This window comes from Fusobacterium perfoetens, assembly GCF_021531475.1.
In the GTDB taxonomy this organism is placed as follows: domain Bacteria; phylum Fusobacteriota; class Fusobacteriia; order Fusobacteriales; family Fusobacteriaceae; genus Fusobacterium_B.
This window is the reverse complement of sequence record NZ_JADYTX010000010.1, coordinates 1-53,463: the sequence shown is the minus strand read 5'-3', so window position 1 is coordinate 53,463 and position 53,463 is coordinate 1. Positions and strand designations below refer to the sequence as shown.

The following is a 53,463-nucleotide window of genomic DNA, read 5'->3' as shown; positions in this document are numbered from 1 at the left end:
ATTAGACATACATTACCAACTTTCTTATATTTTTTAATTTGTTGATAATATATATGTGTCCTTTATGGGTATCATATCAATCAGTATTCCCATATCTATGTATCTCAATAGCTTGTGGAGCAATATCTGGATTCCACGCTACTCAATCACCTATGATGGCTAGATGTCTTGGAAATGAAACTCAAGGTAGAAAAGTATTCTACGGTGCAATGATATGTGAAGGTGTAGTTGCTCTTATTTGGGCAGCAGCAGCAATGTCTTTCTTCGGTGGAACTCCTGGTTTAGGTGTAGCATTATCAAAAGGTGGAGCAGCTGTAGTTGTTAATAAAATTTCTGGAACAGTTTTAGGAAAAGTTGGAGGAGCTTTAGCAATACTTGGAGTTGTAGCTTGTCCAATAACATCTGGAGACACAGCATTTAGAAGTGCTAGACTTACAATAGCTGATGCAATAGGATATAAACAAGGTCCAGTAGCAAATAGATTTATTGTAGCTATCCCATTATTTGCAATTGGTGTGGCATTATGTTTTATCGACTTTAATATCTTATGGAGATATTTCAGCTGGTCTAACCAAACTCTAGCAACAATAGCTCTATGGGCAGCAGCAGCTTATTTAGCAAAATTAGGAAAAGCATATTTAATGGCAGCAATCCCAGCTACATTTATGACAGTGGTTGTTACATCTTACATTTTAATAGCTCCAGAAGGATTTAAAATGTCTGAATCAATAGGAAATCCAGTTGGTTTAGTAGTAGCAGCTATATCAGCAATAGCTTTCTATGTTAAATTTAATCCTATTTATAAAAAAGCAGTAGAAAATAAATAGAACCATAAAAGAAACCCAGTGATAGATAAGAAATAACCTCTTGAGTTTAGCTTGAGAGGTTTTTCTTTTAAATATGTAGATATATAATTAAAAGAGTATTTTTAGAACATTATATTAAAATTGTTTACAAAAGAATTTAAAAAATAAATATTTATGTTGAAAAAAATATAAAAAAAAGTTATAATACCCAAAGATAACGTAAAAAAAATATATGAGTGGAGGAAAAAAATGGCAAGATATATTCTTAATGAAACAAGTTATTTTGGAATTGGTTGTAGAGCTGAGTTAGCTACTGAAGTAAAAGCAAGAGGATATAAAAAAGCTTTACTAGTAAGTGATAAAATTCTTGAAACTTGTGGTGTACTTGATAAGGTAAAAGAAGTATTAGAAGGGGCAAATATACCTTACGAAGTATTTACAGACTTAAAACAAAACCCAACAATTAAAAACTGTAAAGATGGATTAGAAGCTTTCAATAAAGCTGGAGCAGACTTTATCGTAGCAGTAGGTGGAGGATCAGTAATCGATACTGCAAAAGCTGTTGCAATTGTAAAAAATAATCTAGAATTTGCTGATATAAAATCATTAGAAGGAGTTGCGCCAACTCACACTAAATGTGTACCTATCATAGCTCTTCCAACAACTTGTGGAACTGCTGCTGAAGTTACAATTAACTATGTAATTACAATAGAAGAAGAAAATAGAAAAATAGTTTGTGTTGACCCAAAAGATATTCCATTAGTAGCAATCGTTGACGCAGAACTTATGTTGACAATGCCAAATAGAACAATAGCTGCAACAGGAATGGATGCATTAACACACGCAATCGAAGGATACATAACTAAAGGAGCTCATGTTATCTCTGATATGTTTGAAATAAAAGCTATCGAAATGATAGGAAAACATTTAAGAGGTGCTGTTGCTGATAAAAACTTAACTGATATGGAAGGAATGAGTATAGCTCAATATGTAGCTGGAATGGGATTCTCTAACGTAGGACTTGGAATAGTTCACTCAATGGCTCACCCATTAGGAGCAGTTTATGATATACCTCACGGAGTAGCAAATGCTTTACTTTTACCAACAGTAATGGAATTTAACAAATCAGCTTGTGTTGAAAAATATGGAGATATAGCAAGAGCTTTAGGTGTAGATACAACAGGAATGACAAAAGATGAAGCAGCTCAAGCAGCAGTTGATGCTGTAAGAAAACTTTCAATAGATGTAGGAATTCCTCAAACTTTAAGAGAAATAAATATCCCTGAAGAAGGAATTGCAAAACTTTCTAAAGATGCTTTAGCAGATGTTTGTACAGGAGGAAATCCAAAAGACGTAACTTTAGAAGATATTGAAAAATTATATAGAATAGTTTACTAGAATTATTACCCAACTTACTAGAGAGTAGGTTGGGTTTTTTTATTGGAAAAATTATAGAAAAAAACTAAAAAAATTTATAAAAACTGTTGACAAACTAATTGAAAAGTGGTACTATGAATTTGTTAGTTAGCACTCCTTGAGAATGAGTGCTAATATTTAGGAAGGTGGTTTGATGTTAAGTGAAAGAGAAAAATTGGTTCTTAACGCTATTATAGATTTCTATCTTACATATGGTGAAACAATAGGTTCAAGAACTTTAGTAAAAAAATATAATATTGAATTATCTTCAGCAACAATCAGAAATGTTATGTCTGATTTGGAAGATGCGGGATTTATAGAGAAAACTCATTCATCATCAGGAAGAATCCCAACAGACTTAGGATATAAGTATTATCTTAATGAACTTTTAAAGGTTGAAAAGTTATCTATTGAAGAAAAGAAGAGAATAAATAATGAATATGAACAAAAGATAAGTGCTTTGGATAATATATTAAAAGAGACATCTTCAATTCTATCAAGATTAACTTCATACGCTTCAGTTGTTATAGAGCCAAACCATAGAAAAGAAAATATAAAAAAAGTAGAGTTGGTTCATATTGATGATTATTTGATTTTGGCTATAATCGTTACTGAAGATATGAATGTAACAACTAAAAAGATAAAGTTACAATCTGGAATTACAAAAGAAAAACTTTTTGATCTATCAGAAAGACTTAATAAAAAAATAAAAACTCAAAAGATAAAAAGCTACGAAATTGTAGATTTAATAAAAGAAAACTTTGAAACTTACAATGATATAGAAAAAGAGATTTATAAAGATATAGAAGGAAAATTATATCTAAGCAATTCTCCAAGCATTTTCAAAAATAAAAATGTCAATGAAGTTTTAGACGTAATGGAAATGTTTAATGAAAAACAAGAAGTAAGAAATATTTTTGAAGAGATTGTAAGAAGTAATGAGTATGCAGAGGGAAAAGTAAATGTTATACTTGGAGATGATCTTCCTGTAAAAGGTCTTGAGGATTATAGCTTTGTTTACTCAGTATATAAAAAAGGAGATTCAAAAGGTGTAATAGGAGTTATTGGACCAAAGAGAATGCCTTATTCAAAAACTATGGGACTTATAGATTATATAAGTAAAGAAGTTGAAAAAGTAATAAATAAAGAAAAATTAATCGGAAATAAAAAAAAGTAAAAGGAGATTGGTGATGTCAGAAGAAAAATTACAAGATATAGAAGAGTTAGAAAAAGAACAAGTTTGCGAAGAAACTAATGAAGCTTGTGAAAATGAAAAATCACAAGAAGTAAATGAAGTAGAAGCTCTTCAAGAAGAAAATGGAAAATTAAAAGCAGAAGTAGAAGATTGGAAACAATCTTACTTAAGAAAACAAGCTGATTTCCAAAACTTTACAAAAAGAAAAGAAAAAGAGATGGACGAACTTAGAAAATTCGCTTCTGAAAAGATAATAACAAAACTTTTAGATGGTATAGATAATCTTACTAGAGCTGCTGAAACTTCAAAACAATCAAATGATTTTGATGGATTAGTAAAAGGTGTAGAACTTACACTTAATCAATTCAGAGAAATATTTAAAGCTGAGGGATTAGAAGCAATAGATACTGAAGGAAAAGAATTTAATCCTGAGGAACATATGGCTGTAATGGTTGAAGCAAGTGAAGATTTTGAAGATAATTATATAATGATGGAACTTCAAAGAGGATATAAATTAAAAGGTAAAGTAATAAGACCATCAATGGTTAAAGTATGTAAGAAATAATTAAAATGGTAATTAAAATTTTTAGAATATATAAATATTTTTAGGAATATTGAAGGAGGATCAAAATGTCTAAAGTAATAGGAATTGACTTAGGAACAACAAACTCATGTGTGGCAATAATGGAAGGTGGATCTGCAAATATAATCACTAATGCTGAAGGAGCAAGAACAACTCCATCAGTTGTAAACATTAAAGATAATGGAGAAATAGTAGTAGGAGAAATAGCAAAAAGACAAGCTATCACAAATCCAAACTCTACAATAGCTTCAATCAAAACTCATATGGGTTCTGACTACAAAGTAAACGTAAACGGAAAAGATTATACTCCACAAGAAATATCAGCAATGACTTTAAGAAAATTAAAAAAAGATGCTGAAGCTTATTTAGGAGAAGAAATTAAAGAAGCAGTTATTACAGTACCAGCTTACTTTACAGATGCTCAAAGACAAGCAACAAAAGACGCTGGAGCAATTGCAGGACTTGAAGTAAAAAGAATAATAAACGAACCAACAGCAGCAGCACTTGCCTATGGACTAGATAAGAAAAAAGAAGAAAAAGTATTAGTATTTGACCTTGGAGGAGGAACATTTGACGTATCTGTTCTTGAAATCTCTGATGGTGTAATAGAAGTATTATCAACAGCTGGAAACAACCATTTAGGAGGAGATGATTTCGACGCAAGAATCATAAAATGGTTAGCTGAAGAATTTAAAAAAGAACAAGGAATCGATCTATTAAATGATAAAATGGCTTACCAAAGATTAAAAGATGCAGCTGAAAAAGCTAAAAAAGAATTATCTTCTATGATGGAAGCTCAAATATCTTTACCATTCATTACAATGGATGCAACAGGACCAAAACACTTAGAAATGAAATTAACAAGAGCTAAATTTGATGCTTTAACAAGAGACTTAGTTGAAGCTACTCAAGGACCTACAAAAACAGCTTTATCTGATGCAGGACTTTCTCCTTCAGAAATAGACGAAGTATTATTAGTAGGTGGATCTACAAGAATGATCGCAGTTCAAGAATGGGTAGAACAATTCTTTGGTAAAAAACCTAATAAAGGAATCAACCCTGACGAAGTTGTTGCAGCAGGAGCAGCTATTCAAGGTGGAGTATTAATGGGAGATGTTAAAGACGTATTACTTCTTGACGTAACTCCATTATCATTAGGAATTGAAACTCTTGGAGGAGTTTGTACAAGAATTATAGAAAAAAATACAACTATACCAGTTAAAAAATCTCAAGTATTCTCAACAGCAGTAGACAACCAACCAGCTGTTACAATTAATGTATTACAAGGTGAAAGAGCAAAAGCTGCTGACAACCATAAACTTGGAGAATTTAACTTAGAAGGAATCCCAGCAGCACCAAGAGGAATCCCTCAAATCGAAGTAACATTTGACATTGACGCAAACGGAATCGTTCACGTATCTGCAAAAGATTTAGGAACAGGAAAAGAAAATACAATAACAATTTCTGGATCTAACAATTTATCAAATGATGACATCGAAAGAATGAAAAAAGAAGCTGAAGCAAACGAAGCTGAAGATAAAAAATTCAGAGAATTAATCGAAACAAGAAATAAAGCTGATATGTTAATCACATCTACTGAAAATACATTAAAAGAACATTCTGGAAAAGTAAGCGAAGCTGAGAAAAAAGCTATTGAAGAAGCTCTAGAAGAACTTAAAAAAGTAAAAGATTCAGAAGATAAAAAAGCAATAGAAGAAGCTATGGAAAAATTATCAAAAGCAGCTCAAAAATTAGCAGAAGAAATATATAAAGAAGCTCAACAAGCTCAACAACAAGCTAATGCTTCTCAAGGACAATCAAACACAAACAAAGCTGACGATGTAGAAGACGCAGAAATAGTTGACTAATATTGATTATGATTTTTCTGGGAATAGAGCTTGGCTCTATTCCCAATTTTTAGATTAAATGTTGTGATTATGGGTGAAGTATAATGAAATATCAATTAGAAAATGAAAAAATAAAAGTTGTAATAGAAAGTAAAGGAGCAGAGTTAGAAAGTCTTTTTGACAAAACCACTGGATTTGAACATATGTGGCAAAAAGATGCAAAATTTTGGGGAAAATCTTCTCCAGTACTTTTTCCATTTGTAGGAAGTCTAAAAGATCAAAAATTTTCTTATGAGGGAAAAGAGTATAATATAAATACTAGACATGGATTTGCAAGAGATAATGAGTTTGTAATTTCAAGCAAAGGTGAAAACTTCGTAGAATTTTTATTTGAGTCAAATGAAGATACAAAAGAAAAATATCCTTTTGATTTTAAACTATATTTAAAATATATTTTAGAAGAAAAAGAGTTAAAATTAGAATACAGAGTTGAAAATTTAACAGATGGAGAGATGTATTTCTCTATCGGAGCACACCCTGCATTTAATATTTTTTCAAAAGATGGTGGAAACTATATAGAATTTGAAAAAGATGAAGATGGAAAAGCTTTAACAGTAGAAAATGCTGTTATAGTTGATAAAAAAAGAGATATTTTCCAAGGAAAAATTCTTAATTTTGATGATGATACTTTTAGAAATGATGCGTTAATATTTGAAAAAACTAATTCAAGAAAAGTGTGGTTAAAATCTAAAAAAGATGATAAAATATTGGAGTTTGATTACAACGGATTTGAATATATAGCTTTTTGGAGTGTTCCTGGATCTAATTTTGTTTGCTTTGAACCGTGGGACGGAATAAGTGATTATTATAAAACTAATAGAGATATTACACAAAAATTAGGAATAAAAAAATTGGAAAAAGGTGAAATATATCAAAAAGGTATAGGAATAAAAATATTTTAAGATAGATTTTGGAGGAAAAAATGGCAAAGAAAGATTATTATGATCTTTTAGGTGTAGAAAAAACAGCTTCTGAAGCCGAGATAAAGAAAGCTTATAGAAAATTAGCTATGAAATATCACCCAGATAGATTTGCAAATGCTAGTGAAACCGAAAAAAAAGAAGCTGAAGAAAAATTTAAAGAGATAAATGAAGCTTATCAAGTTTTATCTGACCAAGATAAAAGAGCAAAATATGATAGATTTGGTCACGCTGCTTTTGAAAATGGTGGGGCAGGAGGTTACGGAGGAGGATTTGAAGGATTCTCTGGAAGTGGCTTTGAAGATATTTTCTCATCTTTCTTCGGTGGAAGTGGATTTGGTGGAGGTGCTCAACAAAGAGGACCAGAACCTGGTGAAGACTTAAGAGTTGATGTAACTATTACCCTAGAGGAAGTTGCAAAAGGTGGAGAAAAAGAGATAAGATACACAAGAAGAGCAAAATGTAAAGCTTGTAATGGAACTGGTGCTGAGCCAGGAAGCAAGATGAAAACTTGTGATAAATGTGGTGGAAAAGGTAGAATTGAAAAAATTCAAAGAACAATGCTTGGAAACTTTAAAAGTGTTGAAGAATGTGATAAATGTAAAGGTAAAGGACAAATACCAGAAACTAAATGTAAAAAATGTGGTGGTACAGGTTTAGAAAGAGAAAATGTAGTTAAAAAAATAAAAATACCAGTAGGTATCCATGATGGACAAAGATTAAGAATCCATGGAATGGGAGATGCTAGTGCTGAAGGTGGAATTGATGGAGATTTATACATCTTCTTCCATGTAAAAGAACACGATTTCTTTGTAAGAGATGGAGAAAATATAATCTGTGAAGTACCTATCACTTATGCAAAAGCAGCTCTTGGTGGAGAAGTAGAAATCCCTACATTAAATGGTAAAAAAGCTATAAAAATACCAGCAGGAACTCAAAATGGAAAAATCTTTAAATTAAGAGGAGAGGGAATTAATAATCCTAGAGCTTATGGAGCTGGAGACCAACTTGTAAAAATAGTTATAGAAGTTCCAACAAACTTAAATGATACTCAAATAGAATTACTTAAAAAATTCGATAAAAGCCTAAAAGATAAAAATTATAAAATGAATAAAAGCTTTTTAGATAGACTAAAAGATTTATTCAAATAAAAATTGAAAAATAAATATAACTATGATATACTTAGATATGAATAAAAAACTGGGAGGGCGATTTGATGCAAGAAATATTTGCTAGATACGGAACACTTATAATGATAGCTGTTTGGGTAATTGTTATCTATGTGTTTATGATTTTACCTAATAAGAAAAAACAAAAAAAACAAAATGAAATGTTAAATAGCTTAAAAGCTGGAGATACAGTAGTTACAGTTGGTGGAATAAAAGGTGTTATTTCAAGTGTAGAAGAAGCTTTTGTCGTAATTAGAATAGATAAAGGTGTTCATATGACAGTTAGAAAATCAGCAATTGCTGGTCTTTTAGATTAATCTGTTGAATAAAAACGGCAATTAATTTAATTGTCGTTTTTTTGTATTTATATTAAAATTTTTAGGACGGTCTTATGGTAAAAAAAATATATACAGTTTTAATTTTTCTTTTAACGTTTGCTCTATCTTTTTCATCTAATATTAAAAATGTAAGATTTAATAGTTTTCCTACACAAGTAGTTTTTGATTTAGATGAAACAAAACCTATATACATAAGTGAATATGACGAAACAAGTCGTACTCTATTTGTTGAGGTAGGAGGAGTGACAGACCATTATGATAAAAAGGTAACAAATAAACTTCCTAAATATGTGGAGAGTATTCAAGAATATAAATATGACGGCTCTCACGGATTTTTCTTAAAACTACAAAAAAATATATTTCATAAAGTGAGCATAAGAAAAAATCCAAATAGATTAGTTATAGATCTATCTAAAAGTAGAAACATAAAACAATATACAGTTGTCATTGACCCAGGGCATGGAGGAAAAGACTCTGGAGCTATTGGAATAAAAAATGTAAAAGAAAAAGATATAGTTTTAAATATAGGAAAATATCTAAGAGATGAACTTAAAGAAGATTTTAATGTAGTAATGACGAGAGATAGAGATGAATTTATCTCCCTTACAAATAGAAGTAGAATAGCTAATAAAAAAGGAGCAGATATTTTTGTAAGTATCCATGCTAACTCATCAAATCAATCATCTCACAATGGAATGGAAATATTTTATTTTTCAAAGAAATCATCACCATATGCTGCTAGTGTAGCTAGATATGAAAACAGTTTCGGAGAGAAATATGGTGAAAATACAAGTTCAATCGTTCAGATAGCTGGTGAGATAGCTTATAATAAAAACCAAGAAAAAAGTATCCCTTTTGCTAGCAATCTGACAAAAAATCTTTCTAAGACAATGGGTATGCGTAATAGAGGAATACACGGAGCAAACTTTGCTGTACTTAGAGGGGTAAATTGTCCAGGGATTTTAATAGAGGTTGGATTTATAAAAAGTCCAAAAGATTATTCTATAATAAATTCAAGAAGCCATCAAAAGAAAATGGCTAAAAATATAGCTGAGCATATAAGAAATTATTTTTATTAGGAGAACTTAATGATAAATTTTAGAAATAATAACGAAGAGAATAATGAGAAAAAGAAAAATCTGAAATATGAGCCAGAGAGTTTACATCTAAATATTTTTATTGAAAAAGATAATTTAGATGAAGAAAAATTAGAAAAAAAAGAAGATATAAAAAAATCAAAATTTAACTTTGATAAAAAACAAAAAAAATCTAACCCTCCAAGTGCAACAAAAGAGATTTTTTCTTTAATTAAAGAAAATCTTTCAAAGATAAAAAAATCTTTTGCAGATGGAGAAAACCTGTCAATAAAAATAACGGTAGGTCTTTGGTGTGTTACTATTATTTCTGGAATTTTATACTTTAACTCTTCAAGTAATGATGCACCAAAAGTTGTATTTGAAAGAAAATCAACTATAAAAGAGAGTGAAAAGGAAAAAATATATATATTCTTCCCAGATGGAGAAAAATTAGTAAGTTCTGAACTTGAAGTTAATAAAATAGAAAGTAAAAATATGCTTATGAGAAGAACTTTAGATGAAACAATAAGAAGATTAAAAGAGCTTGATAAGATACCAAATATAAATGAAAAAGTAGAGGTTTTCTGTTACTTAATAGATAATGTTGTCTATTTAGATCTACCAGAAAAACTTTTTGATAAAGTAAAGAGTCCAAAAGATGAGTTACTTTTAATTTATTCTTTTGTAAATACAATGACAAATGTTGATACAAATATAAAAACAGTTAAAATCTTGATAAATGGTATGGATACGGACAAAGTAAAATATGCTAATCTGAAGAGAGATTTTAAATTTAGAAAAGATATTTAGGGTGTTCAAACACCCTTTTTTTGCAAGGAGATAAAATGGATATAGAAAAATTAAGAGAGATTGTAAAAAATAAACTCCCAGAAAAAAGATATATTCATACATTGGGAGTTGAAAAAGTGTGTGTGGAGCTTGCTAAAAAATATGGAGTAGATGAGGAGAAAGCAAGAGTTGCGTCACTACTTCACGATTATTTAAAAAAAGATGATGTGGAAACTTTAAAAGAGATTTGTAAAGATATGCCTGAGGCTAAAGGGTATGAAAATCTTCCAGAAATTTTTCACGGTCTTGCAGGGTATGAAGTTTTAAAAAAAGAGTTTGGGATAGATGATGAGGATATACTAAACAGTATAAAATATCATACTATTGGAAGAAAAAATATGTCAATTCTTGAAAAAATAATCTATATAGGAGATGCTATTGAGGAAAATAGAGATTATCCAAATGTTGACGAGATTAGAAAAAGAACTTTTCAAGATATAGATGAGGGAATAATTTTTGAAATTAGTAGAAAGCTTGAATATTTAAAAGAAAAAGGTGGAATTATCCATAAAAATACAAAAGATATGCTAGAAGACTTAGTTTCAAAAAGAAAGTTGAAACAATAGGGAGGTAAAAAATGGACATAAAAAGAGATTTAGAAGTGCTAAAAAAATATTTTACTGACCATCAAAAATCAGTTGGAATAGATGAGATTTATAAGATTTTGTCTTGGTCTTCAAAGTTAAAAAAGAAAAATAGAGATATTTTAGATTCTTGGGTAGAGCTTGGAGAGCTTGTAAAAAATAATAAAGGAAAATATAATATTCCTGAAAATATTGGAATGGTTTGTGGAGAGTTTAGTGTAATAAGAAATAAATTTGCTTTTGTTGACACTGAAACAGAGGGGATTTTTATTCCTAAAAATGGATTTAACGGAGCATTAAATGGTGATATAGTTTTAGTCAGAATTACAAAAGAGAGTAGAAACTCTGATAAAAAAGAGGGAGAAGTCTATAAAATCATAAAAAGAACTAATGACACAGTTATTGGTATTTTACAAAAACAAAAAAGTTTTGGATTTGTTACTCCAACTCACTCTTTTGGAAAAGACATATATATTCCTAAAAAATTTACAAATATTGCTCGTGACGGAGAGTTAGTAGTTGTAAAAATAGATTTCTTTGGAGATAAAGAGAGAAAACCTGAGGGAAAAATCATAGAAGTTTTAGGAAATCCTCTTGATAGTAAAGTTATGATGGAGGCACTACTTAGAAGAGAAAATCTATCAGAAGATTTTCCACAAGAGGTAATGAGAGAGGCGAGAGAAACTCCTCAAGAAGTTCACCAAGATGAGATAAATTCAAGGGTGGATCTGAGAAATCTTTCAATAATAACAATAGATGGAGCTGACGCAAAAGATTTAGACGACGCAGTATATGTTGAAAAAAAAGAAAATGGAAACTATAGACTTATAGTTAGTATTGCAGATGTAAGCTATTATGTAAAAGAGGGTTCTGCAATGGATAAAGAGGCACTTAGAAGAGGAAATTCAGTTTATCTTGTAGATAGAGTTCTTCCAATGCTACCAAGAGAACTTTCAAATGGAATCTGTTCTCTAAATCCAAATGAGGATAAACTTACTTTTACTTGTGAAATGGAGATAGACTCTCTAGGAAAAGTAAAAGATGTAAAAACTTACAAAGCTGTAATAAGAACAGCCTACCGTATGACTTATACTGATGTAAATAAAATTTTGGAAAATGATGAAGAAATCTGTAAAAAATATGCACCGATAAAAAATATGGTGGATATGATGCTAGAGCTTTCTAAAATTATAAGAAATGTAAAACATAGTAGAGGAAGTATAGATTTTGATCTACCAGAAATAAAAGTTGTATTGGACGAAAAATTAAAAGTTGACCACTTGGAAAAAAGAGAAAGAGGAGAGGCTGAAAAAATAATTGAGGACTTTATGATTGAGGCAAATGAGGCTGTGGCAGAGAAACTTTTCTGGCTAGAAGTGCCAAGTATCTACAGAACTCACGAAAAACCAGATGCTGAGAGAATACAAGAGTTAAATGATGTTCTTGGAAAATTTGGTTATAAAGTTATGTTTGGTTCTGAGGGAGTTCACCCTAAAAAATTCCAATCAATTATTGAAGATTCTCAAATAAAAGGTATAAGTATGATAGTTCATAAGATGATACTTATGGCATTAAAACAAGCTAGATATACACCAGAAAATATTGGTCACTTTGGTCTTGCGTCAAGCTATTATACACATTTTACTTCTCCAATAAGAAGATATTCAGACCTTATGATTCATAGAATTTTGGGAGAAACTTTGGTAGGTTATCCAAAGAAAAAATATTTAGAAAAACTGGAAAAAAATCTTCCAACAATCTGTATAGCGATTTCTAAAACAGAGAGAGATGCTATGAAAGTGGAAGAGGAAAGTAAAAAAATAAAAATAGTAGAATATATGCTTGATAAGATTGGAGAGGTTTTCAAGGGAACTATTGTTGGAATTTCCAATAGAAAAGTTTTTGTAGAAACTGAAGAGCTTGTTGAATGTATGTGGGACGTTACAAACTCTCCACATTATTATGAGTTTGATGAGAAAAATTATGCAATGATAGATACAGATAGTGGAGAGATTTTTAATCTTGGAGATAAACTTGATGTAATAGTTGTAAGAGCTGATATGTCAGACTTAGAGGTTGAAGTGGCTCCATATAACGAGGAATATTTTTCTGAGAGAAGAAACAGAAGAGGTGAAAAATGATTTTAGCAAATAATAAAAAAGCTTACTTTGATTATTTTATAGAGGATAAAATAGAGGCTGGGATTGAGCTTGTAGGTAGTGAAGTAAAATCTATAAAAGCTGGGAAAGTAAGTATAAAAGAATCTTTTGTAAGAATTATAAAAGATGAAGTGTATATAATGGGAATGTCCGTCGTTCCTTGGGAGTTTGGAAGTGTATATAATCCTGAAGAAAAAAGAGTAAGAAAACTTTTACTCCATAGAAAAGAGATAAGAAAACTTCACGAAAAAGTGAGCCAAAAAGGATATACTATCGTTCCTTTAAATGTTCATTTGTCAAAGGGATATGTAAAAGTTGATATTGCTCTTGGTCGTGGTAAGAAAACTTATGACAAAAGAGAAAGTATAGCGAAAAAAGACCAAAAGAGAGATATAGAAAGAGCAATGAAAGAAAGATATTAAAAAATAGGGGTTGTTGCAGTTTTGCAGTAACCCCTAAAATTTTTTTAAATATATGGTATAATATTGTAAAAGTTTTAAATATCAAAGGGGGAAAAAATATTATGGAAGAAAATACTTTAGAAATTTATTATGCTATATTTTTTCCTTTGACGAAAGAATATCTAATAGTTGATAATTATATAGAGGCTGATAGTCATAGAAAAGGGGTATATAATTTAACAGAAAAATTTGAAACTAAGGAAAAAGCACTTGAATGGATAGAAAAACTTAAAAATGGAGAGATAAAACTTCCAGAAAAAAAGAAAATCTATTATGCTGTTTATTTAAAAAAAGAAAAAGAGGGGATAATATTAACTGACCCACAAGAAGTAACAAAAACTATTTATAAAAAGACATCTTTTTGTAAAAAATTCTTTTCTGAAGAAGAAGGGCTAGAGTGGTTAGAAAATATAAAAAAAGATAGATTAGTTATTGTTAATGAAAGTAAAAGTAGTTCTTCAGTCAATAATATTTCAGCAAAACCTAAAAAATATTATGCAATTTTTTTCAAAGATACAAAAGAGAAAAAAATATTAACTGCCCCAGAGGAAGTAAATTCTATGCTTTATAAAAGTTCATATCTTTGCAGAAAATTTGTCACAGAGGAAGAGGCAAAAAGATGGTTGGAAATAGTGGCAGAAAAGGAAAAGGACATCAATCCTAAAAAAATTCCTAAAGAATTAAAGAAAAAACATTATGCAGTATATTTTCCAGAGAATAGAGAAAGTTTTATAACTGATTTTTTTGAAAAAGTAAATATTGCTATAAATGATGAAAAGGGAGTTTTCAAAGGTTTTATAAATGAAAAAGATGCTTTTGAATGGCTTGAACAGTGTAAAACTGAAAGAAGAATATGTTATGCTATTTTTTTGGTAGAAGAATTAAAAAGTTTAATTGTTTTTGATTTGGAAATACAAAAAAATTTTACTAAAGATAGAGCTAATATAACAAGAATATTTGATACTGTTAATGAAGCAGATAGATGGTTAAGAAATATGGAACAAAACTATATAATTGATATGAAAAATCTTTTAAAAGAGGATACAATATTTTTTGATGTAGGAACAGGTAGAGGAATAGGAGCAGAAGTCTGTGTAAGTGATTATATGGGAAATCCAATTATAGAAAAATTATCTGAGTATAAAAATTCTTTGAATGGGTATGGAAATTATAATTTAGGAAAGATTAATAATATTATGTATGGGGAACTTTTTGGACTTTATCTAGCACTTTTAATATCTAAAGAAAATAACAAATATAAAAAAATTGCAGGAGATAATTTAGGTGTGATTAATAATTGGAGCAAGGGAGAAAAAATATCTTCTAAAATTTCTTTTGAGGAAAAGGAATTAATTGATAAAGTAGTTTTATTGAGAAAGGAATTTGAAGAAAATGGTGGAGAGATACTTTATATAAATGGAAGTATAAATCCAGCAGATTTAGGTTTTCATAAGAGAAAAAAAGTAAACAAAAAAATGGAAAATAATAATTAAAAATAACAATAGGCTGTTGCATTTTTTATAAAAAGAATATAGATTAAAAATTACGGAAATTATGGAGAAAAATTAGATTTATAAAGCGACATTGAACGCTAAAAATCACAACTGTTTGAACGAAGTGAGTTTTGTGATTTTAGTGAGATGAGCTTTAAATAAATCAATTTTTCGTAATCTGTAGTAATTTTTAATCTTATATTTCTTAAAGTTGCAACAGCTTATTTTAATATCTTTTTAGCTAGATTTTTCGTCAAATAAAATATGGAGGTGTTAAATTGAAAATAAAAGATAAATGGCTTGATATTAGAGAGGATACTAGAAAAACTATCCTTGCAAAAGAAAATACTATTCAAGATATAAAAAATATTATTTTAGAGAAAATAGAAACTATTCAACATACTACAATGTCAGAAGAGAGGGATTCAAAACTTCGTCAACAGATAGGGATTATGTTTTCTATGGTAAAAGAAAATTTTAATATTTATAATACTTTAGGAGAGGCGAAAATCTGGTCAGAAGAAAGTGGAATTACTTACAAAGAAAAAGGAAATAGTGTATTTTTAGCAGTAATTCACTGTATTTTAGTTTATTCAATTTGGTTTAGTTTTTCACAAGGTTTAAAAAATAAACTTTATACAAATGTTGGAGGAGCTATTGTTGGATTTATCTGTGAGGCTATAATAGTTTTACTTATCCTAAAAAAATATAGAGAAAAAACAAAAACAATCGATAAAATCCAAAAAACAGAGATAAATATTGATGTAGAAAAACTTTTAGTTTTTATGGATAGAACTATGGAATCAATGGACAGATATATAGATGAGTTTGTGATTTTAAATGGTTTGGAAAATAAAAACGATATGAATATTGATAAAAATATCTTAGAGATTTTCCAAAAAATAGATGAGATAGAAAAAACTGATAATAAACAGATAATATCAACTCTTAATAGGGAAACAGCAAATGTATTACTTTCTAATAATATAGAAAAATTAGATTATTCAGATGAAACAGAAAAGTATTTTGATGTTTTCCCAAGTAAAACCTCTTCAATGACTATAAAATCAGCTTTTGTTGATAGGGATAGCAAAAAAGTATTGGCAAGAGGAGTGGCTACTAAAAAAATTTAAAGTGGAGGTAAAAAATGAGATACTTAGGATTTGATTTAGGTGACGGAGAAAGTACAGTTGCTGAAATATCATCAGCTAGTAAAGATATAGAGCCTATAATTTTATCATTAGGGGACAAAAAAAGTTTTATCTCTGCTGTGGCTTTAGACGGAGATGAGATTTTAATCGGAGAACAAGCAATATCTTTGGGGGATAAAAATTCCTTAAGAGTTAGATTTAAAAGTCGTTTCTCAGAAAAATCAGAGATTTCAGAAAATGATATAGTTCTCTTTGCAAAAGGTGTTGTACAAAAACTTTCTGAGTTAGAGCTTGGGAATGATATTCAAATAACAGTAGGTTGTCCAGCTGGTTGGGATTTAGAGATGAGAAAAAGATATAGAAATCTTTTGATAAAAGCTGGAGTTCCGAATGTAAGAGTTATATCAGAGTCAAGGGCGGCTTTTCTCTATGCTCGTGAGGCAAAAAATATAAGGGTCAATCCAGAACTTCTGAAAGAAAGTGTGTTAGTTGTGGATATTGGTTCGTCGACTTTGGATTTTGCCTATATAGTAAATGGAAAAGAAACAGGGATTGGAGTTTTTGGAAATAACAATCTTGGAAGTGGTTTGATAGATAAATATCTTTTGGAAGAGGCAATATCTCAAAGTATTGATAAAGAAAAAATAAAAGAAACCTTTGATGAGAGTTATGGTTGGCGTTGTTATGCAGAGCTAGTGGCTAGAAAGGTAAAAGAAAAATATTTTACAAATGAGGATTTATATAAAAATTCCTTTTATGAAGAGGTAGTATCTCTTTATTATGACGGAATACAAAACCTTTCTATAAAAGCCAACGAGGAGATTATAAGAAAGATTATAAATAAACCTATACCAGAATTAAATGGAAAATCTTTTGTAGAGGGGATACAATACTCCCTTTATGAGTCAGCAAAAGTTACAAAGGATAATCTACCAAAACTTTTGATACTGACTGGTGGAGCATCGAGAATGAAATTTTTTAGGGAGCAATGTAAATTTTCATTTCCTAATGCAATAATAGTTAATTCTGAAGAGCCAGAGTTTTCTATCGGAAAAGGTTTGGCATATTCTGGAATTATAGACGAAAGATTGAGAGAGTTTAGAGAGGAAGTAAAAACTTTTATAAATAGTGGAGTGGTAGAAAAAAATGTAAAAGAGGATATTTATTCTCTTGTATATCCAATGGTTGAAAAAATAACTGAGTTTGTTATAAATACAAGTATTTTGCCAAATATCTCCCTTTGGAAAAAAGGTCAGATTGATACAATTGAGGAGATGAATGGAATTATTTCTCAAAAGGTAAGGGAGATACTAGAGCCAGGTGAGATAAAATCTCTTTTGGAAGAATCAATAATCGGTTGGTCAGTAAAACTTTGTGATAAATTGCAAGTACCTATTGATGAGATTTGTGATAGATATATGATACCAAAAGAGGAGATGAATCTTTTGGCAGTGGATATAAAAACAGATTTTCACAATATAGATTTTTCTATAAAAAATCTTCAAGGGGAAAATATAATAAATGGAATAGTTTCTCTTATAGTTGGAGTTTTGATTGGAATGCTTTGTGGAGGAAGTGGTACAGCTCTTATAGCAACAGGTCCTCTTGGATTTTTAGGTGGAGCGATAATTGGAATTTTAGCTGGAATGGTGGGATTTAATAGAAGTAAACACCTGTTTATTAAAAAATCTGTGCCAGTTCTTCTTAGAAAACTTGTGAGAAAAGATATGTTTTTATCTGATAAAACTCGTGAAAAACTAAATAAAGCTATATTTGATGAGCTTGAAAAAAATGGAAATAGTTTTGTGGAGGAATTATCTCATAATATTTCAAGAGAGTTAAATCAAAAATTAGAAAAATTAGCTCAAGATGTGGAGATTTTAATTTTTTAATTTATAAAAAAAACCCCCGAAGGGTTGAGATTACAGATAAGATTAATAATAAAAACTCCAAAAAAATTGAGAGCCTTTATTCTAAGCTTAATTTTAATATCATCTAGGTACCCAGCGGGTATTTACATATGTATTATAAAATATTTTAAAAAAAGTCAAATTAAAAGAGGTTACTGTATAATCACAATAACCTCAATTTTTTATTTAGTCATAAAACTATTTAACTAAGTTTACTCCGTCCATTTCAGCTGGTTTTTCAATTCCTAAGATGTTTAACATTGTAGGAGCAAGGTCAGCTAATTTTCCATCTTTAACTTCTAAACCTTCAGTGTGGTTAGATACATAGATGAAAGGAACTTTGTTTATAGTATGAGATGTAAATGGAGCTCCAGTTACTGGATCAACCATTAATTCTGCATTTCCGTGGTCAGCTGTAACAAGTAAAGTTCCATCAAGTGATAAAACTTTTGTAGCCACTTTTTTAATACATTCGTCAACAGCTTTGATAGCTTTTTCAGCAGCTTCAACAACTCCAGTATGTCCAACCATATCAGGGTTAGCAAAGTTTACGATAAATACATCATATTTGTTAGAGTCTAAAGCTTCTAAAAGTCCGTCACAAACTTCATAAGCTGACATTTCTGGTTTTAAGTCATATGTAGCAACTTTTGGAGATGCAACAAGTTTTCTGTCTTCTCCTTCGTATTGAGTTTCTTTTCCACCGTTGAAGAAGAAAGTAACGTGAGCATATTTTTCAGTTTCAGCAGTTCTGAATTGTTTTAATCCAGCTTTAGAGATTACTTCACCAAAAGTATTTTTTATTTCTTGGTCTACATAGATAACTGGTGCATCTATTGTAGCATCATATTGTCTCATACAGTAAACTTTTACTGGAGCAATATTTCTTTCGAAATAAGGGAATTCTTTATCGTTTAAAGCTCTAGTTATTTGTCTAGCTCTATCAGGTCTGAAGTTGAAGTTTATAAATACATCTCCTTCTCTGATTAATCCTTCTTTGTCGATTACAGTTGGTTCTACGAATTCGTCTGTAATTCCTTTATCATAAGATGCTTTTATAGCTTCTGCAACAGAAGTTCCTTGAACTCCGTTTCCAATAGTCATATTGTCATAAGCTTTTTTAGTTCTGTCCCAGTTTTTATCTCTGTCCATAGCAAAATATCTTCCAGAGATAGTAGCTATTTTACCATAGTTTAATTCAGCCATTTTATCTTCTGTTTGTTGTAAGAATCCTGCACCAGAAGTTGGAGCTGTGTCTCTTCCATCTAAGAAAGCGTGAAGATACATTTCTACTCCATATTTTTTACCCATTTCTAAAAGTCCGAAACAGTGTTCAGTGTGAGAGTGAACTCCTCCATCTGATAAAAGTCCTCCAATGTGAACTCTGTTGTTATGGTTTTTAGCATATTCAAAAGCTTCTTTTAATACAGGGATTTCAAAGAAAGCTCCATCTTTTATATCTTTACTGATTTGAACAAGTGGTTGGTATATAACTCTTCCAGCTCCGATGTTTAAGTGTCCAACTTCAGAGTTTCCCATTTGTCCAGCAGGTAATCCAACATATTCTTCAGAAGCAAAAAGTTCTGAGTGTGGATATTTTTCTAAAAGACTTAAGTAAAAATCTGGGTGAGCGTTTTTAATAGCATTTACGCAAGAATCACAAGTACTGATTCCCCAACCGTCTAATATCATTAACATTAATGGTTTTTTTGTCATTTTTCTAATTCCTTCCTAAAAATAAAATTTAATTATAATCCAGCTTTAACTATTTTAGAGAAATCTTGAGCTTTTAATGATGCTCCTCCGATTAATCCTCCGTCAATGTCAGCTTGAGCAAGTAATTCTTGAGCGTTTTCTGGTTTCATAGATCCACCATATTGGATAGTGATTTCGTTGGCAACTTCTTCACCGAACATTCTTGCTAATTCTTCTCTTATAGCTTTGTGAGTTTCTTCAGCTATTTCAGGAGTAGCAGTTTTTCCAGTTCCTATTGCCCATACTGGTTCGTAAGCGATAACAACTTTTTTAGCTTCTTCAGCAGTAAGACCAGCAAGTCCTCCGTTGATTTGAGTTTTGTTAACATCGTTAGTTCTTCCAGCTTCTCTATCTTCTAATTTTTCTCCGATACAAAGGATTGGAGTCATTCCATGTGCTAATACACATTTAACTTTTTCATTTATAAATTCATCAGATTCTTTGAAATATTCTCTTCTTTCAGAGTGTCCAAGGATTACATATTCAACACCGATTTCTTTTAACATAACAGGAGAAACTTCACCAGTATATGCTCCAGATTCTTTAGGGTAAACGTTTTCAGCAGCGATTTTAATATTGCTTCCAGCAACAGCTTTTACTGCGTCAGATAAAGCTGTGAAAGGTGCTCCGATAACGATTCCAACAGAGTCGATTCCTTTTACGATTTCTTTTAATTCTGTTAACATTTCAACAGCTTCTTTATTAGTTTTGTTCATTTTCCAGTTTCCAGCGATTATTGTTTTTCTCATAACTGATCCTCCTAAAAATATTTAATTTATATTATTCTTTTACAAATAGATTTTACCATATTCTTAAAAAAAATACTAATTTTCTATAAGTTAATAAGTTGATTTTTTTTGATTAATTTTTATACATTATTTATTAATTTGTATGATTTGAAGAATCTTCATCTATTAAGATGTCTTTTTTGTAACTTTCGATGTTCTCTCCTAGAGCAGAAAGCATATCTGAGATTTCAAATTCTAGTATATCAAAGGCTGTTTCATAATCTCCGCTATCAATAGCTTTTAAAAGATTATTATAACTATCCTTAAACTCCTCTAAAAGTTCGTTATAACCAAAATATAGATAGTCTACATAGGTATTTTCTTTTAGGCTGTATAAAAGGTTTAAAGTCCAGTTTAAAAAACTTAAAATCTCATTTATTTTCATATCATAAGTGAATGGATCGAGCTCATAATCCTCTAAGATTTTTAAAGATTTAAAATATTCTTGTATATACTCTTCCAAAAGAAAAAGTGAGTGGTATAAAATATTTCTGTGGCTTTTAGTAAAAATCTCAATCAAAGTAACCTTAGATATATCAACAATAGAGGCAGTGTTAAGAACTACTCCGTCAACTATTATTGTTTCTAAGATTTTATCCTCTGTTTTTAATTTTTTAGTGATTTCGTTTATTAGTTCTCCAAAACTATTAAAAGTTTTATTTATAATAAACTCTTTGTTATCTACTAATATTTTCATTTTTTCTCCCCAAATTAGATTTTTCAAAAGTCTTAGCCATTGAAAAAACAAAGATAGTTATACTTTTTGGCTTTCCTATGAGATTAATCTCTTTTATAATCTCATGGATTGTACTACCAGTAGTTATAATATCATCAATTATCAAGATATTTTTGCCATTTACCTCAAAAGGTATAGAAAAGGCATTTCTAATATTAAATTTTCTCATATTTTTATCAAGCAAAAGGCTCATATGTTTTGTGTCTTTTGTTCTTATTATCTTTTGATAATCTATGTCTAGAATATCCAAAATATATGACACTTGATTAAATCCACGAGAAAAAAACCTTTTCTTATTTAAAGGTACAGGGATAATAATATCGATATCTTTTTCTTCAATAACTTTTTTTAAATTTCTCTCAATCAAATGACTTATAAAAAAACCTAAATATTTCCTGTTGTAAAATTTATAATTTTTTATTAAATTCTTAAAATCACTATCATATTTAAAAATATAATAGATATTTTTAAAATTTTTTAATTGGTTGTTGTTTTTAAATTTTTCTTGGCACTTTTTACAGATGTAAATCTCAGAATTAGATAAAATTTCATTACATACACTACATCTATCATAGTAGAAAAATTTTCTAAGGTACTGGCTTAGGTGTAGGGGCATCTTTTTCCTTTAAGTCTTTGTTTACGACTTTGGCTGAGTACATCTCAGTATATCCACAGTCAGCACAAATTTTCAAGTAATAAGTACCAAACTCAAGTTTTAGCTTTGTATCTTTTTCAGGAAATACAGCAGTTTTTACAAAAAAATCAGCACTACCGCACTTAGGACATCTAAAATCCAATTTCATCACCCCACATTATATTTTTAATCCAATGACAATTATCTTTCTCATCAAATACCACTGCGTCAAAACGAAAATTAAAATTTTCTAAGCTATTCCTATAAAGAAAGTTTTGAGCAGTGAGATACATTTTCTTTTGTTTTGTATAAGATATTGCATCAAATCCAGTTCCAAAACTTTTAGAACTCCTTTGTTTTACCTCTACAAAAACAATAAGGTCAGATTTTCTTAAGATTATATCAATCTCTCCGTGCTTACAGTAAAAATTTTTTTCCAAAAGAGAAAATCCCTCTTTTTCTAAAAAATTAAGGGCTAAATTTTCAAAATATTCTCCTTGAACTCTCTTATTTAAAAAATTTTTCATATAAGCACCACCAATACTATTTAGATAGAATTTTTTTTAAAAAAGTTTTTCTATGGATTGGAAGAACACCTTTTTCTAGTAAAATCTCTCTATGAAGTTTTGTTCCATAACCTTTGTGTTTTTCAAAATGATACTCTGGATAAATCTCAGCAAATTTAAGCATTATTCTATCTCTCGTAACCTTTGCAATAATAGAGGCAGCAGCAATAGACAGAGATTTTGCATCGCCTTTTACCAAAAATTCTTGTTTTCCATTATATTTTTTTATAAGTTTATTACCATCAACTAAAACAGTGTCAAAAGTAACATCAGAATTTTTGCTAACATCTTCAATAGCTCTATTCATAGCTATAAAAGTAGCCTCTAAAATGTTTACTTCATCTATCTCTTCAACTGAGGCAATCCCAACTCCAACATCACAGTAAGTTAGAATTTTATCAAAAAGTTCTTCACGTTTTTTTTCACTAAGTTTTTTAGAATCATTTATCATTTCGAAAAAGTCGTGATATTGGTGGATTTTAACAGCAGCAGCAACAACTGGTCCAGCAAGTGGTCCACGTCCAGCCTCGTCAACTCCCAAAATATCTCCTTTTTCCTTATCAAACTCATAAAGACTACTCATTGTTATCACCGTTTTCTTTTATAATATCTATGTTTAATTTTAATTTTTTTGCAACCTCTACAAAATCATCAGGTAACTCTCCAAATATTTTTAAAGGCTCATTTGTTATTGGGTGGTTAAACTCTAAAAAGTATGCGTGTAGCATTTGACGTTTTGCAATTTTTGAAGGGTTGCCATAAGTGTCATCACCTAATATTGGGTGGTTAAGATATTTCATATGAACTCTTATTTGATGAGTTCTACCAGTTTCAATATGAACTTTTACCAATGAAAAATCTTGCACCTCGTCAATAACTTGATAGTTACTTATAGCTGGTTTTCCATTTATCTCTACAACAGCCATTCTTTTTCTCTCTGCTGGGTCACGACCAATAAGATTTTCTATTCTTCCAGATTTTTCACTAAAATTTCCTTTGCAGATTGCAATATAAGTTTTTTTTATGTCTTTTGTTTTAAATTTTTCAATAAGTTTTTCAGAGGCTCTGTCAGTTTTTGCAATAACTATTAAACCACTTGTATTTTTGTCTAACCTGTGGACAATCCCCGGTCTTACTTTTTCTGTTTCAATATTTGCTAGAGTTTTAAAATGAAATAAAAGTCCATTTACTAGAGTACCACTAACAATATCTTGGGCAGGGTGTACAGTTAGACCTGCTGGTTTATTGATAACCGCAATATCTTCATCTTCGTAGACTATGTTCAATGGGATATTTTCAGGTAAAATTTCTTTTACTTCCTCCTCAGGTAAAGTTATTTCAATTATTTCATTTCCTTTTAGCTTTAATGAAGATTTATTGCAAATCTTAGCATTAACTAAGACATTTCCGTCATCTATAAGCTTTTGAATAAAAGCTCTACTAGTGTCAGAAATATTTTTTTGTAAAAAAACATCTATTCTTTTTCCAATAAATTCCTCTGTGACATTTAAAATAATTTTTTCCATTAATTTCTCCATAAAAATCAGTTATTATACTAATTATAACATTGATAAGAGTAAAATGAAACAAAAAAATAAAAAATACACGTTGACAATAAGTATAAAAGATGATATGATTTTCTGTGGAATAATCAAATATTTTAGGTAGAGGTTGCAAGAAACATTATTAAATCTTTGGAGCTTAGCAAGGCTGTGAAAAAGATTGAAAGGGGATTTTGCCGAAAGGTTTGAGAGAGCTTAATCAAACACTTGGGACTGAGGAGAATATCTTCAGTACTGACATTAGTAGGACTAATGTAGGGCTATCATTTTAGATATTTTTTTGAAATTTTGCCTTATATTTTTTATAAGGCTTTTTTTATTGAAAAATTTGGGAGGAAAGATGACGAACAGTGAAAGAAGAGGGGTTTTTATTGAGGTTTTAAAACTCTCTCCAGTAGTTTTATTAGGAATATTAATGGTAGGAATGAAACTAGATTTTTTAGTAGCTGCACCAATAGCAACTATCTATGTGGCTATTATAGCTTGGCTAACTGAAAAATTTACTTTTAATAAAATAGTAGAAAAAGCTGTGGATAGTGTAAAAGAGATCCAACTTGTATTTTTTATACTTATGCTTGCTTATGCTATGGCAGAGGCATTTATGGCAACAGGAGTTGGGGCATCAATTATCATTATGGCTTTAAACTTTGGTTTGACTGCAAAAACTATTGCTGTAACAGGGATAATAGTTACAAGTGTTCTTTCAGTAACTATCGGAACTTCTTGGGGAACTTTCGCAGCTTGTGCTCCAATATTTTTATGGCTGAATCATATTGTTGATGGAAATATAATTTTAACTCTTGGGGCTATTGCAGGGGGAGCTTGTTTTGGAGATAATATTGGACTTATCTCTGATACTACTGTTGTAAGTTCTGGAATACAAAAAGTAGAAGTAATCCATAGAATAAGACATCAAGGTGGTTGGTCATTGCTTTGTTTGGTGGCTGGGATAATAACTTTTTATCTTGCATCAGTTGTAATGGGATTACCTGATGTTGTGGGAAATGCAAGAGATGCCATTAACGAGATACCTCAAGATGTGTGGGTGGCACTGGCTCGTGAAAGAGAATCAGCAGTGATTTTACTTGAGCAGGTAAAACAAGGTGTACCACTTTATATGGGAATGCCACTTCTTCTTGTATTAGGAGCTGCTATAAAAGGAATGCCTACTTTGATGTGTCTGTTTATAGGGATAATGAGTTCTCTAGGATTTGGACTTTATGCAGGGACTGTTGACAATATAAAAGATTTCTTAGGACTTATGTATTCTGGTTTTTCTGGAGCTGGTGGAAGTGTTATTGTAATGATGATGTGGATAACAGCTTTTGGTGGAATAATGGGAAGTATAAATGCTTTTGAGCCACTTTCTAGAGTTGTAAGAAAGTTATCTAAAAATGTAAGACAACTTATGTTCTTCAATGGAATATTTGCAATATTAGGAAATGTTTCTTTAGCTGATGAGATGGCACAGATAGTAACTATTGGTCCAATTATAAAAAATCTTGTAGATGAAAATGTGGAAGGGTTTGAAGAAGATAAATATAAATTAAGACTTAGAAACGGTTGCTTTAATGACGCAATGGGAGTTTTTGGTTCTCAGTTTATTCCTTGGCATACTTATACAGTGTTTTTTACAGGGATAGCAAATGTAGTTTATCCACTTTATAAATTTGTGCCAACAGATATTATAAAATGTAATTTCTTGGCAATGATAGCGGTATTCTCTATACTTATACTCACTCTAACTGGTTGGGATAGATTTGTGCCACTATTTAAACTACCAAGTGAGCCAACTGTAAGACTGAAAAAATAATAATTATAAAAAAGCCTAAGCTATGTAATATAACTTAGGTTTTTATTTTTTATTTTTCTTTTGTTGATAAATATTCTAGAGATTTTTCTTCTAATAATTTAAAATTATTACATCTTTTGTGAAACATTGTATTTTCTTTTGTTGTTATCAATTTATATAATTTAAAACTTTTAGAAGATATAAGTTCTGTATTTCTCTCAATCCATCTTAATTGACTTTCTAGTAAAGTAGCATATTTCTTATCAGAGAGAGTATTAAATATTATATTTGTAACCTTATCCTCTGATACAGGTATCATATTATTTAAGTTTATAACTCCGATTTTTCCATTATCTATTTTAATAAAATCAAGAGATTCTTTCATTTTCAAATGTTTGGGCTTTGGAGAGCCTAAAGGTGCAAAATAAGTATAATCATCTATTTTTAGTATAATACCAACATAGGGTCTACTTTCCTTTTTATTATATTTTACATTTTCTGAAAATTGTCTTAAATAATTTATATATTCTTCATTGATAGTGTATAATTTCATATAAAGCTCCTTGTATGTAAAAAGGTTGGCTATTTAGTAACCAACCTTAATCTTTTGGCTTCCACTCTTAATGGTAGGGAATCACCACTCTTTTAACTCCCTGCTTAATGGTGGGGAAACACCGCTCTTTTAACTCCCTGCTTAATGGTGGGGAAACACCGCTCTTTTATTTACTATATTTTACCATTTTATCTTTGAAAAATCAATGTTTTTTGTGTTGAGAAGATTTTATTATTTACTATAAAATAGTTTTTTCTCTAGTATATCTTCTTTCTTATAATCTAGTAAAAGCTCACCATTTTCTACGAATATATCTCTTATCTCTTTTATAGCTCCAAGGCTTGTAAGATTTAAATTTACTTCAAAGCCCTCTTTTTCAAGCTCCTCTTTCCAATCATTAGCAATATCATTTTTAGCGTGTTCCCCAGCTACAATCATAAATGGAATAAGAGTAACTTTTTTGATACCATCTTTTGTTAAAATCTCTTTTATCTCATCTATTGATGGAAATCCCTCAATAGTTCCCACATAATAGCTATAACCAAGATATTTAAAAATATAATCCATACAAGGATAAGCTGAGTCTGATGAATCTAAAGTTCCGTGACCTACAAATAGATAAGCCTCTTTTTCACTAGGATTTCCAAAATATTCGTTTAAAACCTTAGCCACTTTTAAAAAGCTAGTATTTGTGTTAAGAAGAGGGGGAGCAATCCTTAACTCTTCGAAATCTCCATTAAAATGCTCAATATTTTTAACTAGGGCTTTGTACTCAATACCGTCTATAACATTGCTAGAGATAATAATCACATGAGTATATCCCTCATTCTTTAATCTTTCCATAGCCTCAACAGGATTATCAATAAAAATATTTTTTTCTCTTAATTTTTTTAAGATAATTCTTGAAGTATAACATTCTCTAACTTCAAAGTCAGTAAATTTTTCTTTTACTTCATTTATTAAAACTTCGATTGTATTTTCTCTTGTGTCAAAATGAGTAGTACCAAAGTTTACTACAAGTATAGCTTTTTTACTATTTTCGTTATAATTTTCTAAAAAGTTTGATTTTATATATCCTTCCATTAAACACCTCGCTATTTTATTCTATTATAAAAATGTGGAGAATTTCCTTGCTTAAAGTAAATTACCTCTTCCCCTATACTCTTTAGACTTTTTTCAAGGGCAAGTTTTCCAGTGATAGCATCATCTTCAAGATTTGGTTTTCCACGATAAAGTTGATATTTTGGTTTTATGCTCTTTGATGTGGCATTTGGCATAATAACATTGGCTCCAGCAAGGATTCCTTTTTCTCTACCAAGTGGGTCAAGAGCATGAAGTGCTGTTGTAGCAGCAATATTTATATCTTTTAGATAAATTCTACAAAGAGCAATCATCTTTAGACTAAGTTCAAATCTTTTTTCATCAGATAATATTTTATCTACTGAGTTTTGACCAAGAGGAGTTTCTTCGTGAAGAATATATGGTCCCATTCCTATCATATCAATATCATTTTCTTTAAAAAATATAATATCATTTACTAAATCCTTATAGGTTTGGTCAGGTAGCCCTATCATTACACCAGTTCCCACTTGATAACCAGCTGTTTTTAAGTCTTTAAGAGCTTGTAATCTTTTGTCAAATGAGTGTAAGTCATCATCAAAATGGATTTTTTTAAAAAGTTCTCTGTTGGTAGTTTCTATCCTTAAAAGATAACGACTAGCCCCAGCTTTTAGCCATCTTTTGTAGGTATCAAGGGTTTGTTCTCCAAGGGATAGGGTTATTCCAAGGGAGTTATTTGAGATTTTTTGAATATCTTTTAAGGTATCTTCTATAAAATCTATAAACTCCTTATCAGTTCTCTCTCCAGATTGTAGAGCTAAAGAACCATAACCATTTTTATATATCCAACGAGAAATATCTAAAATATCATTTTTGGAAAGAGCGAACCTATCTACATTTTTATTATCACGCCTTATACCACAGTATTTGCAGTTTTTAATGCAGATATTCGAACATTCTATAAGCCCTCTATAATAAACTTTATTACCAATATATTTTAGTTTTGTTTCGTATGCTTTATCAAAAAGAAGTTGTAAATCTTGAGGGTTGTTTATCTTAATAAGTGTAAGCAAATCCTCTGGCGACAGATTTTCTTTTTCTAAAATTTTTTTTATCATCTGTTTCTCCTAAAAATATAGTATGATATATATTTTATCTTAATTTTTTGACTTTGTAAATTTTTTTATTAGCAAGGAAACAGAAAAAATTAAAAATAGTAATATGTAAAAATTATGTAAAAAGTAGTTGAAAAAAAACTTTACATAGGGTATAACTAAATTGTATAAAAAAATATTTGGAGGAAGTATGTTAAAGATATCTAAAGAGGATCAAGAATTTTTAAAGGAATATTTTGATGATGGATTTTATATGATATATGAAATGCCTATTGATGAGGTTTTGACATCTATTGTAAAATTTATAGCTCAATATGGTACTGATGAGGAATATGAGTTAAATGAGATAGGTACAAAAGCACAGGATATTTATTCAAGAATATATAAAGATAATGTAGTTGAAGAATAATTAAAGGAGTTAAGATGACTAAAAATTTTGCTCACAGAGGATTTAGTGGAAAATATCCAGAAAATACAATGTTAGCTTTTAGAAAAGCAGTAGAAGAGGGAGTAGACGGAATAGAACTAGATGTTCAGTTGACTAAAGATGGAGAAGTTGTGATTATCCACGACGAAACAATAGACCGTACTACTGATGGAAAAGGTTTGGTAGTGTCATATACTTATGATGAGTTAAGAAAATTTGATGCCTCTTTTAAATTTAGAGGGCAATGTGGATTTAATCCTATTCCAACTTTGAGAGAGTATTTTGAACTTGTAAAAGATAAAAATATAGTTACAAATATTGAGCTAAAAACAGGGTTAAATGAATATTTTGGTATTGAAGAAAAAGTGTGGAAATTAATTGAAGAGTATAAGCTAGAGGATAGAGTGCTTATTTCTAGTTTTAATCATTATTCAGTCCTAAGAATGAAAAATATTGCACCTAATTTAAAATATGGGTTACTTACTGAAACTTGGATAATTAATGCTGGAAAATACACTGAAGATGTAGGTGTAAAATGTTATCACCCTCATTTTTTAAGTATGACTGCCGAAAATGTAAAAGAGTTAAAAGAGCATAATATTGAGATAAATGTCTATACAGTAAATGAAGAAAAAGATATAAGGGATATGATAGAAAAAGGTATAGATATAGTTATAGGAAACTATCCAGACTTAACTAAGAAAATCTTGGAAGAGTATAGATAAAATTCTCTATATGGAAAAAAGATAAAAATTAAAATGTAGCCAGAGATTAAAAATATTGTTACCAAAATTATACTTTTTTAAAGTAAATTAATTGCTATAGTTAAGGTAAATTGTTGACAAAGTGTAACAATTTTTTTTAAAAGTGACTACGCTCTAAGATGCTTTATTATAGTAGGTTATGATTAAAAAACTAGATTTGTAGCCAAAATTTTATATTCCATACATACATATATATTTATACATTAATCTATTATAAGATATTAATTCATACTTTATTATTATAAAGAAAAACATATTTTTTGACTACATTTTAATATAAATTAATATAAATACTTAATATTACTTATTTTATGATGTAGTCAAAGTTTTTATAAAAGATCTACACTTTTTATATATTCTTATATTATCAGATATTAAAACAATAGCTTTTGTCTAACTTTTGGAAACAGTTGGACACTTTTCAAAGAATTAATCCTCTTATTTTTTATATCTAAGTATTTTCTTATTTTGTATTAAAAAAGCCCTAGCGATCACTATTTCATCAGAGTTCCAAGTCTATTTGCATTTTATAAAATAGAAATGTATCTCTTTATCTTTCTCATTTCTTTGTAGCATTGATATTTCCTTAGCCATAGATATTTTCATAAGATAGTCTGTTTTAGTATATTCTCTATTATTAGCAAGTGTACTTTTTTGTACATATGCTATAAAGTCTTTATTTTCAATAAATCCATAATCACACATTCTATCAAACCATTTTTTATAGGGAGTTAATACCTCTAAAAATCTATGTAATTCTCTACCGTTTACAAATTGCTCTCTACCTCTTTCTTGAATCTTAATTAATTCTGTCGTATTATTCCTTCTTTAAAATTTCTATACAAATATTTTAGGATAAATTTTCTAAAAATGGGAAAATCACAAGACACCTTATTCAAAGATTGCAAAAAATTTTTATTTTTCAAAAAAATTATTAATAAGCATCTCAACAGCTATATTTTCGTCCATAAAACCACTTTTAAAATTATACTCTGCATCAAGACATCTTAAAAGTTTATCATCAAAGAAATCATATGAGAAATCATTTAGATATTTAAACTTAAGAAAAAGTGGATATTCAGCAATAAATCTATAGCTATCTTTTTTAAAAAGATTTTTAATATTAGGATATACATCACTTTTAAACTGATTATATGAAATATTTATAAATATTATTCCACGTTTTTGGAGATTTTTAAGCTTTGCAAGGATAGTTATCTCCTCAACTAATATAGTTAAGAATAACATATAGTTTTTTTCTCTTTGTAGATAGTTTACAAGACGAGTTTTTTCCTTTCTATAAAGGAATAGTTCTATAAGTTTATTAAGGCTATATTCATTGCTAACAGATAAAATATTTATAGTTTTTTCAAGATTAAAAGCCTCTCCATTTAAAAAGTTTTTAACCTTTTCTATCTCATTTTTAACCTTAGAAAAATCATCTCCAACTATTTCCAAAAACTTCTCTGCCTCATAGGGAGAGCAAGAAAGGTTAGATTCCACATAAAACTCCATAGCCTTTTTTTCAAGAGCTTTACGAGCTGGAATAAGTTTTGCTATTTTTTCAGCATTCTTAAGAGAAGTCTTATCCACTTCATTGCTAGCTTTTCCAAAATCATTTAAAAACTCCTCATAAAGTAAAACTATTATCTTCTGTGAATAGTTAAACTCCCCAAGAGATTTTAAAAATTTTGATAAGTCCTTGATTTTTTCAAGTCTTTTTATAACCAAAAGAGTAAGAGGTGAAAACATACTATTAGATGAAAGAGCTGTAAAAATATCATCAATATTATCTTGGGAAATATCGAAATATTGCTCCTCAATAGTAGGATTTTCTTTTTTTATCTCTTTTATAAGCTCTTCATATTTTAGTTGTAAGGGTACATCTCCATATAAAAAATAAATCAAAATAATCACTCCTCAAAAAAAGCTATCTTAAAAAATTAAGATAGCTTTATTATACCATATAATTATGTTATAAATTATAATTTTTTTAGAGCTAAAATACGAGAGGCATTAAGAACTGCAAGAAGTGATACTCCCACATCAGCAAATATAGCAAGCCACATATTAGCAAAACCTAAAACTCCCAAAATCATAACTATAATTTTTATTCCAAGGGAGAAGACTATATTTTGGAAAACAATATTTTTATTGATATTTGCAAGTTTAAGAACTTCAACTACTTTGTAAGGGTCATCTTGTAATAAAACTATATCAGCAGACTCAATAGCAATATCACTTCCAACTCCACCCATAGCAATTCCCACATCAGCTAAAGAAAGTACAGGAGCGTCGTTTATACCATCACCTATATAGATAACCCCTTTACTAGATGATTGGATTTTTTCAAGAGTTGATACCTTATCTTGTGGTAAAAGTTCTGAATGGATATTTTGAGAATCTATTCCAAGAGATGTTCCTACTTTTTCAGCAGATATTTTATTATCACCTGTAAGCATAAAAGATTTTATTCCAAGGGATTTAAGGTCAGCTATAGTTTTTGCAGAAGTTTTCTTGATTATTCCACTAAAACTTATTGCTCCTACTAAGATACCATTTTTAGCCACATATACCATAGAATCTAATTCTTTTTCTAAAAGTTTTCCGATAGCAATATTATTTTCTAGCATCAACTTTTTATTTCCTACCATAATATTACTATCTTTATATCTACAAGACACCCCTTTACCAGAGATTTCTTGATAGTCCTCGATACTATTTTCATCAACTTTTATATCTTTATAGTTAAGGATAACTTTACCAAGAGGGTGGTTAGAATATATTTCCCCAGCCTTAGCAAGTTCAATAACAGTTTCTTCGCTTTCTTCCAAAGAATAGATTTTTTCTATTTGGAAGTTATTTTCTGTCAAAGTACCAGTTTTATCAAATACAACAGAATCTATATTTTTAAGTCTTTCCAAAAAGTTTCCACCTTTTATAAGGATACCATTTTTAGAGGCGTAACCAATACTACTAAAGAAAGTAAGTGGTACAGATAACACCAAAGCACAAGGGCAAGAGATAACCAAGAAGATTAAAGCTCTACCGAACCAAAGTTTAAAATCTCCCATTATAGCAGGGAATACAAATGCAACTATCACAGCAATACCAACTACCACAGGAGTATAGTATTTAGCAAATTTTGTTATAAACTTTTCAGAATGGGCTTTTTTATCTCCAGCGTCTTCAATCATCTCTATTATCTTATTAATAGTAGAGTTTTTATATTCTTTAGTGGCACGGATTTCTAAAACTCCATCTATATTTATACTACCACTTAAGACTTCGCTGTTTTTTTCTACACATATAGGTAGAGATTCTCCAGTTAATGCTGATAGATTTAGGTTAGAAGTACCAGATACAATAACTCCGTCAACTGGGATATTTTCCCCAGCTTTTATAACTAAAATATCTCCAATGCTTATTTCTTCAGGAGCAATCTTAGATATACTTCCATCAGGATTTTTTAAATTTGCTGTAACTACTTTTAATTTAAGTAGACTTTCAATGGAAGTTTTAGAGTTGTTTACAGCTTTTTCTTGGAAATATTCTCCGATTTTGTAAAATATCATAACTCCCACAGCCTCGCTGTACTCTCTCACAGCAAAAGCTCCTATTGTAGCAATAGACATAAGGAAGTTTTCATCAAGAAAGTTTTTACCTTTTACATTCATAAGAGATTTGTATAAAACATCAGATCCTACTAATAGATAAGCTACAAGGGAGATAATAAGTTTTATACTGTTATCTTTTATAAGGAATGTAGAGATAAATAAAACTATACCTATAATAAGGGAGATTTTTTCAAAGTTAAAAGTTTTTTTATTGTTTTCAATCTCTGTTTTAGGTGTATCATTTTTTACTGAGTGGTTATGAGTATATCCAACGTGACTATGACTATGAGCCGATACTTTAGGTTTTACTCTACTTACCTTTCTACCACTACTTACATTAAGAGATATATTACTAGCTTTTTTTAATATAACTCCGTGTTCGATACTCTTTGCAATATTATTAACTTTTTCGACAAACTCTTTTTCATCTATATTAGATTTTATTTTTATAGAATATTTTTTTATCATAAAGTTAAGAGAACACTCTTTAACCTCAGGAAGATTTTCAATAGCCTCAGTGATTTTCCCAGCACAGTGAGCACAGTTAAGATTTTCAGCAGTAAGCTTTATTGTTTTAAACTCGTTAGAAGTTTTATTTGGATTTTTAATAATAACCCCGTGTTCAATACTGTTAGCAATCTTGTTAATTTTTATTAGAAACTCTTCTACATTGATATTATCATCTATATTTATAGAATATTTTTTAGTCATAAAGTTAAGAGAACACTCTTTAACCTCAGGAAGATTTTCGATAGCCTCAGTGATTTTCCCAGCACAGTGGGCACAATTAAGATTTTCAACAGACAATTTTAAGTTCATATTAGCCTCCTTTAAACTATATAGGGGTATACCCTATATTTTGATTATAGCACATTTGTTTTTTACTGTCAAAAATTTTTTAAAAAATAAATAATTTACAAAAGAAAGTATTTATGATAAAATTTGTAGTAAAAGAAAATTTTTTTAGGAGGAAAGCGGTATGATAGGAATAGGAATAGTAGGATTACCTAACGTTGGAAAATCTACTCTTTTTAATGCGATAACAAAAGCTGGAGCAGCAGAGGCAGCAAACTATCCTTTTTGTACAATAGAGCCAAATGTTGGAATGGTAACAGTTCCAGATGAAAGACTTGAAAAACTAGCTGAGATTATAAATCCACAAAGAATACTTAATGCCACAGTAGAATTTGTTGATATAGCTGGGCTTGTTGCTGGAGCATCAAAAGGTGAGGGGCTTGGAAATAAATTTTTATCAAATATAAGAGGAACTGCTGCAATCTGTCAAGTAGTTAGATGTTTTGATGACGAAAACGTAGTTCACGTTAATGGAAAAGTTGACCCTATAAAAGATATAAACGTAATAAACGGAGAATTAATCTTAGCTGATATGGAAACTGTTGAAAAAGCTTTAGAAAAAAATAAAAAGCTAATAGTAAACAAAAACAAAGAGGCTATGAAATTAGTTCCAGTTTTAGAAAAATGCTATGCTCATTTATCAGAAGAAAAACTTTTAAAAACTTTAGGCCTTACTGATGATGAAAAAGATCTATTAAAAGTATATCAATTCTTAACTATAAAACCTATGATATTTGTTACAAACGTATCAGAAGATGATATAGCTACTGGTAACCAATATGTTGACCAAGTAAAAGAGTATGCTGAGTCTTTAGGATCAGAAGTAGTTATAGTTTCAGCAAAAGTAGAAGAAGAACTACAAGAGATGGAAGAGGCTGACAAAAAAGAGTTTTTAGAAAGCTTAGGTGTAGAAGAAGCAGGTCTTAACAGACTTATAAAAGCTGGATTTAAACTTTTAGGACTTCAAACATACTTCACAGCAGGAGTAAAAGAAGTAAGAGCTTGGACAATCAACATAGGAGATACAGCTCCAAAAGCAGCAGGAGTAATCCATACAGACTTCGAAAGAGGATTTATAAGAGCGAAAGTTTGTTCTTATGAAGATTTTGTAAGACTTGGTGGTTGGAAAGGTGCTCAAGAAGCTGGTGTAATGAGACTTGAAGGAAAAGATTATGTAGTTCAAGACGGGGATTTAATGGAATTTTTATTTAATGTGTAATAAAATATAAAAATCCTTGACAAAAAAGATAAAATCTTCTTGACAAAATATAAAAAAATGTGTAAAATAGATAGGTATCACAATAATAGGAGGCTTATTGATGAAAATAAGATTGAGCGAAATTGATGTTGTGAACACTAAAAAATTTGAGTACGAAATATCTCATTTAGAGGATATCCAGTTAATAGGAAATGTTACAGTTGAAGGAACGATCCAAAAAGATAAAAATGAATATATTGTTTTTGGAAAATATTCAGCTAAAATTTCAACTACTTGTGTAAGATGTTTATCTCCACTTGAAGTAGAGTTAAAAGATAAAGATTTTTACGGAGTGGCTATTAACGAAAGAGATTATCAAGAATATCTTGATGGTTTGGATAAACAAGGTCTAATGGACGACAGAGATTATATCGAAGTCAGAGATGATGAACTTGATATTGATGAGATCGTAAGAGAGCAGTTAATATTAGATATGCCCCAGTATCCCTCTTGCACTCCAAAATGTGAAGACGAGACTTACTTGGAAAAATATTCTGGAGAAGAGACAGATTCAAGATGGGCAGGACTGATGAACATAAAAATAAATAATTAAAATATGAATTTGTGAGGAGGGGGAAACTAATGGCAGTACCTAAGAAAAAGACTTCAAAAGCTAAAAAAAATATGAGAAGATCACACCACGCAATCGCAGGAACAACTCTTGTTACTTGTGAAAAATGTGGAGCTACTAAAAGACCTCATAGAGTTTGTTTAGAGTGTGGAGATTATAACGGAAAACAAGTACTAAATGCGTCAGCAGAATAGTCAAGATAAAAAGAGCAAGTGGATTCAACCAACTTGCTTTTTTTATAACTTTTTAAAGTACACCTGTAATTTTAAAAAATTTGCAAATTGCAAAAAAACTTTATATAATTTATGATAATTGTGATATAATTTAGTAAAGTTATTAAAAAGAGGTGTATTTTTAATGAAAATAGTTGTAGATGGTATGGGTGGAGATAGAGGAAGCGAAGAAGTACTAAAAGGTATATCTCTAGCTCTTAAGGAAATGCCAGATATAGATATAACAGTTGTTGGAAAAGAAGAAAAATTAAATACAATCATAGATAGACTAAAAATAGATAGAAATCGTCTAGAGGTAGTAAATGCCACTGAGGTGGTAGAGATGGACGACGATCCAGTTCAAGCTGTTAGAAAGAAAAAAGATTCATCTTTAAATGTAGGGTTAGAACTTGTAAAATCTGGACTTGGTGATGCTTTTGTATCAGCAGGAAATACAGGGGCTCATATTTCAGCTAGCCAACTAAAACTTAGAAGAATAAAAGGAGTTTTAAGACCAGCTATTGCCACAGTTTTCCCTTGTAAAAAAGGAAACTTTGTGTTTATGGATATGGGAGCCAATGCCGATACAAAATCTGAGTTTATAAATCAATTTGCTACAATGGGAAGTGTATTTGCTAAAGAGATTCTAAAAAAAGAAAATCCTACAGTTGGACTTTTAAATATAGGAAGTGAAGAGGGAAAAGGAAACGAAGTTACAAGAGAGGCATTTGACCTTTTAGTTGATAATCCCTCAATAAACTTTGTTGGAAATATCGAAAGTAGAGATATGATGAGTGGGGATATTGATGTTATTGTCACTGATGGATTTACTGGAAATATGGTTTTAAAGACAGCTGAGGGAGTGGCAACTTTTATTTTTGATGTTTTAAAAGAGGAGATAAAGAAAAGTTTCTTTGCCAAAATAGGATTCTTATTTATGAAGAAAGCTCTTAAGAAAATGAAAAATAAAATGGATTCTTCAGAATATGGAGGAGCGTTATTCTTAGGACTTAACGGAATATCTATAAAAGCTCACGGAAACTCAGATGCTCTAGCTTTTAAAAATGCAATAAAAGTGGCTAACGAATTTGCTAAAAATAGATTTGTAGAAAAACTAAGCTCTGCTATTGAAGAAAAAGAGAGAGAAGAAAAAGAAGAAAAAAATATGGTAGAATAATTTATAGGAGGAAAAAATAGTGATAGAAAACGTAGGAATATTAGGTTTTGGAAAATATGTTCCTGAAAGAGTTATGACTAATGCTGATTGGGAAAAATTAGTAGATACTTCAGATGAGTGGATTACTACTAGAACTGGAATAAAAGAAAGAAGATATGCAGTAGATGGACAAGGTACATCTGATCTTGCAGCAGAGGCAGCAAAAAAAGCTCTAGCTGATGCAAATTTAAACCCAGAAGATATAGAACTTATAATTCTTGCAACTTGTACACCAGATTATAGAGTTCAAAACTGTTCATCACTTGTTCAAAAGAAAATAGGAGCAGTAAACGCAGCTTGTTTTGATATTCAAGCAGCTTGTAGTGGGTTTATCTACTCACTTACAGTTGGAAGATCTTTAATCCAAACTGGAATGTACAAAAAAATATTAGTTATCGGTGCTGAATCAGTTTCAAGACTTTTAGATATGACAGACAGAAACACAGCTATTCTTTTTGGAGATGGAGCTTGTGCAGCAGTTATGGGAGAAGTTGAAGAAGGTTATGGAATAATCTCTTCTTATATGGGAACTGAAGGTGTAGATGACGGTACTCTTAGAATAAAAGCTGGAGGAACTATGTATCCTGCCACTGTTGAAAGAGTATTAAACAAAGAAATTTACTTAGAAATGAACGGAACAGATGTATTTAAATTTGCAGTAAAAGCACTTCCTTTTGCTACAAAAGAGGCTGCTAAAAAAGGAAATGTAGATTTAAGTACAATAGATATATTATTCCCTCACCAAGCAAACCTTAGAATAATCGAGGCTGCAGCAAAAAGACTTAGAATCCCTATGGAAAAAGTTTACTTAAATATCCATAAATATGGAAACACTTCAGCAGCATCAATAGGACTTGCAATAGGAGATGCACTAGAAGAGGGAAGACTTAAAAAAGGTGATCTAATCGCTCTTACAGGATTTGGAGCAGGATTAACTTATGGTTCTCTTATAATGAGATGGTCAAAATAAAAAAATTGTTGACTACTAATAAATATTATGTTAAAATTACTGATGTAATTTTATAAATTGGAGGTTAAAGTGTCTAAGATAGCATTTGTTTTCCCAGGACAAGGAACTCAATTTGTTGGAATGGGAAAAGATATATATGAAAATAGCGAAATAGCTAAAAAAGAATTTGATGAAATCTTTGGAAGTCTTTCATTTGATTTAAAAGATGCAATGTTTAACGGACCTGAAGAAACTTTAAAGAAAACAAAATATACTCAACCAGCAATAGTTGCTATGAGTTTAGTTTTAGAAAAATTAGTAAGAGCTAAAGGAATTACACCAGACTTTGTAGCAGGACACTCTGTTGGAGAGTATGCAGCAATGGGTTCAGCAGGATTTTTAACTTTATCTGAAGCAGTAAAACTTACTTCTTTCAGAGGAGAAGTTATGAACGAGATAGCTGAACAAGTAAATGGTGGAATGGCTGCTATAATTGGAATGGAATCATCTGATATAATCGAAGCTTTAAAAGAAGTTGATGGAGTTGTTGAAGCAGTAAACTTTAACGAACCAAAACAAACTGTTATAGCTGGAGATAAACAAGCTATAGAAAAAGCTTGTGAAGTATTAAAAGCTAAAGGAGCAAGAAGAGCTATGCCTCTTGCAGTATCTGGACCTTTCCATTCATCTCTTATGAAACCAGCTGGAGAAAAATTAAGAGAAGAAGCAGAAAAATATAACTTTAAAGATGCTGAAGTTACATTAGTTGCAAATACAACAGCTGACTTCTTAACAAAACCAGAAGAGATAAAAGCTGAGATCTATGCTCAAAGCTTTGGACCAGTAAAATGGGTTGACACTATAAAAAAATTAAAAGAAAATGGTGTAGACACTATTTATGAAATAGGACCTGGAAAAGTTTTAGCAGGACTTATCAAAAAAATAGATAAAGAAATAAAAGTAGTAAATATAAATTCAGTAGAAGATGTTAACAATTTATAATCATAAATTTTAATAAAACTATTGAAAAGTATAACCAAATTTGATAATATTATTATGTAGAGTAAGATAAAAAAATAAAATTTAGGAGGAAATAAATATGTTAGACAAAATAAAAGAAATAGTAGTAGAACAATTAGGTGTAGATGCTGACCAAGTAACACCTGAAGCAAACTTTGTTGAGGATTTAGGAGCAGATTCATTAGATACTGTTGAGTTAATAATGGCTTTTGAAGAAGAATTTGACGTAGAAATTCCTGATACAGATGCTGAAAACATAAAAACTGTACAAGATGTAATTGATTATATCGAAGCTAACAAGTAAGAAATGTACGAAATCTAAAGGGGATAAGAAACAATCCCCTTTATTTTATATATATAAATATGAGGTGATGAGATGAGAAGAGTTGTAGTTACAGGACTAGGTCTTATTACAGCTTTAGGGACAGGATTAGAAAAATCTTGGACAGCTATAAAAGAGGGAAAAAGTGGAATAAAAACAATAGAAAGTTTTGATACTACAAACACTCCCGTAAAATGTGCTGGAGAAGTTAGAGATTTTTCACCTGAAGACTTTGGAATAGAGAAAAAAGAAGTAAAAAAATTAGCAAGAAATGCTCAATTTGCTATTGCAGCATCAAAAATGGCTCAAGCAGATTCAAATCTTGTAATAGATGAAACAAATGCAGAAAGAGTTGGAGTTATTGTTTCATCAGGAATCGGTGGAATGGAAGTATTTGAATCTCAAATAGAAACAAGACTTACAAAAGGAAATAGAAGAATATCTCCTTTCACAATCCCAGCTATAATAGCTAATATGGCTGCTGGAAATGTTGGAATTTATTTAGGAGCTAAAGGACCTAATAAAGCAGTAGTTACAGCTTGTGCAGCTGGAACTCACTCAATAGGAGATGCTTATGAAACAATAAAACTTGGAAAAGCTGATGTTATGTTTGCTGGAGGGACTGAAGGTTGTATCACAGAATTTGGTATCAACTCTTTTGCAAATATGAAAGCTCTTTCAACAAACCCAGACCCAAAAACAGCATCAAGACCATTTACTTTAGATAGAGATGGATTTGTAATGGGAGAGGGAGCAGGAGTTTTAGTTCTAGAAGAACTTGAACATGCAAAAGCTAGAAATGCAAAAATATATGCTGAAGTTATAGGATATGGAGAAACTTGTGATGCTCACCATATTACAGCACCGGCAGTAGACGGAGCAGTTAGAGCGTTTAAAATGGCATTAGCTGAAGGAAATATCAACTTAGAAGATGTTACTTATATAAATGCTCACGGAACTTCAACACCTCTTAACGATAAAAATGAAACAGCAGCTATAAAAGAAGTATTTGGAGAATGGGCATATAAAATGAACGTTTCTTCAACAAAAGGAGCTACTGGACACGTTTTAGGTGGAGCAGGTGGAATCGAAGGGGTAATACTTGCAAAAAGTATAGAGGAAGGAGTAATTCCTCCAACAGCAAACTATGAAAATCCAGACCCAGAATGTGATTTAAATTGTACTCCAAATGTAGCAGTACAAAGAGAAATCAAAGTAGGAATGTCAAGTTCTTTAGGATTTGGTGGACATAACGCTGTTATTGCTATGAAAAAATTTGAAGATTAGTTAGATTAGGAGAAAATATGGAAGTGGATTCAAAATTAGATTTAAACTCTTTGGAAGAAAAAATAGGGTATGAATTTAAAGATATAGGTTTATTAAAAAATTCACTAGTACATAGATCCTTTGGTAATGAAAATAAAAGATATAAAAAAATAAACAATGAAAGACTAGAACTGCTAGGAGATGCAGTTCTAGATCTTATTGTTGCTGAATATCTTTATAAAAATCATACAAATTATACTGAGGGAGATTTAGCAAAAATAAAATCTATGGCTGTAAGTGAACCAGTTTTAGCTAAAGTTTCAAGAAAGTTAGGTTTAGGAGAATATTTATATCTAAGTAGAGGAGAGCTGTTAACAGGTGGTAGAGATAGAAGTTCTATCCTTGGAGATTTGTTTGAGGCAGTTCTTGGAGCTGTATATCTTGACTCAGATTTTGATACAGCAAGACGTGTGGCACTTCATCACCTAAAATATTATATTGACCATATAGAAGAAGATGAAGAGATAATGGACTTTAAAACTATACTTCAAGAGTATAGCCAAAAAGTATATAAACAAGTGCCAACTTATGAAGTTATAAACGAAACAGGACCAGATCATCAAAAACTTTTTGAAATTGTAGTGAAAATTGGAGATGAGATTTCTGAAAGAGGAATCGGAAAAAGTAAAAAATTAGCAGAACACGGAGCAGCTCAAGCTCTATGTAAAAAGTTAGGTGTAAAATACTAATGAAACATTATAATATCCCTATTTTTATAAGCCATTTTGGTTGTCCAAACGCTTGTGTTTTTTGTAACCAAGTGAAGATTAATGGTAGAGAAACTGATGTAACAATAGAAGATTTAAGAAATATAATAGACGAATATTTAAAAATACTTCCAAAGGATTCCTATAAAGAAGTAGCTTTTTTTGGTGGTACTTTTACAGGGATTTCTCTTGGAAAACAAAAGGAATATCTAGAGGGTGTAAAAGAGTATTTAGATAAAGGACTTGTGCAAGGGATTAGACTTTCTACAAGACCAGATTATATAAATAAAGAGGTTTTAGATCAACTAAAAAAATATAATGTAACAACGATAGAACTTGGAGTTCAATCTCTTGATGAAGATGTATTAAGAAAAAGTGCGAGATACTATCCTATAGAGGTTGTTTATGAAGCATCAAAACTTATAAAATCCTATGGAATAGATTTAGGTATTCAACTTATGCCGGGACTTCCAGGTTCAACATTTGAAACAGATTTTGAAACAGCTAAAAAAGTTGTTGAGATTATGCCACAAAATGCTAGAGTTTATCCAACTCTTATTATAAAAGATACAGAGATGGAGAGAATGTATCAAAGAGGAGAGTATGAGGTATTCACTCTAGATGAGGCAATAAAAAGATGTAGAAAGATAATAAGTCTTTTAGAACTTAATGGAATAAATATAATAAGAGTGGGACTTCAACCGTCAGATGATCTGAGAAACGGTGGAGTTGCAGTAGAGGGAGCTTTTCATCCAGCTTTTAGGGAGCTAGTAGATGGAGAGATCTATTTTGATTTTTTGAAAAAAATAAAAGAGAAAGACGGAAAGTTAAATATTATTCTTAATGAAAGACTTGTTTCAAGAGTAGTGGGGCTAAAAAGAAAAAATCTTAAGAGATTGGGAGAAATTAATTTTACAATAAATAATGAAATATCTATTTCAAAAATTATTGTAAATGATGTAGAATATAGTAGAAGAGAAATACTAGAAAGAGAATTGGGTGAGAGTTATGAACAGAATAATAATAAATGTTAATGACTTTCAAAAAAGAGCTGCTATAATCGAAGAAGATAAAGTTGTAGAGATTTTTAACGAGAGAAACGACGAATCAAATATTATAAAAAATATCTACAAGGGAAAGGTAGCAAATGTTTTACCTGGTATGGAATCAGCCTTTGTGGATATAGGATTAGAGAAAAATAGTTTTCTTTATGTAGATGATTTGAGAGAGTTTGAAGAAAAATATCTAAATGGAATAGTAAATAGTAATAAAGCTATTGAGGAACTTTTAACAGTGGGAGATAAGGTTGTAGTTCAAGTTTTAAGTGTTCCTCGTGGTAATAAAGGGGCTAGAGTAACAACCAACTTTACAATTCCGGGAAAATATCTAGTGCTTATGCCAAACAATGACCATTTGGCTATCTCAAAAAAAATAAAAGATGAAGACGAGAGAAAAAGATTAGAGGATATTTTTAAAGAGATAAAACCTGCTAAAATGGGTGTAATAATAAGAACAGCTGCTGAGGGAAAATCTATCCACCATTTTGAGAGAGAGATGGTTTATCTTGTAAAAAAATGGGAAGAGATAGAAAGACGTATAAAAAGAGCTAAGACAGGAGAGATTTTATATAACGATAATGATATAGTGACAACTATTTTAAGAGATGTTTTAAATAACTCAGTGGACGAACTTATTGTTGACAATGAAAAAATATATCTTGATATTATTGATTATATAAACGCTTTTAGTGAAAGTAATATAACTACAAAGATAAAACTTTATACTGGAGAAAAAGATATTTTCCAAGAGTATGGAGTGGATAGTGAGATAGAAAGAGCTTTAAAAAAAGAAGTTTGGCTTGACTGTGGTGGATATTTAGTAATAGAAAAGACTGAGGCTTTGGTAAGTATAGATGTAAATACTGGAAAAAATACTGGAAGTTACAATCTAGAGAGAACAGTTTTAAATACTAACCTAGAGGCAGCTAGGGAGATTCCAAGACAGTTAAGGTTAAGAAATTTAAGTGGAATAATAATAATAGATTTTATTGATATGAAACTTCAAGAGGACAAGGAGCTTGTACTTCAACAATTAGACGCAGAATTAAAAAGAGATAGAATAAAAAATAATATAGTTCACTTTACAGATTTAGGGCTAGTTGAGATGACAAGAAAGAGAGTGGGAAGAAACTTAAGTTATTTCTATGAAGAGGAATGTCCATTTTGTAGTGGAAAAGGAAAGATAAAATCTAGTGAGTCACTGGCTTTTGAGATAATAAGAGAGATAAAACAAGTGGCTAATGAAAAAGATATAAGTAAAATCTATATAAGGGCTAGAAGAGAGGTTATCAATCTAATAAAAGATAGTTATTTTGATATGCTTTCAGAATATCTAAATTTAAGGAAAAAAGAGTTTATTTTAGAAGAAAAAGATACATGGAATTATGAGATTACCTTGGGAAAATAACGGAGGAAATATGAGAGTCGGGGTATATTCAGGAAGTTTTGACCCTATTACTTTAGGGCATCAAGATGTTATAAAAAGAGCAGCTAAGATGTTTGATAAACTTATTGTAGTTGTTGGTAATAACAGTGAGAAAAAATATTGGTTTTCTTTAGAAGAGAGAACAGAAATGGTAAAAGAACTTTTACAAGATATTGACAATATAGAGATAGATTCATATTCAGGACTTTTAGTAAACTATCTTATAGAAAGAGATCTAAGCATAATTGTAAAAGGTGTAAGAAATCAAGAGGATTGTGCTTTAGAACTTTATTTTGCAGATGGAAACTATATTATATCTGATAAAAAAGTAGATACAGTTTTTTTACCAGCTTTAAAAGAATATATGCACACAAGCTCAACTGCTGCTAGAGAGATTGCAAGATATGGTGGAAAAGTAGAGTGTTATGTAGATGAAAGAATAGCTCAAAGGGTTTTAGAGAGAGGAAAAAAATTTGCTCCTAAATAAAAAGGAGGAGTTGTATGGCAAAAGAAAAACCTATGTATGTTTGCACTGAGTGTGGTTACAAAAGTATAAAATGGATGGGAAAATGTCCAAACTGTGGAGAGTGGGGAACTCTTGAAGAAGAGGTTGTAAACAATGTGGCCAATACAAAAATGGCTAAACCGACTCTTTCTTTTAGTGAGTTAGATAAAAAAGTAGTTTCTTTTGATGAGATTAAGATGGAAGAAAACTTTAGATATAAATCTCATATAAAGGAGTTTGATAGACTTCTTGGTGGTGGACTTGTACAAGGAGAGGTAATACTTCTTACAGGAAATCCGGGGATTGGAAAATCAACTCTTCTTTTACAGATGGCAAATGAATATACAAACTATGGGGAGATACTTTATATATCTGGAGAAGAATCTCTTTCACAAATAAAAAGTCGTGGTGAAAGACTAGGAATAAAAAATAAAAATCTATATCTTATGTCAGAAACCAATGTAGATAAAATTTATGAATATGTGACTTCAAAAAAACCAAAGGTAGTTGTGATAGATTCTATCCAAACTCTTTATAGTGAGGCTAGTGACTCAATAGCTGGTACTCCTACTCAGATAAGAGAGGCAACTTTAAAGATTGTTGATGCAGCTAAGAAAAATAATATATGTTTCTTTATAGTTGGTCATATTACCAAAGATGGAAAAGTTGCAGGACCAAAGATGCTAGAACATATGGTTGACGCTGTTTTTACATTTGAGGGAGAAGAGGGGTTATTCTATCGGATTTTAAGAAGTGAAAAAAATAGATTTGGTTCTACCAATGAACTGGCTATTTTTAGTATGGAAGAAGATGGACTGAGGGAGATTCAAAACTCTTCAGAATATTTTATAAGTGAGAGAAATGAAAAAAATATAGGAAGTATGATTGTACCAGTTTTAGAGGGGACAAAAGTATTTCTTTTAGAAGTTCAAACCCTTATAACTGATGGAAATCCAATAGGGATTCCTAAAAGAGTTGTACAAGGATTTGATAAAAATAGAATACAGATTTTAATGGCAATTGGAGAAAAAAGAATGGGAATTAACTTGGGAATGAAAGATGTCTTTGTTAATATCCCGGGAGGAATATCTATAAAAGACCCTGCTGCAGATTTGGGAGCTTTAATATCTTTGATGTCAGTTTACAAAAATGTAGAGATAAGTCAAAAAATTGCTGCTATTGGAGAGCTTGGCTTAAGAGGAGAGATAAGAAAGGTATTTTTTATAGATAAAAGACTGAGGGAGCTAGAAAAATTAGGATTTAAAGGGGTATATGTTCCTGAGGCAAATAGAAAAGAGGTAGAGAAAAAAACTTACAATTTAAAATTAATTTATCTTAAAAACTTAGATGAGTTTTTAGAAAGGATTTAACATATGGATAGAGAAAAAATGTTAGATGTGTTTAGTTTAGTTCAACCAGGAACAAAACTAAGAGAGGGATTAGACAATATTTTAGATGGAAATAAGGGAGCTTTAATTGTTGTTGGTATAGATGAAGAGGTAGAAAAGCTAATTGATGGAGGATTTTTACTAGATTGTGAATATACTCCAGAAAGACTTTTTGAACTTGCTAAAATGGACGGAGCTATAATCTTAGATGAAAAAATTTCAAAAATTTTATATGCTAACGTTCATCTTCAACCTAATATAAAATATCTTACTGATGAAAGTGGTACAAGACACAGAACAGCTCAAAGGGTAGCAAAACAACTTAATAGACTTGTTATAGCTATCTCTGAAAGAAAGAGAGTTTTGACTCTTTATAAAGGTGAAGAACGTTACAAATTAAAAAATCTTTTAGAGCTTACTAACGAGGCGTCACAAGCCTTTAATACCCTAGAAAGATATACAAAAGTTTTGGAACAAGGTCTTGGGAATTTAACTATTCTTGAGTTAGATGATATGGTAACAGTTGAAGATGTGTGTCAAGTGTTACAAAAATTTGAAATGATTAACAGAATTAAAAGATATGTTTATGAATGTATACAAGAACTTGGAAGTGAAGGAAATCTTATTGACCTACAACTTGAAGACCTTTTAAAAGGTATTGAAGATGAGAAAAATGAATTTTTAAGTGATTATTATATAAAAGGCGAAGAAGATGAAGATATTGAAATGCTAAAATCAGATTTAGCTAAGATGGACGATACAGAGATTTTTGACCTTACAAAGATTGCGTCATTACTTGGATTTGGAAAAACAGCTTCAAAACTAGATAATACAATTACTCCAAAAGGATATAGAATACTTGGAAAATTTGGTAAAATTAACTCTAAAGACATAGATGCTCTTATAGAAAAATTTGGAGATTTACCAAAAATTCAAGAGGCTAGTGTTGATGAACTAGTAGAAACAAAAGGTATAAGTAAGTTTAAAGCAAATGCGATTAAAAAAGGTATAGAAAGACTTAAGTTTACAATTGAATTAGATAAATAATAATAAAAAGACTATTGTAGCTAAAAACCACAATAGTCTTATTTTTTTATCTATTTTTTTGGTAAAGGCTTGGAGAGAATAGGATAAGTATTGGGAAAATCTCTAGTCTACCAAGTAACATACTAAATGATAAAACGATTTTATTAAAATCAGAAAAATGTGAGTAGTTGCAAGTTGGACCAACTACACTAAGTCCAGGACCGATATTGTTGAAAGTAGCTGAAACAGCACTGAAAGCTGATGCAAAATCAGGAGATTCTGGAGCTATACATAATATTAAAACAAAGAAAACTGTTATATATAATATTAAGTATGTTCCGATACTTCCAAACAACTCTTTAGATATTATTTTTCCGTCCATTTTTATACTGAAAACTCTATTAGGAGTACCAACTCTTCTAAACTCATTTATTGCAGATTTAAAAAGTACAACGACCCTTGATACTTTAAATCCTCCAGCAGTTGAACCAGCACAACCTCCCATAAACATCAAAAGTAAAAGAATAGTTTTTGAGAATATTGGCCATTTATCAAAGTCAGCAGTAGAAAATCCTGTTGTAGTAACTACTGATGAAACTGTAAAGAATACATCTCTAAAAAGATGAGATACACTATCATAACTAGGATAGATATTTATACAAATAAATAAAATAGAAAGTCCTACAACTGATAGATAAAATCTAAGTTCCTCATTTTTATAAACTTGTTTAAAGTTTTTAAGTAGTAGTGCATAGAAAAGGTTGAAGTTCATACCACAAAGTAACATACCTATTCCTAAAACATACTCTATATAAGGACTTTGATAGTAAGCAACACTTGTATTTTTTATTCCAAATCCTCCAGTACCAACAGTACCAAAGGCATGAGTAACAGCATCAAATAGTGACATTCCTCCAAGCAGAAGAAAAACAACGATAGTTCCTGTTATAAAAAGATAAATCATATAAAGGATTCTTGAGTTATACGACATCTTTGCTACAAGTTTTCCAACAGTTGGACCGGGAACTTCGGCTTTCATTATATGCATTGATTGGTTATTATTCTTAGGTAGTATTGCCAGAGCTAAAACTAAAACTCCCATACCTCCAACAAGGTGAGTAAAACTTCTCCAATACAATAAAGATTTGTCCAAAGCCTCAACGTTTGTAAGAATACTAGCTCCAGTAGTAGTAAATCCACTGACAACTTCAAAGAAAGCGTCTATAAAAGATGGAATTTTTCCACTGATAACAAATGGTAAAGCCCCAAAAGCTGAAAGAGCTATCCAAGATAGAGCAACAATAACCAGACCCTCTTTTGCAAATATCTTTGTATTTTCTGGAGATTTTCTCGAAAGAAAAAAACTAGCCATCAGTAATACAACTATTGTTGATAGAAAAGATACTTTTAAAATAAAAGGCTCTTTATAAACAAAAGTTAAAATGAAAGGGATTATCATAAATCCAGCTTCTAATTTTAGAATAAGTCCAATTACATATTTAATCATTTTATTGTTCATACAATCACCACTATCTTAAAATTTTATTAACATCATTTAGATATTTTTCAGTAGTAACAATGATAATTCTATCATTTTCTAAAAGAATGTCAGAACCACCTGGGAAGATAAGTTCATTGTTTCTTATGATATATGTGATAAGTACATTTTCTTTGATTGGAAGTTCTTTTAAAGGAACATTTATAAGAGAGCTATCTTTAGGAATTTTAAACTCGATAGCCTCTACTTTATTATCAGCGATTCTATAAAGAGTTTCTATATTTTCTCCTTGAGAGTTTATAAGAGAACGAACTTTTTTAACAATATTGTCAGCAGTTAATTTTTTTGGAGTGACAATAGATTGTAATCCATCAAGCTCTAAGAAATTAAATAGAGATATTCCATTTATTTTTGTTATAGTCTTTTTAACTCCCATTTTATTAGCATACATAGAAAGTATGATATTTTCTTCATCAATACCAGTTAAAGATATACAAGCATCAAACTCAGTTATTCTTTCTTCATCAAGAAGTTGGCTGTTAGTACCATCTCCACAGATAACACTTGCATGTTCAAAAGTCTCACTAAGAGCAAGAGCTTTTTCTTCATTTATCTCTATGACTTTAACTTTCATTTTTTTATTAAGTAGTTGTTCTACTAGGTAGTGAGAAATTTTTCCTCCACCGATTATAAGAACAGATTTAACTCTTTCTTCTTTATGTCCAAGTGATTTATAAAATTCAGAAAGTTGAGATTGTCCACCAGTAACATAGATTCTGTCACCCTCTTCAAGAACGAAGTTACCAGTTGGTATATAAACCTCTTGTCCTCTTTGAACGATACACACTAAGATTGTGCTAAAGTGATTATGTTTAAAATCTTTAAGTTTTAATCCATCAAGATAAGTATTTTTCTCAACTAAAACTTCAACCATATTAACTTTATTTCCAGCAAATGACTCAACATTTAAAGCATTTGGAAATTGTAAGTTTCTAGTTATGAAATATGCTGCCTCTGATTCAGGATTTATCATCATATCTATACCTAAAGATTCACTCATAAATTTCATTTGAGAAGAATATTCAGGATTTCTAACCCTAGCGATAGTATATTTTGCACCCAGTTTTTTTGCCATTATTGAAGAGATTATATTGATTTCATCAGAATGAGTAACAGCTATAAAAATGTCAGCAGTCTCAATATAAGCCTCTTTTAAAATTTCACAGTTAGTACCATTTCCTTCAAGTCCCATAATATCTGAAGAAGATAAGATCCTATCTAAAATTTTAGGATTTTCTTCAATAAGAGTAATATCGTTTCCTTCTGTAGAAAGGTCTTTACACAATAGTTCTCCTATTTTTCCAGCTCCCACTATAATTATTTTCATTTTTCACCCCTAAATTATATTATACAAAATAAACATATGGATAAATTATATCAAATAATTTATAAATACACAAATATAAAATTCTATCAAAGATATAACTTATTATTTTTATAAAACTTAGTTCAGATTAAAATATAATAAATTTGTAAAAAAAATAAAATATACTTTGTAAATAAAATATTATGATTCTATTGACTTTTTTATAGGAATATGATATTCTTTTAAATAGGGGGGTACCCTATTTTGAAAGGAGTATTACTATGGATAAAAAATTTAAATTATCAGGTGTTGGTTGCATAATGTGTGTCAACAAAATAGAAAATTCTTTTAAAGAATTTGATGGAGTTTCATCTGCTAAAGTAGATTTAGCAACTAAGGTTATGGATATATCTTTTGATGAAACAAAACTTGGAAAAAAAGAGATAGAAGAGAGAATAGTTGAATTAGGATATGGAATAGAATCTGAAGTAACAGAGGACGTAAAAAAAAACTGTAATTTAGATTCTTGTTGTGAAAAAAACTTAGAAGAATCAAAACCAGTTGAGAGATGTGAAAAATTTAAAAACTCTGAAGAAACAGAAAATAAAAATATTTCACAAATAAGTCTAAAAATAGAAAATATTCACTGCCAAGCTTGTGTGGCAAATATAGAAAGAAATATTGGAAAATTAGATGGTGTCCAAGAGGCAGTAGTAAATCTTGCTACAAATAAGGGAAGATTTTTATTTGATAACTCAAAAATAAAAATAGATGAGATTATTGAAAAAATAGATTCTCTTGGTTACAAAGCTATGAGAGAAGAGGAGATTACTGAGGAGTTTTTCAAAGAGAAAGAACTTCTTGAAAAAAGAGAGGTAATGGAGTTTAAATTCTCAATAGTTTTGGCACTTATAGTATTTTATATTACAATGGGACATATGATAGGTTTCCCCCTACCTAGTATAATAAATCCAATGGAAAATCCAATAAATTATGCTCTTATCCAACTTGTACTTACAATCCCTGTTCTATATACAGGAAGAAATTTTTACACAGTGGGAATTTCATCACTTATTAGAAAATCTCCAAATATGGATTCTCTAATAGCAATGGGAACTGGAGCAGCATTTTTATACAGCCTTTATGGAACTTTTGAAATATTTAATGGAAAATTAGAATATGTACACAGTCTTTATTATGAATCAGCTGTGGTTATTATAGCTCTTATTAGATTTGGAAAGCTTTTAGAAAAAAGAAGTAAGGGAAAAACCTCTGAGGCTATAAAAAAACTTATGGGTCTACAATCAAAGACAGCCACAATTATAAAAAATAATCAACTTATAAAAATAGATGTAAATGAAGTTATAGTGGGAGATATTGTTCTTATAAAACCAGGAGAAAGTGTGCCAGTTGACGGAAAAGTTATTGAGGGAAATAGCTATATAGACGAGGCGATGCTTACTGGAGAAAGTATCTCTGTAAAAAAAGGTGTTGGAGATAATGTTTTTGGAGCCACAATAAATAAAAATGGTGCTTTAAAAATAGAGGCAACAGCAGTAGGAAAAGATACTGTTCTTTCAAAAATAATAAAATTGGTAGAAGATGCTCAAGAGTCGAAAGCTCCAATAGCAAAAATTGCTGACGAAGTCTCAAGATATTTTGTACCGATAGTTATTGTGATTGCTATTATAGCAAGTGTTTTATGGTATGTGTTAGGAGTTACAGGAAAAGTTTCTCTTACAATGAACCCACAAGTATTTTCTCTTACAATCTTAATCTCTGTTTTAGTTATTGCTTGTCCTTGCTCTTTAGGTCTTGCTACACCAACAGCTATAATGGTTGGAACTGGTAGAGGGGCAGAGCTTGGAATTTTAATAAAATCTGGAGAGGCACTAGAAAAAGCTCATAAAGTAAATATGATTGTTTTTGATAAAACAGGTACAATAACAGAGGGAAAACCTGCCGTAACAGATTTGATTTTAGATGAGAGTAAATATTCTCAAAAAGAGATTTTAGAAATTATAGGAACTTTAGAAAAATATTCAGACCACCCACTAGGAGAGGCAATAGTCAACGAAAGTGAAAAGCTTGGAAATGTTTTAGGAAAATTAAAAGTAGAAAACTTTTTAAATATCTCTGGTGAGGGGATTATCGGAGAGATAGATAATAAAAAAATCTATGTTGGTAATAAAAAACTATTTGTAAACAAATCTGTTAAAGATTTTAGGGAAGAAGATGGAAATAGATTAGCTCGTGAAGGAAAAACACCTATTTTTGTAGGAATTGATGATAAATATATAGGAGTTATTGGAGTAGCTGACAAGATAAAAGAAAATTCTGTGGAAAGTATAGCAAATCTTAAAAAAATGGGAATGAAAGTTGCTATGATAACTGGAGATAAAAAAGAAACCGCTGAGATAATTGGGAAAAAAGTAGGAATAGATATTATTTTATCAGAGGTTAGTCCAGAGGATAAATATTTAGAAGTAAAAAGATTACAAGAAGAGGGATATAATGTGGCAATGGTAGGAGACGGAATAAACGATTCTCCAGCCTTATCTCAAGCTAATATTGGAATAGCTATCGGTGGCGGAACTGATATAGCTATTGAGAGTGCAGATATTGTTCTTATGAAAGAGGATTTAAAAGATGTTGAAGTGGCTATAAGACTTAGTCACGCCACTATAAAAAATATCAAAGAAAATCTATTCTGGGCATTTTTATATAATAGTTTAGGAATACCAGTAGCAGCTGGAATTTTATATCCATTTACAGGTGCTTTATTAAATCCTATGGTGGCTGGAGCTGCTATGGCTATGAGTTCAGTTTCAGTTGTAACTAATGCTTTAAGACTTAGAAATTTTAACAAATAAGGAGATTGAGATGGAAAAAGATTTATGTAAAGAGTGTCAACATAATGAAAACGAAGAGAAAAAAAGTTTTTGTGCAAATTATTGTACCTATGATATAAAGAAAAAACTAAAAGTTCGTCTAAATAGAATAGAGGGACAGATAAAAGGAATAAGCAATATGATAGAAAAAGATGCTTATTGTGATGATGTCCTAAATCAAATTTCATCAGTTAGAGCAGCTCTTGGTGGAGTTTCTAAGCTTATTCTTGAAGGACATTTGAAACACTGTGTAGTAGATGAGATAAAAGCTGGTAAAGAAGAAAAAATAATAGAAGAGTTAATTCATACTTTAGATAAAATGTTAAAACTTTAATAAATGCTCCCTTGATAAAATATATTTTTCAGTATATAATCAAAGGGAGCTTTTTATTTTGAAAAAATTTAAGACTAACTATTAAATGTCAAGTCAAAAATAAAAAAATTAAATAAATTTGTTAATTTAAAAAAATGCATCACAAAAATA

The 53,463-nt window shown here is 30.2% G+C and carries 50 protein-coding genes, 1 pseudogene and 1 riboswitch; of the genes and pseudogenes, 35 read left to right on the top strand and 16 right to left on the bottom strand.

The window, feature by feature from the left end; genetic code table 11:
- Window positions 1-77: 77 nt before the first annotated feature.
- From I6E15_RS03795 to I6E15_RS03720, 16 genes and pseudogenes are all read left to right on the top strand, one after another.
- Window positions 78-827: pseudogene (locus I6E15_RS03795) on the top strand (carbon starvation CstA family protein); the annotation flags it as partial.
- Window positions 828-1,055: 228 nt separating this feature from the next.
- Window positions 1,056-2,204, top strand: a complete 1,149-nt coding sequence (gene fucO / locus I6E15_RS03790; RefSeq protein ID WP_235244380.1) for a lactaldehyde reductase — start codon at window positions 1,056-1,058, stop codon at window positions 2,202-2,204.
- A gap of 169 nt (window positions 2,205-2,373) precedes the next feature.
- Window positions 2,374-3,399, top strand: a complete 1,026-nt coding sequence (hrcA, locus tag I6E15_RS03785) for a heat-inducible transcriptional repressor HrcA (RefSeq protein ID WP_235244377.1) — start codon at window positions 2,374-2,376, stop codon at window positions 3,397-3,399.
- Between the two features lie 13 nt (window positions 3,400-3,412).
- On the top strand, window positions 3,413-3,982 hold the full coding sequence (gene grpE, locus I6E15_RS03780) for a nucleotide exchange factor GrpE (protein ID WP_177160018.1): 570 nt from the start codon (window positions 3,413-3,415) through the stop codon (window positions 3,980-3,982).
- A 65-nt stretch (window positions 3,983-4,047) separates the two neighbouring features.
- Complete coding sequence (gene dnaK, locus I6E15_RS03775) at window positions 4,048-5,868, top strand: molecular chaperone DnaK (RefSeq protein WP_235244376.1); 1,821 nt, start codon at window positions 4,048-4,050, stop codon at window positions 5,866-5,868.
- Window positions 5,869-5,951: 83 nt separating this feature from the next.
- Window positions 5,952-6,809 carry an aldose 1-epimerase family protein gene (locus tag I6E15_RS03770; protein WP_235244373.1) on the top strand — a complete coding sequence of 286 codons (858 nt, stop codon included), beginning with the start codon at window positions 5,952-5,954 and terminating at the stop codon, window positions 6,807-6,809.
- Window positions 6,810-6,829: 20 nt separating this feature from the next.
- On the top strand, window positions 6,830-7,978 hold the full coding sequence (gene dnaJ, locus I6E15_RS03765) for a molecular chaperone DnaJ (protein ID WP_235244372.1): 1,149 nt from the start codon (window positions 6,830-6,832) through the stop codon (window positions 7,976-7,978).
- A gap of 65 nt (window positions 7,979-8,043) precedes the next feature.
- The gene (yajC, locus tag I6E15_RS03760) at window positions 8,044-8,313 is read left to right on the top strand and encodes a preprotein translocase subunit YajC (RefSeq protein WP_235244371.1); all 270 of its coding nucleotides are present in this window, start codon (window positions 8,044-8,046) and stop codon (window positions 8,311-8,313) included.
- 74 nt (window positions 8,314-8,387) lie between these two features.
- Window positions 8,388-9,413 (top strand): N-acetylmuramoyl-L-alanine amidase family protein, encoded by a 1,026-nt coding sequence (locus I6E15_RS03755; RefSeq protein WP_235244369.1) that lies wholly within the window; start codon window positions 8,388-8,390, stop codon window positions 9,411-9,413.
- Between the two features lie 9 nt (window positions 9,414-9,422).
- Complete coding sequence (locus tag I6E15_RS03750; protein ID WP_235244367.1) at window positions 9,423-10,220, top strand: GerMN domain-containing protein; 798 nt, start codon at window positions 9,423-9,425, stop codon at window positions 10,218-10,220.
- A gap of 35 nt (window positions 10,221-10,255) precedes the next feature.
- Complete coding sequence (gene yqeK, locus I6E15_RS03745) at window positions 10,256-10,825, top strand: bis(5'-nucleosyl)-tetraphosphatase (symmetrical) YqeK (protein ID WP_235244365.1); 570 nt, start codon at window positions 10,256-10,258, stop codon at window positions 10,823-10,825.
- A gap of 11 nt (window positions 10,826-10,836) precedes the next feature.
- A complete protein-coding gene (rnr, locus tag I6E15_RS03740; protein WP_235244361.1) occupies window positions 10,837-12,984 on the top strand; it encodes a ribonuclease R in 2,148 nt (715 codons plus the stop codon).
- Window positions 12,981-13,424: an SsrA-binding protein SmpB gene (smpB, locus tag I6E15_RS03735; protein ID WP_177160009.1), complete on the top strand. Its 444-nt coding sequence runs from the start codon at window positions 12,981-12,983 to the stop codon at window positions 13,422-13,424. Before rnr ends, smpB begins: the two co-directional genes overlap by 4 nt.
- Window positions 13,425-13,525: 101 nt before the next feature.
- A complete protein-coding gene (locus tag I6E15_RS03730) occupies window positions 13,526-14,956 on the top strand; it encodes a hypothetical protein (RefSeq protein WP_235244359.1) in 1,431 nt (476 codons plus the stop codon).
- Between the two features lie 278 nt (window positions 14,957-15,234).
- Entirely contained in the window at window positions 15,235-16,089 is an 855-nt protein-coding gene (locus I6E15_RS03725) for a hypothetical protein (RefSeq protein WP_235244358.1), read from the top strand.
- 14 nt (window positions 16,090-16,103) lie between these two features.
- Entirely contained in the window at window positions 16,104-17,999 is a 1,896-nt protein-coding gene (locus tag I6E15_RS03720; RefSeq protein ID WP_235244356.1) for an Hsp70 family protein, read from the top strand.
- Window positions 18,000-18,215: 216 nt separating this feature from the next.
- Here I6E15_RS03720 and gpmI read toward each other — a convergent pair whose 3' ends face one another.
- The 8 genes from gpmI to I6E15_RS03680 form a co-directional block, all read right to left on the bottom strand.
- Window positions 18,216-19,733: a 2,3-bisphosphoglycerate-independent phosphoglycerate mutase gene (gpmI, locus tag I6E15_RS03715; protein ID WP_177160006.1), complete on the bottom strand. Its 1,518-nt coding sequence runs from the start codon at window positions 19,731-19,733 to the stop codon at window positions 18,216-18,218.
- Window positions 19,734-19,765: 32 nt separating this feature from the next.
- On the bottom strand, window positions 19,766-20,521 hold the full coding sequence (tpiA, locus tag I6E15_RS03710; RefSeq protein WP_177160005.1) for a triose-phosphate isomerase: 756 nt from the start codon (window positions 20,519-20,521) through the stop codon (window positions 19,766-19,768).
- Window positions 20,522-20,654: 133 nt separating this feature from the next.
- Window positions 20,655-21,257: a hypothetical protein gene (locus I6E15_RS03705; RefSeq protein WP_235244354.1), complete on the bottom strand. Its 603-nt coding sequence runs from the start codon at window positions 21,255-21,257 to the stop codon at window positions 20,655-20,657.
- Window positions 21,238-21,912, bottom strand: coding sequence for a ComF family protein (locus tag I6E15_RS03700; protein WP_235244352.1), 675 nt, complete (start codon window positions 21,910-21,912; stop codon window positions 21,238-21,240). Before I6E15_RS03700 ends, I6E15_RS03705 begins: the two co-directional genes overlap by 20 nt.
- Window positions 21,884-22,099, bottom strand: coding sequence for a hypothetical protein (locus tag I6E15_RS03695; RefSeq protein WP_235244350.1), 216 nt, complete (start codon window positions 22,097-22,099; stop codon window positions 21,884-21,886). Before I6E15_RS03695 ends, I6E15_RS03700 begins: the two co-directional genes overlap by 29 nt.
- On the bottom strand, window positions 22,083-22,457 hold the full coding sequence (locus tag I6E15_RS03690; RefSeq protein WP_235244348.1) for a YraN family protein: 375 nt from the start codon (window positions 22,455-22,457) through the stop codon (window positions 22,083-22,085). Before I6E15_RS03690 ends, I6E15_RS03695 begins: the two co-directional genes overlap by 17 nt.
- 16 nt (window positions 22,458-22,473) lie before the next feature.
- On the bottom strand, window positions 22,474-23,079 hold the full coding sequence (locus I6E15_RS03685) for a ribonuclease HII (RefSeq protein WP_235244346.1): 606 nt from the start codon (window positions 23,077-23,079) through the stop codon (window positions 22,474-22,476).
- A complete protein-coding gene (locus tag I6E15_RS03680) occupies window positions 23,072-24,034 on the bottom strand; it encodes an RluA family pseudouridine synthase (protein ID WP_235244344.1) in 963 nt (320 codons plus the stop codon). The genes I6E15_RS03685 and I6E15_RS03680 overlap by 8 nt, the downstream gene beginning before the upstream one ends.
- A 119-nt stretch (window positions 24,035-24,153) precedes the next feature.
- Window positions 24,154-24,329: riboswitch (Lysine riboswitch) on the top strand.
- A gap of 69 nt (window positions 24,330-24,398) precedes the next feature.
- Here I6E15_RS03680 and I6E15_RS03675 point away from each other — a divergent pair.
- Window positions 24,399-25,871 (top strand): Na+/H+ antiporter NhaC family protein, encoded by a 1,473-nt coding sequence (locus I6E15_RS03675; RefSeq protein WP_177159998.1) that lies wholly within the window; start codon window positions 24,399-24,401, stop codon window positions 25,869-25,871.
- A 49-nt stretch (window positions 25,872-25,920) separates the two neighbouring features.
- Here the strand turns inward: I6E15_RS03675 and I6E15_RS03670 are convergent, their stop codons facing one another.
- The 3 genes from I6E15_RS03670 to hydE all read right to left on the bottom strand — a co-directional run bounded on the left by I6E15_RS03670 (window position 25,921) and on the right by hydE (window position 28,580).
- Window positions 25,921-26,403 (bottom strand): type III toxin-antitoxin system ToxN/AbiQ family toxin, encoded by a 483-nt coding sequence (locus I6E15_RS03670; RefSeq protein ID WP_235244343.1) that lies wholly within the window; start codon window positions 26,401-26,403, stop codon window positions 25,921-25,923.
- A 231-nt stretch (window positions 26,404-26,634) separates the two neighbouring features.
- On the bottom strand, window positions 26,635-27,486 hold the full coding sequence (locus tag I6E15_RS03665; protein WP_235244340.1) for a sirohydrochlorin cobaltochelatase: 852 nt from the start codon (window positions 27,484-27,486) through the stop codon (window positions 26,635-26,637).
- Window positions 27,487-27,497: 11 nt separating this feature from the next.
- The gene (gene hydE, locus I6E15_RS03660; RefSeq protein WP_235244339.1) at window positions 27,498-28,580 is read right to left on the bottom strand and encodes a [FeFe] hydrogenase H-cluster radical SAM maturase HydE; all 1,083 of its coding nucleotides are present in this window, start codon (window positions 28,578-28,580) and stop codon (window positions 27,498-27,500) included.
- 187 nt (window positions 28,581-28,767) lie between these two features.
- Between hydE and I6E15_RS03655 the strand changes: the two genes are divergently transcribed.
- Together I6E15_RS03655 and I6E15_RS03650 are read left to right on the top strand one after the other, a co-directional pair.
- A complete protein-coding gene (locus tag I6E15_RS03655) occupies window positions 28,768-28,986 on the top strand; it encodes a hypothetical protein (protein WP_177161963.1) in 219 nt (72 codons plus the stop codon).
- A 14-nt stretch (window positions 28,987-29,000) separates the two neighbouring features.
- Entirely contained in the window at window positions 29,001-29,729 is a 729-nt protein-coding gene (locus I6E15_RS03650) for a glycerophosphodiester phosphodiesterase (RefSeq protein WP_235244337.1), read from the top strand.
- Between the two features lie 555 nt (window positions 29,730-30,284).
- On the opposite strand, the gene I6E15_RS03645 is transcribed toward I6E15_RS03650, so the two are convergent.
- From I6E15_RS03645 to I6E15_RS03635, 3 genes are all read right to left on the bottom strand, one after another.
- Window positions 30,285-30,566, bottom strand: a complete 282-nt coding sequence (locus I6E15_RS03645) for an antA/AntB antirepressor family protein (protein WP_235244384.1) — start codon at window positions 30,564-30,566, stop codon at window positions 30,285-30,287.
- A gap of 117 nt (window positions 30,567-30,683) precedes the next feature.
- Entirely contained in the window at window positions 30,684-31,676 is a 993-nt protein-coding gene (locus I6E15_RS03640; RefSeq protein WP_235244335.1) for a DNA polymerase III subunit delta, read from the bottom strand.
- 74 nt (window positions 31,677-31,750) lie between these two features.
- Entirely contained in the window at window positions 31,751-34,204 is a 2,454-nt protein-coding gene (locus I6E15_RS03635; protein ID WP_235244333.1) for a heavy metal translocating P-type ATPase, read from the bottom strand.
- A 160-nt stretch (window positions 34,205-34,364) separates the two neighbouring features.
- On the opposite strand from I6E15_RS03635, the gene ychF reads away from it, so the two are divergent.
- The 14 genes from ychF to disA all read left to right on the top strand — a co-directional run bounded on the left by ychF (window position 34,365) and on the right by disA (window position 47,245).
- Window positions 34,365-35,459 (top strand): redox-regulated ATPase YchF, encoded by a 1,095-nt coding sequence (gene ychF, locus I6E15_RS03630; RefSeq protein ID WP_235244332.1) that lies wholly within the window; start codon window positions 34,365-34,367, stop codon window positions 35,457-35,459.
- A 100-nt stretch (window positions 35,460-35,559) separates the two neighbouring features.
- Window positions 35,560-36,051, top strand: a complete 492-nt coding sequence (locus I6E15_RS03625) for a YceD family protein (protein WP_235244329.1) — start codon at window positions 35,560-35,562, stop codon at window positions 36,049-36,051.
- A gap of 29 nt (window positions 36,052-36,080) precedes the next feature.
- Window positions 36,081-36,263: a 50S ribosomal protein L32 gene (gene rpmF / locus I6E15_RS03620; RefSeq protein ID WP_027128777.1), complete on the top strand. Its 183-nt coding sequence runs from the start codon at window positions 36,081-36,083 to the stop codon at window positions 36,261-36,263.
- 163 nt (window positions 36,264-36,426) lie between these two features.
- Window positions 36,427-37,458, top strand: a complete 1,032-nt coding sequence (gene plsX / locus I6E15_RS03615) for a phosphate acyltransferase PlsX (protein WP_235244328.1) — start codon at window positions 36,427-36,429, stop codon at window positions 37,456-37,458.
- A gap of 22 nt (window positions 37,459-37,480) precedes the next feature.
- Window positions 37,481-38,467 (top strand): beta-ketoacyl-ACP synthase III, encoded by a 987-nt coding sequence (locus I6E15_RS03610; protein WP_320614832.1) that lies wholly within the window; start codon window positions 37,481-37,483, stop codon window positions 38,465-38,467.
- A gap of 69 nt (window positions 38,468-38,536) precedes the next feature.
- A complete protein-coding gene (gene fabD / locus I6E15_RS03605; protein ID WP_235244327.1) occupies window positions 38,537-39,448 on the top strand; it encodes an ACP S-malonyltransferase in 912 nt (303 codons plus the stop codon).
- A gap of 97 nt (window positions 39,449-39,545) precedes the next feature.
- Entirely contained in the window at window positions 39,546-39,770 is a 225-nt protein-coding gene (locus I6E15_RS03600; protein ID WP_177162337.1) for an acyl carrier protein, read from the top strand.
- 72 nt (window positions 39,771-39,842) lie between these two features.
- Complete coding sequence (gene fabF, locus I6E15_RS03595; protein ID WP_235244325.1) at window positions 39,843-41,075, top strand: beta-ketoacyl-ACP synthase II; 1,233 nt, start codon at window positions 39,843-39,845, stop codon at window positions 41,073-41,075.
- A 17-nt stretch (window positions 41,076-41,092) separates the two neighbouring features.
- The gene (gene rnc / locus I6E15_RS03590; RefSeq protein WP_235244323.1) at window positions 41,093-41,803 is read left to right on the top strand and encodes a ribonuclease III; all 711 of its coding nucleotides are present in this window, start codon (window positions 41,093-41,095) and stop codon (window positions 41,801-41,803) included.
- Window positions 41,803-42,855 carry an elongator complex protein 3 gene (locus tag I6E15_RS03585; protein WP_235244320.1) on the top strand — a complete coding sequence of 351 codons (1,053 nt, stop codon included), beginning with the start codon at window positions 41,803-41,805 and terminating at the stop codon, window positions 42,853-42,855. The genes rnc and I6E15_RS03585 overlap by 1 nt, the downstream gene beginning before the upstream one ends.
- On the top strand, window positions 42,830-44,287 hold the full coding sequence (locus tag I6E15_RS03580) for an Rne/Rng family ribonuclease (RefSeq protein WP_235244317.1): 1,458 nt from the start codon (window positions 42,830-42,832) through the stop codon (window positions 44,285-44,287). The genes I6E15_RS03585 and I6E15_RS03580 overlap by 26 nt, the downstream gene beginning before the upstream one ends.
- 10 nt (window positions 44,288-44,297) lie before the next feature.
- On the top strand, window positions 44,298-44,792 hold the full coding sequence (gene coaD, locus I6E15_RS03575) for a pantetheine-phosphate adenylyltransferase (protein ID WP_235244315.1): 495 nt from the start codon (window positions 44,298-44,300) through the stop codon (window positions 44,790-44,792).
- 14 nt (window positions 44,793-44,806) lie between these two features.
- A complete protein-coding gene (gene radA, locus I6E15_RS03570) occupies window positions 44,807-46,180 on the top strand; it encodes a DNA repair protein RadA (protein ID WP_177162343.1) in 1,374 nt (457 codons plus the stop codon).
- 3 nt (window positions 46,181-46,183) lie between these two features.
- The gene (disA, locus tag I6E15_RS03565; RefSeq protein WP_235244309.1) at window positions 46,184-47,245 is read left to right on the top strand and encodes a DNA integrity scanning diadenylate cyclase DisA; all 1,062 of its coding nucleotides are present in this window, start codon (window positions 46,184-46,186) and stop codon (window positions 47,243-47,245) included.
- A 46-nt stretch (window positions 47,246-47,291) separates the two neighbouring features.
- Here the strand turns inward: disA and I6E15_RS03560 are convergent, their stop codons facing one another.
- The gene (locus tag I6E15_RS03560) at window positions 47,292-48,743 is read right to left on the bottom strand and encodes a TrkH family potassium uptake protein (RefSeq protein ID WP_235244307.1); all 1,452 of its coding nucleotides are present in this window, start codon (window positions 48,741-48,743) and stop codon (window positions 47,292-47,294) included.
- A 10-nt stretch (window positions 48,744-48,753) separates the two neighbouring features.
- Entirely contained in the window at window positions 48,754-50,109 is a 1,356-nt protein-coding gene (trkA, locus tag I6E15_RS03555; protein WP_235244305.1) for a Trk system potassium transporter TrkA, read from the bottom strand.
- A 260-nt stretch (window positions 50,110-50,369) separates the two neighbouring features.
- On the opposite strand from trkA, the gene I6E15_RS03550 reads away from it, so the two are divergent.
- Entirely contained in the window at window positions 50,370-52,961 is a 2,592-nt protein-coding gene (locus tag I6E15_RS03550; protein ID WP_235244304.1) for a heavy metal translocating P-type ATPase, read from the top strand.
- 10 nt (window positions 52,962-52,971) lie between these two features.
- The gene (locus I6E15_RS03545) at window positions 52,972-53,313 is read left to right on the top strand and encodes a metal-sensitive transcriptional regulator (protein WP_177162348.1); all 342 of its coding nucleotides are present in this window, start codon (window positions 52,972-52,974) and stop codon (window positions 53,311-53,313) included.
- Window positions 53,314-53,463 lie beyond the last annotated feature (150 nt).

Coding starts and splice junctions, on each gene's coding strand:
- fucO (WP_235244380.1), top strand. CDS start 1,056: ATGGCAAGATATATTCTTAATGAAACAAGTTATTTTGGAATTGGTTGT.
- grpE (WP_177160018.1), top strand. CDS start 3,413: ATGTCAGAAGAAAAATTACAAGATATAGAAGAGTTAGAAAAAGAACAA.
- dnaK (WP_235244376.1), top strand. CDS start 4,048: ATGTCTAAAGTAATAGGAATTGACTTAGGAACAACAAACTCATGTGTG.
- I6E15_RS03770 (WP_235244373.1), top strand. CDS start 5,952: ATGAAATATCAATTAGAAAATGAAAAAATAAAAGTTGTAATAGAAAGT.
- dnaJ (WP_235244372.1), top strand. CDS start 6,830: ATGGCAAAGAAAGATTATTATGATCTTTTAGGTGTAGAAAAAACAGCT.
- yajC (WP_235244371.1), top strand. CDS start 8,044: ATGCAAGAAATATTTGCTAGATACGGAACACTTATAATGATAGCTGTT.
- I6E15_RS03755 (WP_235244369.1), top strand. CDS start 8,388: ATGGTAAAAAAAATATATACAGTTTTAATTTTTCTTTTAACGTTTGCT.
- I6E15_RS03750 (WP_235244367.1), top strand. CDS start 9,423: ATGATAAATTTTAGAAATAATAACGAAGAGAATAATGAGAAAAAGAAA.
- yqeK (WP_235244365.1), top strand. CDS start 10,256: ATGGATATAGAAAAATTAAGAGAGATTGTAAAAAATAAACTCCCAGAA.
- rnr (WP_235244361.1), top strand. CDS start 10,837: ATGGACATAAAAAGAGATTTAGAAGTGCTAAAAAAATATTTTACTGAC.
- smpB (WP_177160009.1), top strand. CDS start 12,981: ATGATTTTAGCAAATAATAAAAAAGCTTACTTTGATTATTTTATAGAG.
- I6E15_RS03730 (WP_235244359.1), top strand. CDS start 13,526: ATGGAAGAAAATACTTTAGAAATTTATTATGCTATATTTTTTCCTTTG.
- I6E15_RS03720 (WP_235244356.1), top strand. CDS start 16,104: ATGAGATACTTAGGATTTGATTTAGGTGACGGAGAAAGTACAGTTGCT.
- gpmI (WP_177160006.1), bottom strand. CDS start 19,733: ATGACAAAAAAACCATTAATGTTAATGATATTAGACGGTTGGGGAATC.
- tpiA (WP_177160005.1), bottom strand. CDS start 20,521: ATGAGAAAAACAATAATCGCTGGAAACTGGAAAATGAACAAAACTAAT.
- I6E15_RS03705 (WP_235244354.1), bottom strand. CDS start 21,257: ATGAAAATATTAGTAGATAACAAAGAGTTTATTATAAATAAAACTTTT.
- I6E15_RS03700 (WP_235244352.1), bottom strand. CDS start 21,912: ATGCCCCTACACCTAAGCCAGTACCTTAGAAAATTTTTCTACTATGAT.
- I6E15_RS03695 (WP_235244350.1), bottom strand. CDS start 22,099: ATGAAATTGGATTTTAGATGTCCTAAGTGCGGTAGTGCTGATTTTTTT.
- I6E15_RS03690 (WP_235244348.1), bottom strand. CDS start 22,457: ATGAAAAATTTTTTAAATAAGAGAGTTCAAGGAGAATATTTTGAAAAT.
- I6E15_RS03685 (WP_235244346.1), bottom strand. CDS start 23,079: ATGAGTAGTCTTTATGAGTTTGATAAGGAAAAAGGAGATATTTTGGGA.
- I6E15_RS03680 (WP_235244344.1), bottom strand. CDS start 24,034: ATGGAGAAATTAATGGAAAAAATTATTTTAAATGTCACAGAGGAATTT.
- I6E15_RS03675 (WP_177159998.1), top strand. CDS start 24,399: ATGACGAACAGTGAAAGAAGAGGGGTTTTTATTGAGGTTTTAAAACTC.
- I6E15_RS03670 (WP_235244343.1), bottom strand. CDS start 26,403: ATGAAATTATACACTATCAATGAAGAATATATAAATTATTTAAGACAA.
- I6E15_RS03665 (WP_235244340.1), bottom strand. CDS start 27,486: ATGGAAGGATATATAAAATCAAACTTTTTAGAAAATTATAACGAAAAT.
- hydE (WP_235244339.1), bottom strand. CDS start 28,580: ATGATAAAAAAAATTTTAGAAAAAGAAAATCTGTCGCCAGAGGATTTG.
- I6E15_RS03655 (WP_177161963.1), top strand. CDS start 28,768: ATGTTAAAGATATCTAAAGAGGATCAAGAATTTTTAAAGGAATATTTT.
- I6E15_RS03650 (WP_235244337.1), top strand. CDS start 29,001: ATGACTAAAAATTTTGCTCACAGAGGATTTAGTGGAAAATATCCAGAA.
- I6E15_RS03635 (WP_235244333.1), bottom strand. CDS start 34,204: ATGAACTTAAAATTGTCTGTTGAAAATCTTAATTGTGCCCACTGTGCT.
- ychF (WP_235244332.1), top strand. CDS start 34,365: ATGATAGGAATAGGAATAGTAGGATTACCTAACGTTGGAAAATCTACT.
- I6E15_RS03625 (WP_235244329.1), top strand. CDS start 35,560: ATGAAAATAAGATTGAGCGAAATTGATGTTGTGAACACTAAAAAATTT.
- rpmF (WP_027128777.1), top strand. CDS start 36,081: ATGGCAGTACCTAAGAAAAAGACTTCAAAAGCTAAAAAAAATATGAGA.
- plsX (WP_235244328.1), top strand. CDS start 36,427: ATGAAAATAGTTGTAGATGGTATGGGTGGAGATAGAGGAAGCGAAGAA.
- I6E15_RS03600 (WP_177162337.1), top strand. CDS start 39,546: ATGTTAGACAAAATAAAAGAAATAGTAGTAGAACAATTAGGTGTAGAT.
- fabF (WP_235244325.1), top strand. CDS start 39,843: ATGAGAAGAGTTGTAGTTACAGGACTAGGTCTTATTACAGCTTTAGGG.
- rnc (WP_235244323.1), top strand. CDS start 41,093: ATGGAAGTGGATTCAAAATTAGATTTAAACTCTTTGGAAGAAAAAATA.
- I6E15_RS03585 (WP_235244320.1), top strand. CDS start 41,803: ATGAAACATTATAATATCCCTATTTTTATAAGCCATTTTGGTTGTCCA.
- I6E15_RS03580 (WP_235244317.1), top strand. CDS start 42,830: ATGAACAGAATAATAATAAATGTTAATGACTTTCAAAAAAGAGCTGCT.
- coaD (WP_235244315.1), top strand. CDS start 44,298: ATGAGAGTCGGGGTATATTCAGGAAGTTTTGACCCTATTACTTTAGGG.
- radA (WP_177162343.1), top strand. CDS start 44,807: ATGGCAAAAGAAAAACCTATGTATGTTTGCACTGAGTGTGGTTACAAA.
- disA (WP_235244309.1), top strand. CDS start 46,184: ATGGATAGAGAAAAAATGTTAGATGTGTTTAGTTTAGTTCAACCAGGA.
- I6E15_RS03560 (WP_235244307.1), bottom strand. CDS start 48,743: ATGAACAATAAAATGATTAAATATGTAATTGGACTTATTCTAAAATTA.
- trkA (WP_235244305.1), bottom strand. CDS start 50,109: ATGAAAATAATTATAGTGGGAGCTGGAAAAATAGGAGAACTATTGTGT.
- I6E15_RS03550 (WP_235244304.1), top strand. CDS start 50,370: ATGGATAAAAAATTTAAATTATCAGGTGTTGGTTGCATAATGTGTGTC.
- I6E15_RS03545 (WP_177162348.1), top strand. CDS start 52,972: ATGGAAAAAGATTTATGTAAAGAGTGTCAACATAATGAAAACGAAGAG.